The 51,907-nt window shown below is 39.5% G+C and carries 44 protein-coding genes and 5 pseudogenes; 24 read left to right on the forward strand and 25 right to left on the reverse strand.

The genetic code is table 11. From position 1 onward, the window contains the following. Positions 1-203 precede the first annotated feature (203 nt). Complete coding sequence (gene tyrS, locus M5121_RS11800) at positions 204-1,436, reverse strand: tyrosine--tRNA ligase (protein WP_152630146.1); 1,233 nt, start codon at positions 1,434-1,436, stop codon at positions 204-206. Between the two features lie 61 nt (positions 1,437-1,497). Between tyrS and M5121_RS11805 the strand changes: the two genes are divergently transcribed. Then, entirely contained in the window at positions 1,498-2,625 is a 1,128-nt protein-coding gene (locus M5121_RS11805) for an anhydro-N-acetylmuramic acid kinase (protein ID WP_249571287.1), read from the forward strand. Positions 2,626-2,674: 49 nt separating this feature from the next. Here the strand turns inward: M5121_RS11805 and erpA are convergent, their stop codons facing one another. From erpA to M5121_RS11835, 5 genes and pseudogenes are all read right to left on the reverse strand, one after another. Further along, on the reverse strand, positions 2,675-3,010 hold the full coding sequence (erpA, locus tag M5121_RS11810; protein ID WP_004675453.1) for an iron-sulfur cluster insertion protein ErpA: 336 nt from the start codon (positions 3,008-3,010) through the stop codon (positions 2,675-2,677). A gap of 122 nt (positions 3,011-3,132) precedes the next feature. Next, positions 3,133-4,137 (reverse strand): putative solute-binding protein, encoded by a 1,005-nt coding sequence (locus M5121_RS11815; protein WP_178883124.1) that lies wholly within the window; start codon positions 4,135-4,137, stop codon positions 3,133-3,135. Between the two features lie 282 nt (positions 4,138-4,419). Next, positions 4,420-5,427: a putative solute-binding protein gene (locus tag M5121_RS11820; RefSeq protein WP_249571288.1), complete on the reverse strand. Its 1,008-nt coding sequence runs from the start codon at positions 5,425-5,427 to the stop codon at positions 4,420-4,422. Positions 5,428-5,642: 215 nt separating this feature from the next. Then, positions 5,643-6,643: pseudogene (locus tag M5121_RS11830) on the reverse strand (putative solute-binding protein). A 160-nt stretch (positions 6,644-6,803) separates the two neighbouring features. Beyond that, positions 6,804-7,274 (reverse strand): annotated as a pseudogene (locus tag M5121_RS11835) (putative solute-binding protein); the annotation flags it as partial. Positions 7,275-7,483: 209 nt separating this feature from the next. Here M5121_RS11835 and M5121_RS11840 point away from each other — a divergent pair. Together M5121_RS11840 and M5121_RS11845 are read left to right on the forward strand one after the other, a co-directional pair. Then, complete coding sequence (locus M5121_RS11840; RefSeq protein WP_249571291.1) at positions 7,484-9,412, forward strand: ATP-binding cassette domain-containing protein; 1,929 nt, start codon at positions 7,484-7,486, stop codon at positions 9,410-9,412. A gap of 306 nt (positions 9,413-9,718) precedes the next feature. Next, positions 9,719-10,276: a VTT domain-containing protein gene (locus tag M5121_RS11845; RefSeq protein WP_249571292.1), complete on the forward strand. Its 558-nt coding sequence runs from the start codon at positions 9,719-9,721 to the stop codon at positions 10,274-10,276. 116 nt (positions 10,277-10,392) lie between these two features. Here M5121_RS11845 and gyrB read toward each other — a convergent pair whose 3' ends face one another. The 4 genes from gyrB to dnaA all read right to left on the reverse strand — a co-directional run bounded on the left by gyrB (position 10,393) and on the right by dnaA (position 16,662). Then, on the reverse strand, positions 10,393-12,861 hold the full coding sequence (gene gyrB, locus M5121_RS11850) for a DNA topoisomerase (ATP-hydrolyzing) subunit B (protein WP_249571293.1): 2,469 nt from the start codon (positions 12,859-12,861) through the stop codon (positions 10,393-10,395). Positions 12,862-12,909: 48 nt separating this feature from the next. After that, on the reverse strand, positions 12,910-13,992 hold the full coding sequence (gene recF, locus M5121_RS11855; RefSeq protein ID WP_249571294.1) for a DNA replication/repair protein RecF: 1,083 nt from the start codon (positions 13,990-13,992) through the stop codon (positions 12,910-12,912). Between the two features lie 27 nt (positions 13,993-14,019). Continuing rightward, positions 14,020-15,168 (reverse strand): DNA polymerase III subunit beta, encoded by a 1,149-nt coding sequence (dnaN, locus tag M5121_RS11860; RefSeq protein WP_005158909.1) that lies wholly within the window; start codon positions 15,166-15,168, stop codon positions 14,020-14,022. Positions 15,169-15,258: 90 nt separating this feature from the next. Further along, positions 15,259-16,662, reverse strand: coding sequence for a chromosomal replication initiator protein DnaA (gene dnaA / locus M5121_RS11865; protein ID WP_087537333.1), 1,404 nt, complete (start codon positions 16,660-16,662; stop codon positions 15,259-15,261). A gap of 667 nt (positions 16,663-17,329) precedes the next feature. On the opposite strand from dnaA, the gene rpmH reads away from it, so the two are divergent. From rpmH to M5121_RS11895, 6 genes are all read left to right on the forward strand, one after another. After that, a complete protein-coding gene (gene rpmH / locus M5121_RS11870) occupies positions 17,330-17,464 on the forward strand; it encodes a 50S ribosomal protein L34 (RefSeq protein WP_000831329.1) in 135 nt (44 codons plus the stop codon). Positions 17,465-17,491: 27 nt separating this feature from the next. Continuing rightward, a complete protein-coding gene (gene rnpA, locus M5121_RS11875) occupies positions 17,492-17,887 on the forward strand; it encodes a ribonuclease P protein component (protein ID WP_249571295.1) in 396 nt (131 codons plus the stop codon). A 9-nt stretch (positions 17,888-17,896) separates the two neighbouring features. Next, entirely contained in the window at positions 17,897-18,217 is a 321-nt protein-coding gene (gene yidD / locus M5121_RS11880; RefSeq protein ID WP_087537331.1) for a membrane protein insertion efficiency factor YidD, read from the forward strand. A 5-nt stretch (positions 18,218-18,222) separates the two neighbouring features. Beyond that, the gene (gene yidC, locus M5121_RS11885; RefSeq protein ID WP_249571296.1) at positions 18,223-19,983 is read left to right on the forward strand and encodes a membrane protein insertase YidC; all 1,761 of its coding nucleotides are present in this window, start codon (positions 18,223-18,225) and stop codon (positions 19,981-19,983) included. A gap of 114 nt (positions 19,984-20,097) precedes the next feature. Beyond that, positions 20,098-21,453, forward strand: coding sequence for a tRNA uridine-5-carboxymethylaminomethyl(34) synthesis GTPase MnmE (gene mnmE / locus M5121_RS11890; RefSeq protein ID WP_249571297.1), 1,356 nt, complete (start codon positions 20,098-20,100; stop codon positions 21,451-21,453). A gap of 249 nt (positions 21,454-21,702) precedes the next feature. Continuing rightward, positions 21,703-22,038, forward strand: a complete 336-nt coding sequence (locus tag M5121_RS11895) for a hypothetical protein (RefSeq protein ID WP_227519063.1) — start codon at positions 21,703-21,705, stop codon at positions 22,036-22,038. 73 nt (positions 22,039-22,111) lie between these two features. Here the strand turns inward: M5121_RS11895 and M5121_RS11900 are convergent, their stop codons facing one another. After that, positions 22,112-23,293, reverse strand: coding sequence for a PilT/PilU family type 4a pilus ATPase (locus M5121_RS11900; RefSeq protein ID WP_249571298.1), 1,182 nt, complete (start codon positions 23,291-23,293; stop codon positions 22,112-22,114). 442 nt (positions 23,294-23,735) lie between these two features. On the opposite strand from M5121_RS11900, the gene M5121_RS11905 reads away from it, so the two are divergent. After that, on the forward strand, positions 23,736-24,434 hold the full coding sequence (locus M5121_RS11905) for a DsbC family protein (protein ID WP_249571299.1): 699 nt from the start codon (positions 23,736-23,738) through the stop codon (positions 24,432-24,434). 58 nt (positions 24,435-24,492) lie between these two features. Here M5121_RS11905 and M5121_RS11910 read toward each other — a convergent pair whose 3' ends face one another. The 3 genes from M5121_RS11910 to guaD form a co-directional block, all read right to left on the reverse strand. Next, complete coding sequence (locus tag M5121_RS11910) at positions 24,493-24,744, reverse strand: GlsB/YeaQ/YmgE family stress response membrane protein (protein ID WP_004660536.1); 252 nt, start codon at positions 24,742-24,744, stop codon at positions 24,493-24,495. Positions 24,745-24,916: 172 nt separating this feature from the next. Then, complete coding sequence (gene hpt / locus M5121_RS11915) at positions 24,917-25,444, reverse strand: hypoxanthine phosphoribosyltransferase (protein WP_249571300.1); 528 nt, start codon at positions 25,442-25,444, stop codon at positions 24,917-24,919. A gap of 224 nt (positions 25,445-25,668) precedes the next feature. After that, positions 25,669-26,985, reverse strand: a complete 1,317-nt coding sequence (guaD, locus tag M5121_RS11920; RefSeq protein WP_249571301.1) for a guanine deaminase — start codon at positions 26,983-26,985, stop codon at positions 25,669-25,671. A 187-nt stretch (positions 26,986-27,172) separates the two neighbouring features. Between guaD and M5121_RS11925 the strand changes: the two genes are divergently transcribed. Then, positions 27,173-27,646, forward strand: coding sequence for a hypothetical protein (locus M5121_RS11925; RefSeq protein ID WP_249571302.1), 474 nt, complete (start codon positions 27,173-27,175; stop codon positions 27,644-27,646). A gap of 233 nt (positions 27,647-27,879) precedes the next feature. Here M5121_RS11925 and M5121_RS11930 read toward each other — a convergent pair whose 3' ends face one another. The 4 genes from M5121_RS11930 to M5121_RS11945 form a co-directional block, all read right to left on the reverse strand. Next, entirely contained in the window at positions 27,880-29,040 is a 1,161-nt protein-coding gene (locus M5121_RS11930; RefSeq protein WP_249571303.1) for a glutathionylspermidine synthase family protein, read from the reverse strand. A 20-nt stretch (positions 29,041-29,060) separates the two neighbouring features. Beyond that, complete coding sequence (locus tag M5121_RS11935) at positions 29,061-29,450, reverse strand: hypothetical protein (protein ID WP_249571304.1); 390 nt, start codon at positions 29,448-29,450, stop codon at positions 29,061-29,063. Between the two features lie 191 nt (positions 29,451-29,641). Then, a complete protein-coding gene (locus M5121_RS11940) occupies positions 29,642-30,598 on the reverse strand; it encodes a TerC family protein (RefSeq protein ID WP_249571305.1) in 957 nt (318 codons plus the stop codon). Positions 30,599-30,886: 288 nt separating this feature from the next. Then, a complete protein-coding gene (locus M5121_RS11945; RefSeq protein ID WP_249571306.1) occupies positions 30,887-31,819 on the reverse strand; it encodes a LysR family transcriptional regulator in 933 nt (310 codons plus the stop codon). Between the two features lie 106 nt (positions 31,820-31,925). On the opposite strand from M5121_RS11945, the gene M5121_RS11950 reads away from it, so the two are divergent. Genes M5121_RS11950 through M5121_RS11965 form a run of 4 tightly spaced genes read left to right on the forward strand, consistent with a single transcriptional unit; the run spans position 31,926 to position 35,747 of the window. After that, entirely contained in the window at positions 31,926-33,158 is a 1,233-nt protein-coding gene (locus M5121_RS11950) for an acyl-CoA dehydrogenase family protein (protein ID WP_249571317.1), read from the forward strand. A 12-nt stretch (positions 33,159-33,170) separates the two neighbouring features. After that, positions 33,171-34,292: a phosphotransferase family protein gene (locus tag M5121_RS11955; RefSeq protein ID WP_249571307.1), complete on the forward strand. Its 1,122-nt coding sequence runs from the start codon at positions 33,171-33,173 to the stop codon at positions 34,290-34,292. Then, positions 34,289-34,987 (forward strand): histidine phosphatase family protein, encoded by a 699-nt coding sequence (locus M5121_RS11960; RefSeq protein WP_125272401.1) that lies wholly within the window; start codon positions 34,289-34,291, stop codon positions 34,985-34,987. Before M5121_RS11955 ends, M5121_RS11960 begins: the two co-directional genes overlap by 4 nt. 16 nt (positions 34,988-35,003) lie before the next feature. Next, a complete protein-coding gene (locus M5121_RS11965) occupies positions 35,004-35,747 on the forward strand; it encodes an SDR family oxidoreductase (RefSeq protein ID WP_249571308.1) in 744 nt (247 codons plus the stop codon). A 259-nt stretch (positions 35,748-36,006) separates the two neighbouring features. On the opposite strand, the gene mpl is transcribed toward M5121_RS11965, so the two are convergent. After that, on the reverse strand, positions 36,007-37,368 hold the full coding sequence (mpl, locus tag M5121_RS11970; RefSeq protein ID WP_087545549.1) for a UDP-N-acetylmuramate:L-alanyl-gamma-D-glutamyl-meso-diaminopimelate ligase: 1,362 nt from the start codon (positions 37,366-37,368) through the stop codon (positions 36,007-36,009). 265 nt (positions 37,369-37,633) lie between these two features. Between mpl and M5121_RS11975 the strand changes: the two genes are divergently transcribed. From M5121_RS11975 to M5121_RS11990, 4 genes are all read left to right on the forward strand, one after another. After that, positions 37,634-37,933, forward strand: coding sequence for a DMT family protein (locus M5121_RS11975; RefSeq protein WP_249571318.1), 300 nt, complete (start codon positions 37,634-37,636; stop codon positions 37,931-37,933). A gap of 134 nt (positions 37,934-38,067) precedes the next feature. Further along, the gene (gene purE / locus M5121_RS11980; RefSeq protein ID WP_249571309.1) at positions 38,068-38,580 is read left to right on the forward strand and encodes a 5-(carboxyamino)imidazole ribonucleotide mutase; all 513 of its coding nucleotides are present in this window, start codon (positions 38,068-38,070) and stop codon (positions 38,578-38,580) included. 11 nt (positions 38,581-38,591) lie between these two features. After that, a complete protein-coding gene (locus M5121_RS11985) occupies positions 38,592-39,713 on the forward strand; it encodes a 5-(carboxyamino)imidazole ribonucleotide synthase (protein ID WP_249571310.1) in 1,122 nt (373 codons plus the stop codon). Positions 39,714-40,244: 531 nt separating this feature from the next. Further along, positions 40,245-41,540, forward strand: coding sequence for a lytic murein transglycosylase (locus tag M5121_RS11990; protein ID WP_249571311.1), 1,296 nt, complete (start codon positions 40,245-40,247; stop codon positions 41,538-41,540). A 48-nt stretch (positions 41,541-41,588) separates the two neighbouring features. On the opposite strand, the gene M5121_RS11995 is transcribed toward M5121_RS11990, so the two are convergent. The 3 genes and pseudogenes from M5121_RS11995 to M5121_RS12005 form a co-directional block, all read right to left on the reverse strand. Then, on the reverse strand, positions 41,589-41,972 hold the full coding sequence (locus tag M5121_RS11995; protein ID WP_152630147.1) for a hypothetical protein: 384 nt from the start codon (positions 41,970-41,972) through the stop codon (positions 41,589-41,591). Between the two features lie 120 nt (positions 41,973-42,092). Further along, positions 42,093-42,443: pseudogene (locus M5121_RS12000) on the reverse strand (matrixin family metalloprotease); the annotation flags it as partial. Positions 42,444-42,464: 21 nt separating this feature from the next. After that, positions 42,465-43,373, reverse strand: coding sequence for a matrixin family metalloprotease (locus M5121_RS12005; protein ID WP_249571312.1), 909 nt, complete (start codon positions 43,371-43,373; stop codon positions 42,465-42,467). 176 nt (positions 43,374-43,549) lie between these two features. Between M5121_RS12005 and M5121_RS12010 the strand changes: the two are divergent. Next, a pseudogene (locus M5121_RS12010) lies at positions 43,550-43,923 on the forward strand (hypothetical protein). Between the two features lie 48 nt (positions 43,924-43,971). Here the strand turns inward: M5121_RS12010 and dnaK are convergent. The 3 genes and pseudogenes from dnaK to M5121_RS12025 all read right to left on the reverse strand — a co-directional run bounded on the left by dnaK (position 43,972) and on the right by M5121_RS12025 (position 47,664). Then, positions 43,972-45,915 (reverse strand): molecular chaperone DnaK, encoded by a 1,944-nt coding sequence (gene dnaK, locus M5121_RS12015; RefSeq protein WP_087547937.1) that lies wholly within the window; start codon positions 45,913-45,915, stop codon positions 43,972-43,974. Positions 45,916-46,065: 150 nt separating this feature from the next. After that, entirely contained in the window at positions 46,066-46,611 is a 546-nt protein-coding gene (gene grpE / locus M5121_RS12020) for a nucleotide exchange factor GrpE (protein ID WP_249571313.1), read from the reverse strand. 159 nt (positions 46,612-46,770) lie between these two features. Continuing rightward, positions 46,771-47,664, reverse strand: a pseudogene (locus tag M5121_RS12025) (LysR family transcriptional regulator). A 107-nt stretch (positions 47,665-47,771) separates the two neighbouring features. Here M5121_RS12025 and M5121_RS12030 point away from each other — a divergent pair. The 4 genes from M5121_RS12030 (at position 47,772) to M5121_RS12045 (ending at position 51,581) form a co-directional block, all read left to right on the forward strand. Beyond that, positions 47,772-48,626: an MBL fold metallo-hydrolase gene (locus M5121_RS12030; RefSeq protein ID WP_249571314.1), complete on the forward strand. Its 855-nt coding sequence runs from the start codon at positions 47,772-47,774 to the stop codon at positions 48,624-48,626. A gap of 390 nt (positions 48,627-49,016) precedes the next feature. Continuing rightward, on the forward strand, positions 49,017-49,259 hold the full coding sequence (locus tag M5121_RS12035; protein ID WP_249571315.1) for a hypothetical protein: 243 nt from the start codon (positions 49,017-49,019) through the stop codon (positions 49,257-49,259). Positions 49,260-49,820: 561 nt separating this feature from the next. Next, positions 49,821-50,891 carry an alpha/beta hydrolase gene (locus M5121_RS12040; RefSeq protein WP_249571316.1) on the forward strand — a complete coding sequence of 357 codons (1,071 nt, stop codon included), beginning with the start codon at positions 49,821-49,823 and terminating at the stop codon, positions 50,889-50,891. A gap of 135 nt (positions 50,892-51,026) precedes the next feature. Next, the gene (locus M5121_RS12045) at positions 51,027-51,581 is read left to right on the forward strand and encodes a peptidylprolyl isomerase (protein WP_283772298.1); all 555 of its coding nucleotides are present in this window, start codon (positions 51,027-51,029) and stop codon (positions 51,579-51,581) included. Positions 51,582-51,907: the final 326 nt, after the last annotated feature.

Genomic DNA, 51,907 nt, shown 5'->3' on the forward strand with positions numbered 1-51,907 from the left:
CTTGTTTCTCAACAAGTTTTTATCTGCATCACCGCCGATGGATGTGCATTCTACACCATTCCTCTCCCAACACAACCCCCTTTTTTATTATTTTCTTTTGCATGTTTCTTTTTTCTACAAAATTAGTGTTTTCGTTGTTTTTATCAGCTATTTACGTATAAAAAGCAGGCTAATGGCCTGCTCTTTATTTTTTCCATTGTGATTTAATCAGTAAAAGTCACACGAGCAATCGCTTTTTTACCCGATTGGATGATTAAAGTGACATTCTCTTTTACAGAGAAGCTCATATCAACCACATTCCAGTCAACTTTAACCGCACCACGACCCACGGCATCTTTTGCAGCAGCTGCATTTGGATTTAAGCCTGCCACTCGAAGAATGGTTGCAATAAATAACTCACCACCAAACTCACCACGAGAAATCGTCACTTCTGGGGTATCTTCTGGCACTTCACCTTCTGTGACACGGTTACCTGCACTCTTATGTGCATTTTCAGCCGCTTCTGCATCATGGAAACGCTCCACCAGCTCAAGTGCCAAGATACGTTTGATTTCTTGTGGATTGCGACCCGCAGCCATTTCATCTAGCAAGACTTTGATTTCATCCAGTGACTTAAAGCTGAGTAAATCAAAGTAGCGTTCAATCAAGCTATCTGGCATTGACAGGATTTTTTGGTACATTGCACCCGGGGTGTCAAATACGCCAATATAGTTGCCCAAAGATTTAGACATCTTATTGACGCCATCTAAACCTTCAAGAATCGGTACAGTGATGCAGACTTGTGATTCTTGACCGTAACGACCTTGTAAAGTACGTCCCATGAGCAAGTTAAAAGTTTGGTCTGTTCCACCTAACTCAACATCTGCTTCAAGCGCAATCGAGTCATAGCCTTGTACCAGTGGATATAAAAACTCATGGATTGCGATTGGCTGGTGGTTGTTATAGCGCTTGGTAAAGTCATCACGTTCCAACATACGTGATACAGTTTGCTGACTTGCCAATTGAATTAAATCAGCTGCAGTTTTTTGGCTAAACCATTCTGAGTTAAAACGAACTTTGGTTTTATTTGGATCTAAAATTTTAAAAACTTGTTCTTGATAAGTCTTGGCATTGGCAAGTACTTGCTCTTGCGACAACGGCGGACGTGTTGCACTTTTGCCTGTTGGATCACCGATCATGGCGGTATAATCACCAATCAAGAAAGTAACCTCATGTCCCAAATCTTGGAAGGTTTTTAATTTATTGATTAGAACCGTATGTCCTAAGTGTAAATCAGGAGCCGTTGGGTCAAAGCCTGCTTTTACACGGAGTGGACGATTCTCTTTCAGTTTTTTCAATAAATCTTCATCAGAGATAATCTCGTGCGTGCCTCGTTGAATGAGAGCAAGCTGTTCTTCGGCTGGCAAGAAATTTGACATCACAAAACCTAAACACATCAGTTATTCAATTTGTGCGATATACTAACATTTTTTCAGCATCTTGCAGGATAAGTTGTATATGAGCGCGATCTATATTGGTGTAATGACAGGCACGAGCATGGATGGTGTTGATATTGTTGCAAGTTCATTTGACCCTTTAACACTACATGCCACACTGACTGTGCCTTTTGAGCCTGAATTACGTGATGAATTAATGGCTTTAACGCTTCCTGACGACAATGAAATTGATCGTATGGGTAAAGCTGATGTCGCTTTGGCACAAATGATTGGACATGGCATTAATACGCTGATTGAAAGGAACAATTTAGATCGTAATCAAATCAAGGCGATTGGTTCTCATGGGCAAACTATTCGCCATCGCCCTGAGCATGGCTTTACCTTACAAATTGGTGATCCAAATATCATCACTGAAATTACTCAACTCCCTGTCGTTTCTGATTTTCGGCGTCGTGATATGGCCGCAGGAGGGCAAGGTGCTCCTTTAGTACCAGCTTTCCATCAAGCTTTGTTTCAGCATGACAGTATCCATCGTGTCATTTTGAATTTAGGCGGTATTGCCAATGTCAGTATGTTGCCTGCAAATGACCTTGACGGTGTTTATGGCTTTGATACAGGCCCTGCAAATATGTTAATGGATGCATGGTGTCATCGTCATACAGGGCATCCATACGATGAAAATGGCGACTGGGCTGCTTATGGCCATCCAATACGTTCCCTATTAGATCGATTGCACTCACACGAATACTTTTCGAAAGAACCTCCAAAAAGTACAGGTCGCGAAGACTTTAATATTGATTGGTTAGATGATCAACTGATCGATTGGCGCAATGATTTAACCTATGACGAACTCGAAGATACACCTGAAAATATTCAAGCGACCTTACTGAAACTTACCGTAAGGGCAATTCAAAAAGCAGTCTATCGTTCTAGCATGGAAACAGGCGAACTCTACGTTTGTGGTGGCGGTGCTTATAATTCTTATTTATTGGAACAATTACGTTGGCGCTTACGCAAACACAATTGGTCAGTACAAACCACGGATGCCCTTGGCTTAGCACCGACATGGGTCGAAGCGACGGCGTTTGCATGGTTAGCCATGCGTTTCGTTGAACAACTGAGTGGGAATTTACCCGCTGTAACAGGTGCATCGGGTGATCGTATTTTAGGTACGATTACGATGGTATAAACAATAAAAAGCTTCTCAAATTGAGAAGCTTTTTTATCTTTAGAATCTATTAAATCGAGAAAGATGATCCGCAACCGCAAGTTGTCGTTGCATTCGGGTTTTGCACCACAAAGCGAGAACCTTCCAGTCCTTCAAGATAATCAACCACTGAACCAACCAAGTATTGATAGCTCAGGGAATCAACCAGCATTTTTACATCACCATTGCTGAATTCAGCATCATCTTCATTGACACTTTCAGCAAAATTAAAGCCATAAGAGAATCCAGAACACCCTCCACCCGTGACATAAACGCGTAACATGAGATCGTTATTCCCTTCACTTTCGCGTAACTGGCGAACTTTTTTGGCAGCATTATCTGACAATTCAAGAGCTTGGGCGTTCATGATGATGTTCCTCAGACTTCAATATGTCTTTAAAAAAATAAAAGACCTGATATTCAGTATAACATACTCAATATCGGGTCTGTATTTGAAGTTTAAAGTGTGTTTAAAGACTTTTTACAGGATTATTTATAGTTTTCATCCTGTAGCGCACACTCAAAGTTCTTGGCATCTTCACGACAACGGAATTGCCATAGCAATTTCATCATACGCTTGTCATAAATGCCCTTTGCAGTCAGGTTGATACGCGCTTCACGCATCAGCTTTTGGTAGCCAGGCTTGTCAGCCGCAGGAACTTCCATCCAGTATTTTTGTGGAATATCCGCTTTCATCTTGCCAAGTATGCCAAAAGCACGTGGTAACTGTGCCTTCACCCATTCCCTTGATTTTTGACCAAAACCAGCAGGGAATTTATCAGGATGGATAATCAGGTTGCCTGTCACCTGCAAGATTGGGTAATTGACAATCGCACCTTTAGTACCTAAACCTTTGTAAAGTTCTAATGGTTTAAACGCGGCAGCAGGTGCACCAATGATATCAACCTGACCATTATTAAATTTAGCACCAAAATTAGTGATATCTGAACTTACAGCTTGAGCACCCACTTGTGAAGCCATAATTTTTTGTGCTTCATCATAGTCTAAAACCGCAATTTTTTTACCTGCAGCTTTTGCAACGGTATTGATATTACGGTCATTTACTAATAAATATGCATCACCAATCGGAATCACACCAGCCACCTCATATTTGCCATTCACCATCGCTTTGGCAAAAGTTGGACTGGCTAACCCTTGCATCACTTTGACAGCAAGCTTAAGGTCGGTGATAGCACCAATTGCATCTAATGAGCCTGTAAATGGATTGAATTGTCGGCCTCGCATACCTGTGATACTGACGCCATCACATTTCCCTGCTTTAAAATCTTCAGCAATTACAGCTTCATTCGTCGCTACTTTGAGTTCAATATCTGCACCCCAAGTTTTAGCTGCAAGCTGATAATCTTTCATTAATGCATATACATCGCCGCTTTTACCTACGATGTCAAATACACACATTGTTTGTTTTGCTTGAGCTGCAACAGAGACAGTTGCTATGCCTGTTGCAAGTAGTAAAGGCTTAAACCATTGCATATTATTTTTCCTTTGCATCTATATTGTTTTGTTGCGAAACATTTACGTATATGAAGAGCAACGTTCTATCCTAATAAGGTCTTCAAATGAATATATGTTTAAATACAGTCGTTTTTAATCTTCCTGATTAAAACATATTTTAAATCTTCTCGATTTCATTTGTTTTTATATGAGTATGATTGCGATATTTCTATATAAAGACAATGACTTAAATGACAAGCACTTAAAAACAAAAAGCCTAGAAAAATCTAGGCTTTAAGTTGCTTTTATAGCATTTGATGATTATTCACCAGGTAATGCACATTCAAAGTTCGCTTTGTCTACTGAACAACGTGCTTTCTTCAATACTGACATCATACTAGCATCATAAATACCACGTTTAGTCATTTCTAAACGACCATCACGCATTAGTTTTTGATATTTTAACTTGTCTTCAGCAGTTAAGTTCATTTTGTATTTTGCTGGAATTTCAGCTTCATAACGTTTGATCATTGCGAAAGCTTTTGGAAGTTGCTTCACAAAATAATCACGAGATTTTTGGCCAAAACCAGCTGGGAATTTTTCTGGGCGTAACACAAGATCCGCAGTCACTTGTAATACTGGGAAGTTAAACATCGCACCGTTAGCACCTAAGCCTTTGCTCAACTCTAATGGCTTATATGCATAAGCAGGAGCACCTACCATATCTACTTGGCCATTGTTAAATTTAGCAGCAAAGTTAGAAATATCAGAAAGTACAGCTTGTGCACCTACGCGTTGTACCATAATTTTTTGCGCGTCATCATAACCCAATACTGCGAATTTTTTACCCGCTGCTTTTTCGATTGAGTTAATGCTCTTATCACGCACGAAAATATAAGCCGCACCTAATGGAGCAATACCACCAACTTCGTATTTGTTACCACCAAGGTTAGTTACCATTTTTGCTGCATTACGTTGATCTAGAACATAAGTAATCGCACGTTGAGCGATTTCATTACTTGGCGCACCACCTAAAGAGTCAATAGAACCCGCAAACTTGTTATATGGACGAGCACGCATTGCTGTCATTGCTACAGCAGCACATTTACCCGCTTTAAAGTTATTATCAGCGACTTGTTCATCGGTGATTGCAAGAAGGTTTACATCAGCGCCCCAGCCTTTTGCTGCAAGTGCCCAGTCCTGCATCATTTTGTATGATTCACCTGACTTTCCTAATAAGTCGAATACACACACATCAATTGCTGCTTGAGTAGAAGCAGATACACCTAAGATCGAAGTTGCTGCAATAGCTAACGCAATTTTTTTCATATTTTTCATCCTTCCACAAACTTTATGTTTGTCTCCTTGTTCGAAGCAAATATTAATCATGTTTTTCAAAAAAAAATAGAGCTTGTGCTCTATTTTTATGTCAATAATGTTTACTTTTTGTCCTGTTTTATCTCATTCACTTATTTTCATAAACATATTTGTGATAAGTGATGACTTTCGTTAATCAATTTATAAATTCAGGAAGAAAACTATAACTATTCGGCACTCAAAGAACATTCAAAGTTAGTGCGTTCAACCGTACAACGTGCTCGTTTGAGGACGTTCATCATGCTGGCATCGTAGACTCCTTGTCTGGTCAAGTTCATTCGTCCATCACGCAACATTTTTTGATAGCGAATTTTATCTTCACTAGACAATGTAATTCTTTTTGCATTCATACCCGCTTCTAAACGCTGTACCATTGCGAAGTTACTTGGCAATTTGTCACGAACCATTGTCGAGATTGGGTACCAAAACCACTTGGGAATTGCCCAGGGCGAATAATTAAATCCCCCGTGATATTCACAACTGGAAAATTAAATAATGCACCATTTGCTAAACCTTTACTAATTTCTAAAGGTTTATATGCATATGCTGGTGCAGCAATTACATCAACCTGACCACTATTAAACTTCTTCACAAAATCTGAAATATCAGAGGGTACAGCAACAAGATTTATGCTTTCAACAATCGTTTTTTGCGCTTGATCATAATGTAAATACGCAAATTTTTTACCTTTGGCCTTTTCAATCGTATCTATATTTTTATCACGTACGAAAGTATAGGCTAAGCCAACTTGAATAATACCAACAACTTCGTATTTCTCACCATTGGTTGTTGCAGTTAAACGGTGTTGGTTACGCTTATCAAGCACATAAGTAATTGCTTTTTGGGCAATCGCATTGCTAGTCACCGCGCCTATAGCATCAACAGATCCTGCAAATTTATTATATTTACGAGCTCGCATCGAAGTCATATAAACCCCGTCACATTTACCCGCATCGAAATCTTTCTCCGCTTTTTCTTCATCTTGATAAGGGATCAGCTCAACATCAGCTTGCCATGTTTTTGAGGCAAGCTTCCACTCTTCAACAAGTTTGTAAGACTCGCCAGCTTTTCCCAATAGATCAAATACACAAATTTCTTGTTTTGCCTGTACAGGAGTAGTCATGACAAATAGAGTCGCAGCACTCAATGCCAAAAGTCCTTTTTTCATTTTGTTTTCCCTTATTTGCTGTTTTTGCATATTTTTCCACCACCGAGAAAAGAATATAGTCAGATCTTAACTAAAAGCCTAGTCCTTTTATTTACATACATCGGGTTTTACTAATTTTTAATAGTACTCATCACATTTTACTCATTGATAAAATATCTATGTATAGTTCCAGTGGCTTGTAGGCATAAGCAGGTGCCGCCATAATGTCGGCCTCGCCACTGTTAAACTTTTTGGCAATATCCGAAATGTCCGAAAGGACCGCTTGCCCACCCAAGCTTTTAACAACGATTTTTTGTGCTTTGTCATACGCCAACACCGCAAATTTTTTACCCTTGATCTGTTCAATGCTGTTCACGTTTTTATCTTTTACAAAGATATAGGCCAGACCAATTTGTGATATACCGACAACTTCGTAGACCTGATTACCTATACTACTGGTCAGACGACGTTGATTACGCTTATCTAACGCAAAACTAATGGCTTTTTGTGCAATTGCATAACTCGGTACAGCACCAGTCGCATCGACAGATTTTCCCAACAAGTCAAAAACACAAATTTTAGTATCTGCATTGACCTGCATACTTCCCCCCAACATCAGCATTGCCCCCACGGCAAGAATTGCTTTGTTCATCCCTAATCCTGTCACTATACTTTTAATCTTGTTACTTATTTTTCACTAAAACTAAATAATAATCTGATTTGAATGACAAAAATAGAGTTTTTGCTCTATTTTTATTGGTAGAATGATTTAATTCGATCAGTTTGATCTGTAATATAAAAATTTGCATTCATGGGCGATCACCTTAAAATGCAGCTATCTCTTCGCTATTTTGCATACTCATGATTCAATTTGACCAAGTTTCATTACGCCGTGGTGGGCGAGTTCTATTTCAAAAAGCATCGATGCAGCTTCATCCTGGCTGGAAAATTGGTCTTACTGGCGTGAATGGCGCAGGCAAATCAACACTATTTGCTGCTTTCTTAGGTGACTTGGTTGCAGATGAAGGGAATCTAACTCGTCCAGCGGTTTGGACTGTGGCACACATGGCTCAGGAAATTAAAGCCTTAGAAATGCTAGCAATTGATTTTGTTTTGTCTGGTGACGAAGAATATTGGGACATTCAAGAAAAATTAGCGCATCCAGATCAATTGAGTAATGATGATTTAGCCAAATTACATGGTCGATTTGATGAAATTCATGGTTATGCTGCCCCTGCTAAAGCAGCACAGCTGATGGCTGGACTAGGCTTTTTAGATCATCAAATTCGATTAAATGTAGCCAGCTTTTCAGGTGGATGGCGCATGCGACTTAATCTTGCCAGAACACTGATGAGTCGTTCAGATTTATTATTATTAGATGAACCAACCAACCATTTAGATTTAGATGCAATTTTATGGCTTGAGGACTGGCTTAAAGCTTATGAGGGTACTCTGGTTTTAATCTCACATGATCGTGATTTCTTGGATGCAGTCACTGATCATATTCTGCATATCGAAAACCAAGAATTAACCTTGTATACAGGAAATTACTCAACATTTGAGACCACACGAAGCGAACGTTTAGCACAACAACAACAAGCTTTTGAGAAGCAACAAGAAACACGTGCTCATTTACAGAAATTTATTGATCGTTTCAAAGCAAAAGCCACCAAAGCTCGCCAAGCCCAAAGTCGGATTAAACAATTAGAACGTATGCAGCAATTAGCACCTGCACATGTGGATACACCTTTCACCTTTAGCTTCCGTGAACCTACCAAAATGAGTTCACCATTACTCAGTCTTGATGGTGCAACGATCGGTTACGGTGACAAAGTCATCGCTGAAAAAATTCGTTTGCAGATTACGCCAAGCTCTCGAATAGGCTTACTCGGAATGAATGGCGCAGGTAAATCCACTCTAATCAAAACCTTGGTTGGTGACTTGCCACTATTAGCTGGAGAGCGTAAAGCTTCTGAACTTCTTAATATCGGTTATTTTGCTCAGCATCAAATGGATGCTTTAGACGCGCATGCAAGCCCAATGCTTCAACTGGCACGTATCGCAGATAAACAAATCAGTGAAGCATCTTTACGCTCTTTCTTGGGTGGCTTTGGCTTCAGTGGTGAACGCATGGACACACCATGTGAGAGCTTCTCTGGTGGAGAACGTGCTCGTCTGGCTTTAGCTTTAATTGTTTGGCAACGTCCTAATGTACTGATTCTAGATGAACCGACTAACCATTTAGATTTAGATATGCGCCACGCTTTGACCATGGCATTGCAAGATTTTGAGGGTGCGGTGGTCTTGGTTTCGCATGAACGTCAATTGATTGCAAGTGTGTGCGATGATTTGTTACTTGTTCATGCAGGAAAATGCACAGAGTTTGAAGGTGATCTTCAGGACTATGCAAAATGGTTACGTGAAGCGCGCCAACAACAAATAAATGCACAGAGTGCTTCACAACAAGAGAGTAATTCATCTCAATTTGCTACTCCTAAAGTAGATAAAGAAGCTCAACGTAAAGAAGCTGCTCGCCGTCGTGAACTGACTCGACCTATCCGAAAAGACATGGAAAAAGTCGAATCACAGATTGGTAAAATTCAACCACGACTCATTGAGATCGAAGAACTTCTAGGCGACACGACGCTTTATGAAGCAAATCGCAAAAATGATCTCATGAAGCTAATGAATGAACAAAATGAACTCAAAGCCAAATTGGAAAGTTTTGAAGAGCAATTACTAGAATTCATGATGAGTTTAGAGGAACTTGAAGGCTCATTTGAAAACTAAGCAACATCCCCTAACCACACCAAATGTGTGGTTAGGTTTTTTCAATTTAATCAATACAAGAAAAATAGAAACTCAAACTCAATTACATTGATAATCCATATTTAAATATCATGTCTTTTTCTATCTAATCAGTTAAATTAAAAAATGGAAATTTCCTCAAAAATTGAGCTTTGTGTTTAGGCTCGATATACTCAGCTCCCATCATTCTAAAGTTTTGACTTTCGATTGACGTTTAAAACGTCTACTTTCTTAATATTTTTTGTACTTCAATTTGGTAAGTACCTGATTTGGACTCATACAAACTGAATGAATTCTTTAGATTTTATTTTTAATTTTGAACATTTTCTTCCAATCTTGATCCAAGAGTATGGCGTTTGGATCTACGCTATTCTTTTTTTAATTATATTTGCAGAAACCGCTTTTGTTTTTATGTTCTTCCTCCCTGGTGATAGTTTATTACTCACTGTTGGTGCACTCTGCTCAGTCATTGAAATGATGCATCTTGGCTATATGATTAGTTTATTGTTTGTAGCCGCAACATTGGGCTATATGGTGAATTATCATATTGGTCGTCATTTTAGTGATCGTATTTTTAAAATGGATTCACGCTTTATCAAACAAGAATATTTAAAGAAAACTAATACCTTTTTCTTAAAACATGGCGGGAAAACTATTCTATTGGCTCGTTTTATCCCATTTGCACGTTCTTTTGCACCTTTAGCCGCTGGCTCTAGTGCCATGAATTATACCCATTTCGTAATTTATAATATCTTAGGCGCGCTATTATGGATTAGTGTGCTGGTTACTGCTGGTTATTTATTTGGGCATGCATTGATCCAAGTCGGCGATTTAGTCGATAAATAAAAAAACCAGTGATGTTCCACGTGAAACACTCATACAAGAAAAAGGCGATGCATCAAGCATCGCCTTTTTCTTGTATACGAGAGAAATAATACAAACTAAATCTCACATTAATTTAATTAAGCATCAATATCCGCATTTAGTGCATTTTCTTCGATGAAGGCACGACGTGGTTCTACATCATCACCCATCAAACAAGAGAACATACGATCTGCTTCAATCGCATCATCAATCGTCACTTGGAGCATATGACGGTTTTCAGGATCCATCGTGGTTTCCCAAAGCTGCTCAGCATTCATCTCACCCAAACCTTTATAGCGTTGGATCATCATGCCGCGACGAGAATCTTGCAAAATATGCTGCCATACTTGATGGAAACTATTCACCTGAATACGACGATCACCCTTCTGCAAATAAGCGCCCGTTTCGAGCAACGTAAACCAGCTCTTCGCATTCTTCAGTAAGCGTGCATATTCAGCAGAGTTTAACAATCCTGCGTCAAGCAAATATGAATGTGGCAAGTTATGTACATACACGGTGACACGTGGCCAATAATGAACTGATTTCTCGCCGTGTGAGTTCTCACGTTCAAATGATTCTAAAGAAATCTCTGGACGTAAACTTGGTTGGAGTTTCTCAATTGCAGCACGTAATTGTTCTGCCCAAGACTCAACATATTCACGCTCATGATTGTGATCCGCTTTAAAAGCTTCTAGTTCAAGCAGACCATCTAACAAACTCGCAGGATAACGTAGTGTTAAACGCTGCAAGCTTTTTTGCGACACTTGATAATCTGCAATAACTTTAGCCAAAGCTTCACCCGTAATCGCAGGTGAATCTGCACTTATATGCAAAGCAAGTTCATCAATCGCATTCGAAATAAGGTAGGTTTCTAATGCATCATTATCTTTGATGTATTGCTCCTGCTTACCTTTCTTTAATTTATACAAAGGTGGCTGGGCAATATAAATATGACCACGCTCTACCAATTCTGGCATTTGACGGAAGAAGAAAGTCAACAACAAGGTACGAATGTGTGAACCATCAACGTCCGCATCGGTCATGATAATGATTTTGTGATAACGTAATTTATCAGGGTTGTATTCTTCACGACCGATACCACAGCCTAAAGCTGTAATCAGCGTTCCAACTTCCTGACTTGAAATCATCTTGTCAAAACGTGCTCGTTCAACGTTCAGGATTTTACCTTTCAACGGCAAAATAGCCTGCATCTTACGGTTACGACCTTGCTTGGCACTACCGCCCGCAGAGTCACCCTCGACTAGATACAGTTCAGACAATGCTGGATCTTTTTCCTGACAGTCGGCTAATTTCCCTGGCAAACCTGCAATATCTAAAGCGCTCTTACGACGTGTCATTTCACGCGCTCGACGAGCTGCATCACGTGCACGAGCTGCATCAATAATTTTGCCCGCGATTGATTTTGCTGCTTGAGGGTTTTCAAGCAAATAAGCTGAAAACTCTTTATTCATTGCTTGTTCAACAGCAGGTTTAACCTCACTCGAAACTAACTTCTCTTTGGTTTGAGAAGAGAATTTTGGATCAGGAACCTTTACTGAAATAATTGCAGTCAAGCCTTCACGAGCATCATCACCTGAAACAGCCACTTTCTCTTTTTTGAGTAAGTTTTCATTTTCCATGTAGCTGTTTAAACCACGGGTCAAAGCCGCACGGAAACCTGCTAAGTGAGTACCACCATCTTTCTGTGGAATATTGTTGGTAAAGCAACGAACATTCTCTTGATAGCTATCATTCCACTGCAATGCCACTTCCACCCCAATGCCATTGTCAGCATCAGTCGTGAAGTGAAAAATTTCATTGAGATGTGTTTTGCCTTCGTTAATGTATTTAACGAATTCTGATAAACCACCTTCGTAATCATAAACATTTTCGAGATTAACGCGTTCATCACGCAATACGATACGCACACCCGCATTCAAGAAAGAAAGCTCTCTTAAACGACGTGCGAGGATATCCACACTAAAAATGGTCTGACTAAAAGTAAGCTCACTTGGCCAGAAACGAACAGTTGTTCCTGTTTTATCTGTCTCACCCACAACCTTCAATGGATATTGTGAATCACCATGCTGATATTCTTGCTCGTGAATCTGTCCAGCACGATAAATTGTAAGTTGTAATTTTTTTGATAAAGCATTTACAACTGAAACGCCTACACCGTGTAAACCGCCTGACACCTTATAGCTATTATCATCAAACTTACCACCCGCATGCAGAATGGTCAAAATCACTTCTGCTGCAGATATCCCCTCTTCTGGGTGAATATCTGTTGGAATACCACGACCATTATCGGATACGCTGACCGACTCATCCTCATGGATCGTGACTAAAATTTCATCACAATGTCCTGCTAAAGCTTCATCGATGGCATTATCCACCACCTCAAACACCATATGGTGTAAACCTGTACCGTCATCAGTGTCACCGATATACATACCAGGACGTTTACGAACCGCGTCTAATCCACGTAAAACTTTGATACTAGAGGAATCATAAGCTTTTTCATTTGATTGTTCTGTTTGAGAGACTGATTGAGACTCTGAACTCATGGTTACTCCCTAGTAAATATTAATCTATCCAAAAATGAGGAAATAAAATTATGGTGCAGCAAGACTGACTTGACCGTGAACAACGTGGAATAATTGAAAAGAAATCGACAAATCCTGTAAGTGTTTTAATACCGACGCATGGTCTAAGGTGGTCATAAAAACTTGACTTCCTAACTGACTCAATCGCTCAATTAACCGTTGTTGTGCGGTCTCATCTAACTCTGCTGTCAGATCATCTAATAATACCACAGTTTCCTTATTACTCGCATGCAGCATTGCAATTTGTGACAGTTTTAATGCCATGATTAACAACTTTTTTTGCCCACGAGAGAGTACATCATCCGCATTGCCAAAAGGTGTTTTTAGCCGTAAATCAGCACGATGCGGACCGTATTCAGTATATCGACGCTCAAGGTCTTTTTGATGCTGTTGAATAAGGTCTTGAAATAACCCTTGCTCAGTATGAAATCCTGAATAGTATTCGAGTTCAATATCAATATCTGGCAGAAGCTGCTGTAAATCCTCACGAAAGTATTGATTCCATTGTTCAACGATACTGATCCGTTGTGAATGTAAAATTTCACCATATTCACTGAGCATTTTGTTCCACGGCTCAAGTTCAGACAAACTGAGATTTCGACGTGTTTTTAATAGACTGTTTCGTTGTTTCAGAGCACGTGAATAATACTGCCAAGCAAAATAAAACTCAGGTTCCACGTGGAACATTAACCAGTCTAATAACTGTCGTCTTGGCTTTGCGCCATGATCAATAATATCGGTACTTTGTGGATCGATATGCTGTAAAGGTAATAATTTTGCCAGTTGACCTTGAGTCGCAATGGTATCGCCATTGACCTTAATCACCTGTTCGCCCGAAGCTAGCTTTTGCATGCCAATACGTTCAGTGGCAGATTGCGCAAAAACAATCGCATCGCCTGCTTCATATTGAATGTAATGTTTTGGAATATGGGTGCGAAATGAACGCCCTGTTGCCAGTAAATGAATAGCCTCTAGAACTGACGTTTTTCCAGAACCATTTGCGCCGTAAAAAATATTAAACGGTTGCAACTCATGGAGTGCAACCGTCCTTAAATTACGTACACGTTCGATATTTAAACGCGTGATTTGCATGCTTTAAAACTCAAACATCAATCGTCATTAAACTCGCATTGGCATCACGACATAAGTTTGATCAGGATGCGCTGGATCTTGAACAAGCACCGACTGATTGGCTTCACTCATGCTCATTTTCACGTCATCACCATCCAGCACACCAAGTACTTCAAGGATATATTGCGCATTGAATGACATTTCTAAAGGTGCATCTTGATATTGAATTGCAATATCTTCAACCGCCTCATCTTGTTCTGGGTTATTGGCACGCAACTGCAATGAATCTTGATTAAAATTCAAGAAAACACCACGAAGTTTTTCATTACTTAAAATAGCAACACGTTGTAAAGATTGCTTAAAGACATCATGAGCAATAAAGACATGCTTGTCACCATTTTTAGGAATCACACGGCGATAATCTGGGAACTTGCCATCAATCAGCTTGGTGGTGAAACGCACGGTAATATCGCCCTGCTCTTTATCACGGCTTGGCGTATTGATGGTGACATTCAACAATTCACGTCCAATCAACACAGTCAACTGTTCATCTTCAATACTCAGTAAACGTTGTAACTCTCCAACCGCTTTACGAGGTACGATCGCTTGAATCGGTGCCGATGCAGTTGATGAAGCAGCAACTTCACACAAAGCTAAACGATGACCATCTGTTGTTACTGTACGCAATTGATTTTGATCAATTTCCAACAAAGTACCAGTTAAGTAAAAACGTACATCTTGAACTGCCATCGCAAAGGCTGTTTTTTCAAATAAACGTTTTAATTCACGCTGAGTGACTTGAACCTGAGTACCTTGACTATTGTCAGTCGTGAGTAATGGATAATCTTCTGCTGGAAGGGTACCTAATACGAAACGGCTATTGCCTGATTTTAAAATACAGCGTTGGTCTTCTGTTATTTGCAAATCAATTAAGGCTGCTGTCGGAAGGGATTTACAGATTTCAACGAGTTTACGTGCAGGAACAGTTGTTTCACCCACCTCTAAACAAGCACCTTCAGATAAAGTTGTGCTTGCGACTAATTCAACTTCTAAATCAGAACCCGTAATCGTTAAGGCCTGTTGAGTGGTTTGAATTTTGACATTTGAAAGAATATTCAAAGTATGGCGACGCTCAACAGCCCCCACCACATGTGATAAAACATTGACTAAACTTTCTTTAGCGATTTTCAAACGCACGATTTTATTCCTCTTACAACAGAAGCTGATATGAATGTTAGCAGTGTACTATGCTGCACTTAAAAGTAGTTTGCAACTCTGAAAAATAGATTAACTTTGTAACAGACGAAGTAAGTTTTTATAATCTTCATTAAAAATTGGATCTTGTTCGCGCAAGCTAACCACTTTTTCGCAGGCATGCATCACGGTACTATGATCACGACCACCAAATGCCATTCCAATCTCAGGAAAACTATCCCCTGTCAGCTCTCGGGCTAGCCCCATCGCTAATTGGCGTGGACGTGCATAAATACGGGTGCGCTTAGGTCCAATTAATTCTTTTAGTGGGATACGGAAATATTCACTGACGACGCGCTGAATATTTTCCACACTAATGGTGCGTGCACGAATCGCTAAAACATCTTTTAATGACTCACGCACCACATCCAAATCAATCGCAGTGCCTTTAAAACGTGAGATAGCCACCACCTTATTGAGGGCACCTTCAAGTTCACGAACGTTTGCGACCACTTGTTGTGCAATGAATAAAGCACAATTTCGTGGCAAATCTACCCCACTATTTTCAGCTTTTTTTAGCAAAATTTCGATACGTGTTTCAATATCTGGTGGCTCAACACCAACAGATAATCCCCAAGAGAATCGAGAAACCAAACGCGGATCCAATTCCGTGAGTTCTTTTGGATAACGGTCTGAGGTTAAAATAATTTGTTTAGATTCATCCAGTAAAGCATTGAATGTATAAAAGAATTCAACAAGGCTTGCTTCTTTACCAGCAAGCAAATGAATATCATCAACCAACAATAAATCTAAAGAACGACAATTTTTCTTAAATTCTTCAACCTTACCTTTCTGCAATGAACTGACAAAGTCTTGTACAAAACTTTCCGAGGTCATATACATGACACGTGCATTCGGTTTGGCTTGTAAAAGTGCATTCCCTACGGCTTGCATCAAGTGTGTTTTACCCAAACCTGTTGGACCATATAAAAATAAAGGATTGTGCTGAGATGCGCCTAATTGGGTTAATACCTTACGGCAAGTCTCAGCAGCCATTTGGTTAGAACGGCCTTCAACAAATAAAGAGAATGTGAATAATGGGTTGAGTTGTCTTTTCTTTGGTATTTTCGCGACATTTTGACTTGGTTGCACCAAATCAGTTTCTTTCTTAGCTTTAATAGGAACGATTGGAGTGGTTGAAGTGTTACCTAAAGCCGCGGTCGTGGTTGCAGGTTGCTCATGAGAAGACAAAATAGTACCTGGACGCGAATCAACCAAGATTTCAACCTGACGTACTCGACCTTCCGATAATTGCTCAGCAAGAATTGAAATTAACTCTAAATGGTTGTCTTGAATATAACGTGTCCAATATGGATTAGGTGCATATAAACGCATCACACCGTCAACTTCTTCAGCAACCAAAGGACGAATCCACATCGCAAAGACGTTGTCAGAGAGCTCTTGTCGCAAGCGAGTTAAGCAGTCTGTCCAGAGCATGTGCATCCCCTAATATCCATTTTAAATTCAAAAATAAAGAAACCACCACTCCCATCTTTCGAAGGGGTGGCCATTCTAACCAAGTTATCCACATCTGTCAGGCAAATTTATGAGACTTTTGCCGAAAAAGAAAGCATTTGATTATAAATTTAAATTTAAAACCACTTGTGCATAACTTTTTGCACAAGCTGTGGATAGTTTTAGTGCTAAAGTTATCCACAATTTATAAAATTAATAAAAACATAGTTATCCACAAAGTAAATCCTTGTTTAAACGTATAAAAACATCAATTTCCACAGAAAAAATGCATCCTAATAAGAATAAATTTAAATTTTAAAATTTGAATTTACTTATAAGATTGGGTTGGGTTGTGGATAACTAAGCATATCGAAATTTAAATTCAAAATCCAAGAATTAAATTTAAACTAGAATCTTGGTTGTTGATAATCCTGTATGTAAGCTGTGAATATAGTTAAATATTGATATAATATAAAGGGATAGCTTGTGTATAATTTTTGTTTTCCATCATGTGAGATATTTGCGAGGTGTTTTATTGCTCCAAAACAGAACAAACAAAATGTAAAGTTTTTGATTTTCCATTGACAGCGTAAACATTGCACAATAAAATCGCGGACCTTTATAGAAAGATCATTTTGGGAGTTTCGATATGAAACGTACTTTCCAACCATCTGAATTAAAGCGTAAACGCGTTCATGGTTTCCGCGCTCGTATGGCTACTAAAGCAGGTCGTCAAGTTTTAGCTCGTCGTCGTGCAAAAGGTCGTCATAGCTTAACTGTTTAATACTGTTAAGCTGACCAGATTTGGGTGATGGCACTTTACAGTTTCGGCATTGAATCTCGTATTCGTTGTGCCGCTGATTACAAAAGTGTATTTGATGGTGCACTTTTTAAAGTGCACCAGCCCCATTTCCTTTTTTTAGCAAAATTAACCGAACAGCCAAATAGCCGTTTGGGTGTTGTCGTTGCTAAAAAGAAAGTACGTCGTGCTCATGAACGAAATCGAATAAAACGTCTTGCTCGGGAGAGCTTTCGCTTACACAAAGTGCAATTTAATGCTGATATCGATATTGTGGTGATGCCTAAAGTTGGTATAGAAGCAATCGCAAATCAAGAATTACATCAACAATTAGAGTTTGCTTGGCAAAAATTACAACGCTTAGCAAAAAAGCATTCAAAAGCTGTTATAACATCCTCACAAAATTAGAGATCTCCAATGGTACGATTACTACATTGGTTGATAAGATGTTACCAGATTGCTATTAGTCCATTATTGGGTCCTCGTTGTCGCTATATTCCTACTTGCTCGCAATATGCGATTGAAGCATTGCAAACACATGGTGCGGTCAAAGGTGTCTGGTTATCGACTAAACGAATTTGCCGTTGTCATCCTTGGGGTGGTTCAGGCTATGATCCCGTACCGCGCAAGGCACTTCGTTTTATTTCGTTTCATCAAATAGATTCTCAAATGTATCACGTTGCTGTACCCTTTCGTGATCGTTTATTCAAGCAAAATCTCTCTAACCATTTGGGATAATAGATATGCAACAATGGGCCAGATTTGCAATTCTTGGAGCCATGTTTGTTACCGCATATTTGCTTATTTTGGCTTGGCAAAAAGACTATGGTCATGCTGCACCGGCACCGCAACAACAAGCGGCGGTTGTCACGGCACATGACGTATCTGCGGATTTGCCAAACGCTCAAAATGCAACAGCGGCTTCAGACTTGCCACAAGCAAATGTGACTGCATCACAAACCACAGAGCATAATACATCTGTGAGTCAGCAACTGATTTCAGTACAAACTGATCTTTATCACCTGTGGATCAATCCAAAAGGTGGTGATATTGTCCGTATTGAATTGTTAAGCCATGATGAAAGCAAAGACAGCGATAAGCCGTTTGTCATGCTGGAAAGTGATGCGAAACGTACTTATGTCGCTCAATCTGGTTTAATTGGTTTAAATGGACCAGATAGCAGCCGTAGCGGCCGTCCAATGTATGATGTTGAAAAAACAGCGTATACTTTGGCAGATGCGAAGAGCGTTGCAGCAAAAGATGGTAAGACACATCAAGTGTTGACTGTGCCATTGGTATTTAAAACACCTGAAGGTGTGGAAGTGATCAAGTCGTTCACCTTCACGCAAGGTGATTACCCAATTACAGTGAAACATCAGGTTGTTAACCGTAGTCAGCAAAACTGGCAAGGCCAAATGTTTGGTCAGTTAAAGCGTGACAATTCTGATGATCCAGGTAAATCTTCTCAAGGTATCTTTACTTTGGGAACTTATCTTGGGGGTGCATGGGGCACGCCAGAGGAGCATTATAACAAGTTGAAATTTGCGAATTTCAATGATGAAAAATTAAATGTTGAAGCCAAAGGTGGCTGGGTGGCCATGGTTCAGCATTATTTTGTCAGTGCTTGGATTCCTGGGAATTTAAAACTGACTCAGGCTGATGGTCAGCCTTATGCCGCAAAATTAGAATCACGCCAGTCTACTGATGGCATGAATATCATGGGCTTCACCTCTCCAGTGATCAATGTACCTGCGGGTACGTCAATGGAAGTGGATGCACAACTTTATTCTGGCCCAAAAATTCAGTCTGAACTCAAAGATTTAGCTGCTGGTTTAAACCAAACTGTAGATTACGGTTGGTTATGGCCAATTGCCAAGTTATTGTTCCTGGGCTTGCAATTCTTCCATAATCTTGTTGGTAACTGGGGATGGTCAATTATCTTATTGACGATCTTGGTGAAGTTGATTTTATGGCCACTTTCTTCAAAAAGTTATCGTTCGATGGCGAAAATGCGTGTGATTGCACCAGAAATGCAACGTATGAAAGAAGAATTTGGTGAAGACCGTATGCGTTTCTCACAAGAAATGATGGCCTTATATAAGCGTGAACAAGTCAATCCATTGTCTGGTTGCTTGCCATTGCTATTACAAATGCCGATTTTCTTAGCCTTGTATTGGGTATTGATGGAATCTGTTGAATTGCGTCATGCACCGTGGTTAGGTTGGATTCAAGATTTATCTGCGATGGATCCATGGTTCATCTTGCCGTTGATAATGGGTGTGACCATGTATGTTCAGCAAATGTTGAATCCTCAACCAACTGATCCAATGCAGGCAAAGGTATTCCGTATCATGCCAATCATGTTTACGGTATTCATGTTGTTTTTCCCTGCTGGTTTGGTGCTTTACTGGATCGTCAACAACAGTATTACCATTTTGCAACAATGGTTTATTAACAAAGGTGTCGAAAAAGACCGTCTCAACAAGGTTGAATCGAGTTCTTAAGTTCGAACTTTTACTGAATAAATCCGCTTAAGATGGTAATCTTAAGCGGATTTTTCTTTGTCTGTATTTAGGGTTCCTGTTTCATAACCCTCGTGTTTTTTAGGTGAATTTAACATGCAACATCAAACCACAATTGCTGCGATTGCTACCCCATTAGGTCGTGGTGGTGTGGGCGTGATTCGACTTTCTGGACCGAAAGCCTATGCAATAGCAGAGCAACTGACCCAGAAAAAGCTCCCTGCGGCACGCATGGCAGGTTTCCGTCAGTTTTGTGATGCCGATGGCTCGGTGATGGATGAAGGCATCGTGCTATGTTTTCCAAATCCGCACTCGTTTACTGGCGAAGATGTGGTGGAATTACAGGGGCATGGTGGCCCTGTCATCCAAAATGCTTTGCTGGCACGTTTGCTCGATTTGGGCGCGACTGCTGCAAAGGCAGGTGAATTTTCCATGCGTGCCTTTGAAAATGGCAAAATGGATTTAGTACAAGCGGAAGCGATTGCTGATTTGATTGATGCCACCTCACAGGCCGCCGCACGTTCGGCAGTTCGTTCCCTACAAGGTGCATTTTCAACCAAAATTAATACGGTTTTAGAAAAGCTCATTCACTTGCGTTTACATGTTGAAGCCGCGATTGATTTTCCAGAAGAAGAAATTGATTTCCTTGCCGATGGCAAGATTTTAGCTTTGCTGGATGATGTACAGGATTCGGTCAAGGCCGTACAGCAATCTGCACGCCAAGGACAGCTGTTACGTGAAGGTTTGCAGGTGGTGATCGCGGGTAAGCCCAATGCGGGTAAATCGAGTCTGTTAAACGCACTTGCAGGGCATGAGCGTGCCATTGTGACCGATATTGCAGGTACTACTCGTGATGTACTACATGAAAAGATCAGTTTAAATGGCTTGCCGATCACCTTAACTGACACTGCTGGTTTACGTGAGACGGGCGATATTGTAGAGCAGGAAGGGATTCGTCGTGCAATCAAGGAAATCGAACAAGCCGATTTGCTGCTGTTGGTGTATGATTTGAATCAAGGTGATGAGCCATTGCAATTGGCGTATGAATATTTTTCAGAGCATCTTGAGCCAAAACGTTTGCTATTGATTGGCAATAAATGCGATTTAACGGGTCAAGATGCCACATTAAGTGATTATCAAGGCTTCCGTCATATCAGTGTCTCCGCAAAACAAGATATGGGTGTTCAGGCGCTCATAGAGGCGATTACAGCGCATGCGGGCTTCCAACCTGAGGAAGACACCTTTATCGCCCGAACACGTCATTTAGATGCAATGAAGCGTACTCAGCGCTATCTTGCAGAAGCACGTGAGCAGTTAGTTGTGTTTAATGCAGGTGAACTTGTAGCTGAATCATTGCGACTGGCTCAAAATGCGTTGGGCGAAATCACGGGTGATTTCAGTGCTGATGATTTACTCGGAAAAATTTTTGGTTCATTCTGTATTGGAAAGTAATTTTTTAAGAGTTTAAAATTTTATATAGGCATTAAGAATATCTTCTTAGTGCTTTTTTTGTAGAATTTATTGTGTATTTTATACCAAATAAAGAATTAATTTTTTAGATTAATAAAAATTATTAATTCGTTTCATTATTTTGCTTATGCTTATATAGCTTTAATTTATCTTGTGAATATAAATTAATATATTTTAAAATTGGTAATGATAAACTGATTAAATTCTAAAATGAATATTAGGTTATATACCGTGAACTATTTTATTTTGACTGTGTTTTTTTGTATGTTTTCGACATTTATTTATGCGAAAACAGAGGTTTATCAATGTAAAGAGAATGGATCTGTTATATTCCAATCCAAACCTTGCAAAGGTACAGGTCAGACTGTAGCTGATAAGGTTAAAGAACAACAACAAGCAAAAGAACGTAAACTTGCTGAAATTCAGGAAAAAGAAAAACTTTTACAAGAGAGATTAAAGCACCAGCCGAAAAAAGAAGTTGGTTTTAAAGCAACTATCATAAATTTTAAGAATAAAATGATTCGTTATTGGCATGCTTTAAAGAAGAAATTTTCAATTGATTCCTAAAATATTGAATATAAATCTTTAGATTTTAAAAAACAGCCTAAATAATTCCTATTATTTAGGCTGTTTTTTTTGTTTAAATGCCTTGCATTTCTTGCTCTTCAGAGTCTTCTTTCAGCATATTTAAAGAAGTTGCTGCACTAGCTGGAACTCCTTCTTGACGAGTACTTTTTAGCTTGATTTGTAAGCGTAACTCATTCAAGGAATCAGCATTACGTAACGCTTCATCATAACTAATTGCACCTTCGTTATATAAATCAAACAAGGCCTGATCAAAAGTTTGCATACCTAATTCACGAGACTTGGTCATAATTTCTTTAAGATTATGAAATTGACTTTTTAAGATATTTTCTGCAATTAATGGTGTATTCAGTAGAATCTCTACGGCTGCACGACGACCTTGACCATCTTGAGTACGGACCAAGCGTTGAGAAATAATCGCTTTCATATTAGATGAAAGATCCATCAGCAATTGATTACGGCGTTCATCTGGAAAGAAGTTCATGATCCGATCTAATGCTTGATTGGCGTTGTTGGCATGTAAAGTTCCTAAACATAAATGCCCAGTTTCAGCAAAAGCAATGGCATGTTCCATGGTTTCAGTATCACGGATTTCACCAATCAAAATGACATCAGGTGCCTGACGCAATGTATTTTTTAAGGCATGGTGCCAAGTGTGGCAATCTACACCGACTTCTCGGTGGGTAATCATTGATTTCTTATGCTTATGTACATATTCCACGGGGTCTTCAACCGTAATAATATGCCCCGCCGAATTTTCATTACGATAATCAATCATTGCCGCTAATGACGTAGATTTACCTGACCCCGTACTTCCGACGACTAATACTAAGCCACGTTTTTCCATCATGACATTTTTCAATGATTCTGGGAGTTTGAGCTTTTGGAAGGTTGGGATTTCTGACGTAATGGTTCGGATAACCATGCCGATTTGTAGTTGTTGCTTAAATACATTGACACGAAAGCGTGATACTTCTGGAATATTAATTGCGAAGTTACATTCCCATTCATTTTCAAATTCTTGGCGTTGCTTTTCATTCATTAAGCTATATGCAAATAGCTTAGTTTTTTCTGGGGTTAAAGTTTGCTGACCTAAAGGACGCATTAAACCTTGGAGTTTAATACTCGGTGGAAAGTCTGCTGTAATGAATAAATCTGAGCCGCCATATTCAACCACTTTGGTCAACATATGAAACATAAACGTTTTGGCTTCTTCTAATAATTCCGCGTTATACATGGATGTACCTAAATTTTAAGACAAGACTAAATTGAGTCAGATAGTGTGAAGTTAAAACTAATCATGCAAAGGAAAACATATCCTTGTTTCTTTAAAATGAAGTTTCAAAAGTTCTGTAAGTCATTTCATGGCTTTTCATTCACGCTGAACGAGATTACAAAAGTTGCCTTGCTGATTGTGATTGGATTATTCCAAAAATAAACCCATCGATCTAGTTTGATTTTTATTTATTATATGAATATCAATACAATGTGAGAATTTTTGTCATTTTTTTACCAAAATGAGCTTTTTTATCTTTGATTTGAAACCACTTTTAAAAAAAAGATGTTCCACGTGAAACATGACGATGATTGGTTGGCTTTTGGTTGTGACTGAGTAAGCTGTGCAATTTATGAGGATAAGCCTGATTAAAATAGCGCTAATTTTGAGTTGAGTATGAGACATGTTGAAAAGAATCGCTTTATTTTCATTATTGAGTTGCACGTCTGCGATGATTTTTGCAAATGTAGAAACCTTAAAAAATAATTTAAATCAGCAATATCCCAATATTCATGTTAGCAATATTCAAGCAACAGAAATGACAGGACTATATAGTGCCAATTTAGACAATCAGATTATTTATTTGGATGAAAATGCCCAACATATGTTTATTGGTTCGATGGTTCGTTTAAAAGATCAAAAGAATCTTACCAAGGACTTGGTTCTAAAGCAAAATTCAATTGACTGGAAACAATTACCTTTAAGAGATGCAATAAAAACGGTAAAGGGCAATGGTAAACAGCAGCTCGCTATTTTTTCAGATCCGAATTGCCCCTATTGTAAGAAATTAGAAGCTGAACTGGATAAGCTCAACGATGTCACCATTTATACGTTTATCTACCCACTAAAAGCACAATCGATTACGGTCTCAAAATCGATTTGGTGTGATCCTAACCCAGCTTATGCGTGGAAAAACCTATTGCAGAAGAATGTACAGCCTAAAGAAAAAACTTGTACTAATCCGATTGATCGCAATCTAGAATTAGGGAAAAAATTAGGTATAGAAGGAACGCCAACGCTGATATTCGGGAATGGTCTGAAAATGGTTGGCGGGCGGAGTGCTGAAGACATTCGGATGATTTGGAAAGAACTCGGGTTATAAATAAAAATGCCCAATGCATTGTAATAAAATGATTTGGGCATTTTTAATTTATTTTGTTCTAACTTTTCTTGGTGACCAAGTTGTAGATGAACAAAATAATAATGGCACCAATGACCGATGCGATAAAGCCAGCCGCTGAGTTTTCACCATATAATCCAAGTAAGCGACCGCCATAGGTTGCTAATAATGAACCTGCAATCCCTAATAAGGTGGTAACAATAAATCCTGCTTTATCTTCACCAGGATGCAACGCACGGGCAATTAAACCTGCAAAAAAACCGACCACAATCGCTACAATGAGAGACCACATGACCTTTTCTCCTTGTTTTACCATAGTATTTGTTTGTTACTATCCTGCTCGATTTAGCCTAACTCTGTCTGTAGTGGATTACTGAGTTATGTCGTATTTTTGTGCAATCTTTATCGTGCTTTGATTAACAAGCTAGAATAAAAAAGGCGCTTTAAAGCGCCTTTGTAATTGATCAAAGACCGATTTCACCGATAAATGGTAAGTGACGATACTTTTGATCGAAATCTAAACCGTAACCGATAATAAAGCGATCTTCGACTTCAAAACCTAAGAATTTTACTTCTAAATCAATCTCACGGCGTGAAGGTTTGCTCACCAAAGTACAAAGTTCAATTGAGTTTGGATTACGTGTTTTGAGCATTTCAACGACTTTGCTCAAGGTATTCCCTGAATCAATAATATCTTCAACAACAAGCACATCTTTACCGTGAATCTCACCATCAAGATCTTTTAAAATTTTGACATCGCGGGTTGAAACCGTCCCGCCACCATAACTAGACACAGTCATAAAATCGAGTTCGTGTGGTTTTTCGATTGAACGGCATAAATCTGCCATAAAAATGACTGAGCCACGCAGTAAGCCAATCAATACCAGTTCTTTATCACTTTGAGCATAGTGTGCATTGATCTTTTCACCAAGTTCTTTGACTTTGGCTTGAATCTCTTCGCTCGAAATCATAATGCGCATTGCAATGGTCATCGGTAGATTCCTAAAACTTAAAAAAGGGAAAATAAAAAAGGTGTTGACCTGCAACACCTCGTAATCTTGAGCTAATGTGGCAATTTTAAAACAAAATCAGATTTCATGCACCTTTTGATGATGAAGAAAATGTTTCATTTTGAGCAGATGTACTGTCACGTTTCAATAGCACTGCAGATCCAATAGCCAACAATAAAACTCCAAACTTTTGTTTGTTTAAAATTTTAGTTTTGACTATAGGCTTTTTGTCCATAGATATAGGTTGCCTCGACATTTCGATCATCCCCCATGGTAAATAATGCAAATAGACTATCTTCAAGTGATTTGGAACGTGACTGACGTAATTGTTGCAGTGCGGTTGGTTTAATATTTAACACCACAAAATCAGCTTCCTTTCCTACATTAAAGTTACCGAGTTTGTTATCAAGGTCAAGGGCTTTTGCACCGCCTAGTGTTGCATGGTACAGCGATTCAAAGGCAGACAATTTATCGCCCTGCAACTGTTGTACTTTGTAAGCCTCATTGACAGTTTGTAATAAACTGAAAGAGGTTCCTGCCCCAACGTCAGTTCCCAATCCAACTTTAACTTGCTGCTGCCATGTTTTGTTCAGCGGAAATAAACCACTACCCAAAAATAAATTTGAGGTTGGACAGAACGCAATTGCAGAGTCGGTCTCATGCATACAATGCCATTCAGCATCTTCTAAATGAACGCAGTGAGCAAATACAGAACGCTGACCCGTTAAGCCATAATGATGATAGACATCTAAATAACCCTTTTGTGCTGGGAATAAATCTTTAACCCATGCAATTTCATCTTTATTTTCGCTTAGATGTGTATGTACATAAACATCAGGATATTCAGCTTTGAGTTGCCCTGCTCTTTCAAGTTGTTCAGGTGTAGAGGTTGGAGCAAAACGTGGTGTGATGGCATATAACGCACGACCTTGACCATGCCACTTCTCAATGAGTGCCTTAGAGTCGTCATAGCTGCTGTCTGCGCTATCACACAGAGCTTCAGGGGCATGACGATCCATCATGACTTTACCTGCAATTAGACGCATCTGATGCTGTTCTGCGGCTTCAAATAAAGCATCTACTGATTCAGGATGAACCGTACAAAATACTAGTGCAGTGGTTGTGCCATTTTTAAGCAGTTCATTCACAAAAAACTTGGCAATCTCGCTCGCATAAGCTTTGTCTTTAAACTGGATTTCAGTTGGGAACGTATAAGTGTTTAACCAGCTCAAAAGCTGTTCGCCGTAAGCACCGACCATTTCCGTTTGTGGAAAGTGAATATGCGTATCGATCATGCCTGGGATGATCAGTTGCTCTGGATAATGCTGAATTTCAATATTGATTGGTAGATGGTCTTGAGCGTCGTTCCATGTCCCAAACCAGCGAATTTTGCCTTGTTCCGTGATGAGGACACCATCTTCGAGATAACGGACTTGATCTGCAATTTGATTTGCTTGAGCAACAGTTTTTTGAATATCTAAGAAGCGACCACGAATAACAGTGATGGGAGTAGCCAAAGTCATAACAACCTACAATTTTACTTTTTTCGATTGATTGTACTCGATTTTGCTCGTTTTACTGGATTATTCGTCTAATTTAAGTATAGAAAGCCGAGCGAGGTATGAGTAATTGATTGGATCAATTCACTTTACTTTTCGGTGTAAATACGTAAATTGTCAGCAATAATGATACTTCTTGAGAAAAATACACATGTATTATTGGAATACCAAAGCTTTAGCGCATGAGTTGGCTGAAGATACTCTAAGTAAACAACATTATAAAAACTATTATCTCGCAGCGGCATTGGTGGTGAGTGCGGTGTACTATTACGGTATGTATTCGCCTTATTCTGATATTCGAGTGATTGGGATTGAAGCTACATTGACCCTATTGATTATGCTGATTGGGATTCAACGGACTTATCAAGCCAATGGTGCTGATCAAGGTGTCCATTTCTTAAATCGAGTCACGGCGTTGTCCTTTCCTATTTTGATGCAAAATACTGTGTTTGGAATTGTTTTTGGGCTAGTTTTATTGGGAATTTATCAATATTTTGGTTTAGCGCAAACCGCATTTGAAATGTGGTACGAATGGTGTGTTTCGGCTTTTACCATTTTTCTGCAAATTTTATTTTTTACTCGTTTGGTGTCTTATATGAAACGGGTTGCAGCGCATAGGATTTAAGTCTGTATTTTATGATGATATAGCGTATGAGTGATTAGAATGAATATTGAATTACGCTTTACTTTTGATGGATCAAAAGTAGAAAAATCCTTTCTTTAGCTGATGGTACCTGCCTGATACCACAGCTAAACCAGCGACAGCCATGCCGTTGGGGAAGATAGAATATTATGAGATTTACCTTCAAAAAATAAAAAATGTAGATGATTTCTCTACATATAAATATTGTCCTTTCTTTATTCCACAAAATAATGCGCTGCAAAATGAGCATCATTGCCAATAATGTCGTAGCAGTCCTCACGAATCGACATGCCTGCACACTGATGTCCCACCATCCATAAACCCAGCGTGGGTAACTGACCAGCAAACAATGGAGTCTCTACCCATTTTTGTACCACATAGCCATATTTATCATAGCCATCAAAATAGAAACTACCAGAAGCAGCCCCTTGATCTTGACCATCTTGCAACACTCGAATATTCGCCCCTTCCCTTGCTAAGATCGGTTTTTTGACCCATTTGCCAGAGAATTTTTGCTGGGGATCAAAATGATGAGTCTCGACCAAAAGAGGGTGATTTGGATAGTGTTTCCAAAGCTCCACTAAAATTGCTTTATTAGAGAGCAGCATTTTCCAACATGGTTCGATCCAATTCGATTGCGGACTCAGATATTGAGAGAATGATTCTTCCCAAATCCATTCCCAAGGATATAACTTGAATAGGTTTTGAATGGGTCGATTATTCAGATCAACAAAACTCTGTCCATTCCAGCCAATATTTTCCATTGAAAGTTCAGAAACTTGTAGATGTGCCTGAAAGGCGGTATCCATCAAATATTCAAGATTACCCCAGTCCTCTCGCCCTGCTTCTTGACAGGCTGCAAAATGCACGTGACTTCCTCGCGGTAGAATGGTTCGCCAACGCTTAATCAAGTCTTCGTGAATACTGTTAAACTGATCTCGATTCGAAATCCCAGATACTTGTTCGATCCATAGCCATTGTGCTACTGATGCCTCTAACAGTCCTGTGGGAGTATCAGCATTGTATTCCAGCATTTTGATATTGCGCCCATCATAGGCAAAGTCAAAGCGTCCATAAAGCATCGGCGCATTTTGTCGCCAAGACTGCTCGATTTGTGCAATTGCAGCAACTGGAATCTGGAAATAATCAGGATAATTACCGCGTTGAATCAAATCACTTGTCACAGCTAAACACATTTGATGCAGTTCATTAGCTGCATCTTCAAGCTGCTCAATTTGCTTCAGTGTAAATTCGTAGGCAATTCCTTCTGACCAGTAAATTGAGCCATCCAGTGAGGGTAAATTAAAGTAGTCAAAACCAATCTTTTGGTGCTCAAGCTGCCAGTCTGTGCGGGGGGGTAATATTTTTCTTTTCATCTTGAGTTTCAGTCTTTTAATTAGCCACCAAATGATGAGCCGCCACGACCGAAACCGCCACGAATAGGTGATGATACAGAATAGCGTTTTGCAGTGGTTGAAATTGAAGGTTGTCCCACACTGAGATTGGTGTGTGGTCTCAAGGTGTTGCCTTTAAAGGAGACTTCACGATTATGTTGATAATATTGTGGTCCTAAATAACGCCCAGAACCAAAACCACCATAATAGCGAACGCCAGCAGTAGAACCTCCGCTTCCTGAGCTATTTTCTTCTTCACAAGTTTCAGTATTCCAGTCTGTTGCACAATCATATTGATTGTTATAAACATCTTGTACTAGCGGCCCATCATTATGGCTGCAAGCACTCAGTAATAATGGCACCACCACAAGATTAATTTTTTTAGAACGCATGAGACCCCACTCATTTTAATTGGCCTGATCGACATTGATGTGAACAGCCCTTGTTTTATTATGTTTCTGATTAGGAAAGATAAAAGCTTTAAGCCGCCATATGATATTGATCTGTTTTTTTAATGTACAGTCTATTTTTATGATTTAACTGTTCAGGCATCTGAATTTATCAAATGCCTGAATTCAACTGATTAAGATTGCAACTGCTTTTTATTATGACGTAATGATAGATAAGCAGTGATACTCAGCACCAGTACGATAAAGCCTAACGAAATCCAGATTGGCATGTGGAACACATCCAGCAATAACATTTTCGCACCAATAAACAATAAGATAATGCCTAAACCATAAGGCAAATAATGTAATTTAGATGCAGAGCCAGCAAGTAAGAAGAACATGGCACGTAAACCCAAAATCGCCATTAAGTTCGCTGTTAATACAATGAACGGGTCACTGGTTACAGCGAAAATCGCAGGAATAGAGTCAACCGCGAAAATAACATCAGATGCTTCAACTAAGATTAAAACTAAAAATAAAGGTGTTGCCCATAACACGCCATTTTGACGGACGAAAAATTTATTACCTTCAAGTTGAGGGGTAATACGCATGTGTTTGCGTAACCATTTCAGTAATTTAATATCTTCAATATTGGTTTCTTCGTCTTGACCTTTCAGGAATTTAAAACCTGTATAAACAAGGAATGCACCGAAAATATAAAGTACCCAAGAAAATTCTTGTACGAACCAAGCCCCAATAAAGATAAAAATGGTTCTTAAGACAATTGCGCCGAGTACGCCGTACAGCAGGATTTTACGTTGCAATGCAGGTGGAATTGCAAAAGCTGCGAAGATCATCAGCCAAACGAAGACGTTATCAATTGCCAGTGATTTTTCCAGTAGATAACCTGCGAAGTATTCCATGGTTTTTTGATTCGCAAGGGTGAGTCCTACTGTTTGCTGTAGATAGAGCCACAAGCCCCCACCAAATAGCATTGCCACAGTGACCCAAGCAATACTCCAGTAAGCGGCTTGCTTGATTGGAACATCTTGGTTTTGTTTTTGTTTAAAGCCTAAAAAATCGACCAAAAGCATGACTGTGACAAGGCCGAAGAATACGACATACAGCCATAGATTACCGATAGTTTCCATCACAACTCCATATCTAGCAACTGGGCATAAAAAAACCTTGACCAGTTGCCAGATGAATAAATACATCTGTTTCAACATGATCAAGGTCTTGCCTACATCACAAATCGATTGCGATGCTCAGAGTCCGACTTTTTGCAAAGTGTAATGACGAAACTCTGACACCTAAGTATTTTAACTACACTACCTAGGTTTGGAGGAGGCTACTCCCCTTGTCAAACGAATTTTGTATGGATGATGACATCCAAATGTGTGTATAGAATTACACATTTTTAGCAAATGTGCAAATCTTCAGCAAATTAGGTCAGGATTAAAAATTTTCAAAATCTCTGTGCGTAAAAATTGATGTCGAGGATTGTGTTTTACGTGCTCATGCCAATACATACCCATATTGATTTTGGGTAATTCAATCGGAAGTGCATGAATCTGTAAATCTTTTGAATAGTGTAGATGTTTTAGAATACTTTGAGGGATAGTCAGTATTGCATTTGGGTGCTGCGCTAAGACCTGTAAAGCTGTTGAATAGTGCTGACAGCGTAGAAAAATTTGCCGAGACAATTGTTGCCGATTGAGATAAATATCCTCTAATAATAACCCCGTACGCCGTGATGACACACCAATATGCGGTGATGATAAATAGAGCGATAAATTCATTTTAGTTTGCTGTGTGCAGACCACAAAATAATCTTCAATCAGGTTTTCAAACTGTAAATGAGCTTGATACGGTTGTACTAAGTCAATCACAAAATCGATTTGTTGAGCTGATAAATCAGCCAACATATTTTTACGATCAAGTTTAGAACTAAAAAACTGGATATTGAGATTTTGCTTGGCAAAGTGATTGACCAATTGAGGAAAAATAATGGGTTCGATTTCATCATGAATCGCGATTTTTATACTTTGTAGCATGCTCGGCCTAAAATCTTGCTGAGGCATAGCAATCTTTTGAATACTCAATAAAGCCATTTGAATCGGCTGATAAATCTGCTCAGCATAAGGCGTAGGCAGCATTTTTTGCCCACTACGCACAAACAGCTCATCTTTAAGTTGTACACGTAAACGCTGCAAGGCGTGGCTGACCGCAGATTGGCTGATACACAACAATTGGGCAGCTTTAGAAATGCTCTTTTGTTCAAAAATCGCAATAAACAACGGATATAAATTAATATCAATACGATGAAAGTGAGCCACTTCCAATGGGTTAGTATTATGAATCTGATTCATAGTTTTGAATAAAATAAAATCATTTCATTCATAATAAATTTTCGCTTATGGTGATGTAAAGCAGCGAATCAAGCTTCGCCAAATTTTTACTTTGAGGGAAATGATGATGTTTGCATTGTCTGAACGCGCACAGGATTTTATTGCACGAACCAAAGCCTTTATCCAACAAGAAATTGAACCGATCGAAAAGGCATTTTGGGATGACGTCCATCAACTTAATGTCGATGGTGACTGGACCAAGTGGCAGTGGCCTGAACAATTACAACAATTGAAAGATAAGGCTAAAGCGGCTGGCTTATGGAATATGTTTTTGCCCGATGCGGAATTGGGTGCTGGTTTATCGGTTCAGGAATATGCGCATATTGCCGAACTGACTGGACGTAGCTTACTTGCACCCACCGTATTTAACTGTAATGCACCTGATAGCGGCAATATGGAAGTGTTATGGCGCTATGGTAGCGAGGCACAAAAACAGCAATGGTTGCAACCTTTGCTTGCAGGGGAAATCCGTTCAGTGTTCTGTATGACGGAACCCGCCGTGGCTTCCAGTGATGCCACTAATATGCAAGCCACAGCAGTGATTGATGGTGATGAAATCGTCCTGAATGGGCGTAAATGGTGGTCATCGGGCTTGGGTGATCCTAATGCCAAAGTGATTATCTTCATGGCTTATACCCCTGACGAGAGCAAAGACCGTCATCATCAACATTCGATGGTACTTGTGCCGATTGATGCACAAGGTGTCATGATTGAGCGAATGCTACCCGTGTTTGGTGACTATGATGCACCGCATGGACATGGGCAAGTTAGTTTTGACAATGTGCGTGTGCCAGTGAGCAACTTTATTGGCGGCGCAGGACAAGGTTTTGAAATTGCGCAAGGGCGTTTAGGGCCTGGACGAATCCATCATTGTATGCGTTGTATTGGCGCAGCTGAAAAAGCCTTAGAGTTGATGATTGATCGTGGCATGTCCCGTAAAGCATTTGGCAAAGAATTATTAAAGTTGGGTGGGAATTTAGAACGTGTGGCAGAAGCCCGTGTGCAAATCGACCAAGCCCGTTTATTAACGCTGTATGCGGCTTACAAGATGGACACTTTAGGTAATATGGCGGCACTCACCGAAATTTCTGCAATCAAAGTGGTTGCACCAACCGTATTGCAAAATGTGGTGGATATGGCGATTCAGATTCATGGCGGCGAAGGTGTGTCACGTGATACACCACTGACTGCATTCTTTAATCAAGCACGCAGTTTACGTTTAGCTGATGGACCAGACGAAGTACATAAGGGCATGATTGCTAAACTAGAACTCAAAAAACGTGGCTATGGTCGTGGATAAGGATATAAGAAAATGGCAGTGATTGATGTGGGTGGTCAGGTTCGGCATGGCGAAGAACTGGATATTTCCGCAGTGGAAACGTGGTTAAAAGACCAAGGTATAAATCTACAAGGACAGGCACAAGTCACCCAATATTCGGGTGGTGCATCGAATTGGACTTATCGACTGCAATATGACAATGCAGATCTAATTTTACGCCGTCCACCGAAAGGCACCAAAGCCAAATCAGCACATGATATGGCGCGTGAATATTTGGTACAAAAACATCTGGAACCGTTCTACCCTGTCCTGCCCGAAATGATGGCACTGTGTCAGGACGAGAGCGTAATTGGCTGTGACTTCTATGTGATGAAACGGATCGAGGGTATTATTCCACGCGCCAATTTACCGAAAGAATTACAGTTAGATGAGCAACAGGTACAGCAATTGTGCCTGAATGTTCTAGATAAATTGATCGAGCTGCATCAAGTGCCGTATCAAGGTACAGAATTGGAACAACTGGGCAAAGGTGAAGGTTATTGTCGCCGTCAAGTCGAAGGTTGGGATGCACGTTATAGCAAAGCACTCACGCCAAATGTACCTGATTTTGCTTTTGTGCGTGAGTGGTTGTTGGAACATATCCCTGCCGATGCTAAAACTTGCGTAATTCATAATGACTGGCGTTTTGATAATGTCATTTTAGATCCACAACAACCGACAAAAGTGATTGGGGTGCTAGATTGGGAAATGGCAACACTCGGTGATCCATTGATGGATTTGGGCAGTGCCCTCGCCTACTGGATTCAAGAGGATGATGATGCGCTGATGAAATCAAGCCGCCGTCAACCGACCAATTTAAAAGGTATGCTGACACGTCAACAGGTGGTGGATTACTATCTGGAAAAAACAGGTTTGCAACCAATGAATTGGGCTTTTTATGAAGTGTTTGGTTTGTTCCGTTTAGCCGTGATTGCGCAACAGATTTATTATCGTTATTACCATCAGCAAACTGATAATCCCGCCTTTAAGGATTTTTGGATTTTGATTCATGCCTTACATATTCGGGCTTTAAAACTGATAGCCCAAAACAATACTGAAGCACAGCAGTTGATTCCTGAATATGCTGCAAAACTACAGGATATTTTAAAACGATGAGCACAATTTATTTGGTGCGGCATGGGCAAGCGTCGTTTGGTGCAGCGAGCTATGATCAGCTTTCAGCTAAAGGTGAACAACAGGCACAGGTTGTGGGTGATTTTTTTAAACAAACCCTAAAACAAACGCCTTTAGTGGTTGCAGGTTCAATGCAACGTCATCAGCAGACGGCGCAACTCGCTTTATCGCAAAGTTTCCATAATGCATCCATTCAAACCGAATCGGCGTGGAATGAGTTTGATCATCAGCATGTCTTTGCTCAATATGAACCGCGTTTTAATCAGCCTGAATTGCTGAAACAGGATGTTGAATTGATGGCCAATCCACGTGCTTATTTGGCCAAAATCTTTGATGGTGCAATAGACCGCTGGATTGGAGCGCAATATGATCATGAATATCATGAAACATGGTTAGGCTTTCAATCACGTGTTGAGCAAGCATTGCAATCGCTTTGCGAAAGTATTGATATGACCAAGCATCGTCAAGCCGTCGTATTTAGTTCAGGTGGCGTGATCTCTGTGGCGGTAGGTAAAGTATTAGGTTTGAATGCAAAGCAGATCTTTGCGCTAAATTGGTCGATTGCCAATGCCAGTATCACCACGCTGCGTTGGACAGATGGACGTTTGCAATTACTGAGCTTTAATGAGCATCATTATTTAAAAACACGTGATGCTGAACTTTTAACATGGATTTAAAAAATAGGTGGCAGGCATGGCAAAAACAATTTTAATTACAGGGGCAAGTTCAGGCTTGGGCGCAGGTATGGCGCGTGAATTTGCGGCTAAAGGTTACAATTTGGCGTTGTGCGCACGACGTTTAGAGCGTCTAGAAGTGTTACAACAGGAGTTGCAACGTCAGTTTTCGATTCGGGTGGGGATTAAGACGCTGGATGTGACCCATTACGATGATGTGTTTACGGTTTTTAAAGCCTTTCAGCAAGAATTTGGAACGATTGACCGAATTATTGTCAATGCAGGTGTGGGTGAAGGTCGCCGTATCGGTAAGGGTCATTTTGAAGTAAATCGTGCCACAGCGGAAACCAACTTTATTTCAGCATTGGCACAGTGCGAAGCAGCAGTTGAAATCTTCAGAGCGCAAAACAAAGGTCATTTGGTAGTGATCTCCTCAATGAGTGCAATGCGCGGTTTACCGAAGCATTTGTCGACCTATGCTGCGAGTAAAGCAGCGGTGGCACATTTAGCGGAAGGCATTCGTGCAGAGTTGTTGGATACGCCAATTAAAGTTTCAACCATTTTCCCCGGCTATATTCGTACTGAAATGAATGAGGGTGCGAAAAAACTACCATTTGAAGTGGATGAAAAGACGGGTTGCAAGGCGTTGGTGAAAGCCATTGAGAAGGAATCAGTAAAGGCTTATGTACCTCAGTGGCCGTGGTTACCAATGGGAATTGCAATGAAGATTTTGCCGTTGAAATTGGTGAATAAATTGAGTTAATTACAATAAATGGATTGGATATGTTTCATTTGGAAAAGGCTGCACAGCCTCATATAGACTGAATAGGTTTAATTGTTATTGTATAGGCATTTCCTTACTTTTCATGGGTGAGGAGTTTACTCCGCAAGGTAACAAAAATCCTTTGTTGAGCAGAGGGTACGTCCATGTAACCCCTGCTCAACGGGCGGCATCCATGCCGCCTGTCACGGTAGTAAATACCGTGACAAGATTGAATTATGAAAGTGTGCTATAGGCTAGATTACGACAAAGCCGTAATCAACTTTTGGTGTAATCCACCAAAACCACCATTCGACATAATCACCACAGCATCGCCCTCACCTGCTTCATTCACCACACGGGCAATGATCTCATCCAGCGAACGGCTGACTTCGGCCTTGTTTGATGAAGCGGCAATCACAGGCTGTAAATCCCAGTCCAAGCCCTCTGGTTGATACCAAATCACTTCATCAGCTAAACGTGCTGAATGTGCCAAACCATCTTTATGGCTGCCCATACGCATGGTATTAGAGCGTGGCTCAATGATCGCCCACAGTTTACGTTCGCCTAGACGTTTACGTGCGCCGTCCAGCGTGGTTTCAATTGCGGTTGGATGATGGGCAAAGTCATCATAGACTTCGATACCACGAACCGTTCCTAACAGCTCCATACGGCGTTTAACGCCACCGAAGTTGGATAAGGCTTCACACGCCTGTTCAATCGTTACACCGACATGCTGAGCTGCGGCAATGGTGGCTAAAGCATTGGCAACACTGTGTTGCCCTGTCATGTTCCATTTCACTTCACCAATCACTTGACCGTGTTCAAGCACGTTAAAATGACTACCATCAGCACTGATCAGCTCCGCAGATAAAGCAGCTTGGTCATTTGGCTCAAGACTGGTACGAACCACAGGCGTCCAGCAGCCCTGTTCTAGCACTTCATCAATATTGGTTTCAGTAATCGGCGCAATAATACGACCTTCACTTGGAATGGTACGTACTAAATGGTGAAACTGTTTTTGAATGGCAGCGAGGTCATCAAAGATGTCGGCATGATCAAATTCAAGATTATTTAAAATCGCAGTTTTTGGGTGATAGTGAACGAACTTAGAACGCTTATCGAAGAAGGCAGAATCATACTCATCGGCTTCTACACAGAAATATTTTCCACCACCTAAACGCGCGCTCTCACTAAAACCCAGTGGTACGCCACCAATCAAAAAGCCAGGGTTTAAACCTGCCTGATCCAGCACCCAGGCCAGCATGGTCGTGGTTGTGGTTTTGCCATGTGTCCCTGCGACACCGAGTACATGTTTGCCTTGCAAGACATGGTCTGCCAAAAACTGTGGGCCAGAAATATAAGGCAGGCCTTCATTTAACATGTATTCAATCGCATCAATACCACGTTTCATGGCATTACCGACGATCACAAGGTCAGGATGCGGTTGTAAATGGCTACGGTCATAGCCCTGCATCAATTCAATACCTGCATTTTCCAGTTGAGTCGACATCGGTGGATAAACATTGGCATCTGAACCTGTGACTTTATGTCCTAAATCTCGTGCTAACAGAGCCAAAGACCCCATAAATGTGCCACAAATACCCAAAATATGCAGATGCATAATGCGCCTTCTCCACTGCTTTACATACAGCACTAATCTCGTGTGTATGATTGTCGTTATCAATAAAAATCAATCGCAACGATAGCAAGGCTGACATGGAAAAGATAGTCAAAATTCGTTGTTGTTATTAACTTAAAATTGAGTGATTTTAACGTTATTCTGATGTATTCAAATGCAAATGATTCAGCCCTTATTTTTATAAAAGGACATCCGATTGAGCCCTACACTTTTAGCATTATGTTTGTTGATCATTTCTAACTGTTTTATGACGATGGCGTGGTATGGGCATCTGAAAATTTTACACAATGCGCCGCTTTGGCAAGCGATTTTGTTTAGTTGGTTGATTGCTCTATTGGAATATAGTTTTATGATTCCTGCAACTAAACTATTAAATCAACAGGGTTGGAGTTTGGGCGAAATGAAAATCACCCAAGAAGTTGTTACGCTGATTGTGTTTGTGCCCTTTATGATTTTTCTGTTTAAACAACCATTCAAGTTGGATTATGTCTGGGCGATGTTTTGCTTAATGGGCTGTGTCTATTTTGTGTTCCGTAACCAGAGCTAATTTTTCGGCTACTGCCCTAATGTTCTTTATTTGGGGATGCCTGAAAAAACCGCTATAATATTTGCCAATTTATTCCTTTGTGCTTGGCGTAAGTCGAGACATTTCCCTATTTTTATCATGTTTTGGAAAAGCCAATGAATGCGGTCGCAACAGATAGCCAACCTTTAGTCGGAATTATCATGGGTTCTCAATCAGATTGGGCAACACTTGAACATACCGCTAATATGCTCAAACAATTGGGTGTTCCTTTTGAAGCTGAGGTGGTTTCTGCGCACCGTACGCCAGATCGTTTATTTGAATATGCTGAAACAGCACGTGATCGTGGTATTCAGGTGATTATTGCAGGTGCGGGTGGCGCGGCGCATTTACCTGGGATGTGTGCTGCTAAAACTGATTTACCTGTGCTTGGCGTGCCTGTTAAATCTTCAATTTTAAATGGCGTTGACTCATTGCTTTCGATTGTACAAATGCCAGCGGGTATTGCTGTGGGGACTTTAGCGATTGGTCAGGCAGGTGCAACCAATGCGGCAATTCTTGCAGCGCAAATTCTAGGTTTAACCCGCTCAGATATTGCTAAAAATGTGGCTGATTTCCGCACAGCTCAAACCGAAAAAGTATCGAACAATAACATTCCTGGTCAAGTATAACGGGGCCAATCATGAATAAAACCATCGGTATTTTTGGTGGTGGACAGCTTGGGCGCATGATGGCGCAAGCAGCTTTACCACTCAATATTCAATGTAGCTTTTTCGAAGCCGAAACAGACTGCCCAGCAGCTATTTTAGGTCCTGTATTTTCAAGTAAAAATCCAGAAGCACTACAAGATTTCATCGCAAGTGCCGATGTATTCAGTCTTGAATTTGAAAATACGCCTGTTGCTGATGTAGATGTTTTGACCCAAACCAAAACACTGCACCCTCCTCGCCTTGCTTTGGCGACAGCACAAAATCGCTTGGCAGAAAAAAGTTTGTTTGATGAACTCGGTATTCCAGTTGCACCGTATCGTGCTGTGGATAGCTTAGAGAGCTTAAAGCAAGCCGTGGCTGAACTTGGATTACCTATCGTATTAAAAACCGTAACAGGTGGCTACGATGGTAAAGGTCAGTTCGTATTACGTTCTGAAGATCAAATTGATACAGCTTGGGCTGAATTAGGGCCTGCCAAAAGCTTGATTGCAGAAAGTTTTGTGAAATTTAGCCGTGAAGTATCCATTATTGCGGTGCGTGGACAGGATGGCGATGTCAAAACTTGGACACTTGCTGAAAACCACCATCACAATGGCATATTGTCACACTCAATCGTTCCTGCACCAAATAGCACAGATTTACAACCAGTTGCACAAGACTATATTACTCGGTTGTTGAATCATCTTAATTATGTGGGTGTACTTACACTTGAACTGTTTGTGACGGAACAAGGCCTCTACGCCAATGAAATGGCGTGTCGTGTGCACAATTCAGGACATTGGTCGATTGAGGGCGCGATTTGCTCACAGTTTGAAAACCATATCCGTGCAGTTGCAGGCTTGCCATTGGGGTCAACTGATGTGGTTCTCCCAACTGTGATGGTGAATATCATTGGTCAACACCCGAAATCAGAAGATGTTTTAGCACTGAAAGGTGCGCATTTACATCTTTATAATAAGTCTGAGCGTGCTGGTCGTAAGCTTGGTCATATTACGTTGATGCCGAATAACCGTGATGATTTAACCGACTTGTGTCGTCAACTTGCCAAAATTCTACCTGTGCCATTGGCATTAACAGCGGATATGAACCTCTAAACTTATCCACAGTAGCCAAAAAAGCGATCTTCGGGTCGCTTTTTTATTGCGTATGATTTTTTGAATTTAAAGTTTTAAATTCAAAAAATGTGCGATACCATTTTTGGAGTGCTGTGGATAACTTTAAGTTGGGCTTTTGAATTTAAAATAGTATGAAAAATTTGAATTTAAATTGTGCTAGGTTGTTGAGTGTTGTGGTTTAAATTCAAAAATATGCATTTTTTAAATTTAAAACCAAAGGGGTTGCTGTGTTTTGAATTTAAATTTTGAGACTGTGGATATCTATTTTAATTTTATGAAATGTAAGGAATAGTGTGCGGGTTTGAGCTGTTTTAGTAAATTGGAATGAATTTAAATGAAGGGTGTTGTTAACTTTTAAATTTAAAACGATGGTGGAGTTATGAATTTAAAAATTAGGTTTTAAATTTAAAAGACAATAAATGAATTCAAAGTTACGTTTCCAAACGATACATATTCAAACAGCATGTTAAGGTGATATGGAAATTTGAATTCAAATATTTTGGTTAAGTCATGAAGCATTATTTTTCTTTTTTCCTAGGCACTGCCTTTTTTTCGTTTTTCAGTCAGGCACATGCTGAGCTTGTGATTAATGGTGCAACATTTTCCTCATCCTCAACTGCCATTCAAAACACGAGTACATATACTTCAACTTCAGATTTTCAAGGCTGCTTAGCAAATTTACGCTCACAAGCAATTGCTTCTGGTGTTTTAGCATCAAGCTATGATCGTTATACCCAGAATTTAAAACCAGATTATTCGGTCATAGACAAATTGAATTATCAACCTGAATTTTCTACTGCAATTTGGGACTATTTATCAGGTTTGGTTGATGATGAGCGTGTTCAAGTGGGCAAACAAAAACTTGCTCAACATCGTGTTGTTTTAAATCGAGTTGAACAGGCTTATGGTGTACCAGCAGAAACTGTAGTGGCGGTGTGGGGTGTGGAAAGTAACTACGGCGATATTTCAGGTAAATATCCATTATTGCAGGCTTTGGGAACGCTCAGTTGCGAGGGTCGCCGCCAAAGTTATTTCCGTAGTGAATTTTTTGCGACGATGCGTATTTTACAGCGTGGTGATTTAACACAAGATCAATTATATGGTTCGTGGGCAGGGGCTTTTGGTCATACCCAGTTTATGCCATCGACTTATGAGCGTTTAGCGGTTGATTTTGATGGTGATGGTCGCCGTGATCTGGTTTCAAGTACCACAGATGCTCTGGCTTCAACGGCCAATTTCCTAAAACGGGCAGGGTGGCAAACAGGTATGCCATGGGGCTTTGAAGTGACAATTCCACAAGGTATGTCAGTTGCAGGTGAAAGCCGCCGTAATAAAAGGTCGCTGAATAGCTGGGTTGCACAGGGTGTGACTCGTGCGGATGGTACAGCTTTAATTCAAGGTAATTTATCGGGTAGTACGCCTGCTGGATTGATTTCACCTGCGGGCGCAAATGGTCCAATATTTTTGGTCTTTAAAAACTTTGATGCAATTTATAGCTATAACGCTGCTGAAAGTTATGGTTTAGCGATCGCTCATTTATCTGATCGTTTACGAGGTGGTACAGCATTTTTAACGTCTTGGCCAACGGATGATGCAGGGACTTCTCGAGCAGAGCGTCGCGAAATTCAGCAGTTTTTGGTCAAGCGAGGTTATGATATTGGCGTGGTGGATGGATTGATTGGAGACAAAAGTCGTCAAGCCATTCGCCAAGAGCAAACGCGCTTAGGCCTGAATCCTACAGGTCGTGCTGGTCAACAAATTTTACGTGCATTTAGGCAAGAGCAAGCAAAACAAATGATGCAATAAATATATTTAAATAAAATAAGGTCTGCTTAAATACAGACCTTATTTTATTTAAGGTGCAGCATCTAATTTTATGGCTTCTAAAATATCAAAAATTACCGCAGTGACATCTTGGCTTAAATCACGATCATTAAAAATTTCATAAGCAGTAATAGTTACATCTGTATCGCTAGGTAGTTGTTTTTGTTCTTCTTCAATCAGGTGTTCAATTGGCAAGAGCGTTTGTTTAACTTCGAGATGTAGAACTTCATTATAAGTAAGATTCTCATCTTCAAACTCTAATTCATGTTCATTGAAATAGGGGATCAAAATAGAATGAAGATACGGACTAAGATCCTGAATATCTAAGATTTCAATATCACGAGTCTGTTCAATCGTACTGATGTGGTCATTCACTTCAATGAGGATATGATAATAACTCATGCTGATCTCCATTAAGACTAAGATGATGTTTTGACACCACAATAACATGAATAAATCAAAAGAATCGACTTATTGTTACGATCTTTTTAAAAACATCAGCTTATAGATTTCTCATATCCTTATAACAGAGACTTAACGAGAAAAGCCGAGTAGTTCCAGATCGACATCTGCGAGTTGAAAGTTCTTCGCATCTTGTTCCTTGATTCTTGGATACATCAGTGATTTTGGATCTTTGGTATGCTTTAAACCTAGTGCATGTCCAAACTCATGTGCCAGAGTGAGGCGTAAATCATCCAGTGATGAAAATTCATAAATAAAAATCTGTTTACCATTGAAATGCCCTTTGTGAAACAAACGTGGCTGAAATGTTTGATTAAATTGATGAGCTGATGCTACAAGTTGCTTATTATTTTGATTGAGTTTTTGAATATCTCGATTAAGTTGCTGAGTTTTTTGATTATGAACTTGAATCTCTTGTTGTAGGGCGAATTCAGCCATAAAAGGCTATCTTGTTAATAATAAATCACGGTCAGCCTGAGTGAGACGGAAATGGTCCATCTCTTGATCTTTCATAATAGGGTACATTAAAGCTTGAGGGCTGTTTGCATGTTGTAAACCAAGGGCGTGTCCTAGTTCATGTGCTAGTGTTAATCGTAAATCGTTATCTGATTCAAACTCATAGATTAAAATTTGTTTTCCATTAAATAAGCCTTTATGAAATAAATGTGGTTGAAAGCGTTGTTTGTATTGTTTGACTGAAGCATCTAGTTGTTGATCCAGTGAGTTAAGTTCATCTATTTTTTGATTTAATTGAGTAATTCTTTGATTGTATTGATTAACTTCTTGTTGCACTAACTCAATATTACTTTTTAGCTCTTGTTGTTTCTGCTGAAAATATGTCGAATTCCCAGATGAAGATTGGTTGTGTTGAGCAGAAAGCTGCTCTTGATTATATTGCTGAATTTGTTGATTGAGTTGTTCTTGTTTTAAATCTAAAAATTGCTTACTCCGCATAATTTCTTGTTCAATTTGGTCTAATTGCTGTTTTTTATCTTTCCATACCTGTTGATTCGCTTCGAGTTGAGTTATATGTTCTCGGCGTTGTTCACTTTCTTGTTGGCGTTCATCGTAAATGAGGTGAATCGCAAGTTGGGCATTGGGGTCATAAACAAAATAATCTTGACCTGTACCATCTTTCCAAATTTGAGTTGCTTGTTGGCTAATTTCTTGTACTTGTTCAATACTGAGTTTAAAACGAGGATCTACCTCAGCGATTCGATAACGCAGGCGAGTATCTATTGGATGAGTGATACGGTCAGCTAATGAATTGAATTTTAGTTGAGGATGTTTCTGAGTTTGATAACTTAACCCTAATAAGAAAATAATTAACCCTGAAAAAATTAAAAAGCGCATGATTGTATTTTCTATTCTTCTGAAAATGAAATGAATCAGTTTAAGAGAGACTTTTGATCTAAATAAATTGAACTATAACAAGAATAAGAGATATCTGGAAAATATATCAACATGTATCACATTCTGCTTTAATGCATATTCTGAAGGAATAAATAAAATAAACATTAAGGCACAATATGCTGAAATATTTACTGAAAGCGCCTGATACTGCATGGACAGCAGATTCTCCTGCTGAGGCAAACGTTAAAAATTTAAAAATCAAATATTTGGGGACAGCGGGATTCATTCTTTCTGATCAGCATCGTACAGTTGTGCTTGATCCTTTTATCAGTCGTCCAAACTTAACCCAAACGTTTACTCAGCCTTTATTGAGTGATCCTGAATTAGTCAGACAACATATAGCATGGTGACACCGATTGATGACGTTCCTCAGTTATTACCTGGGGTGAACATTCCTGAGTTTATTGAAGAAATAAAAGCCTGTGGCGTTATACCTTTGTTCATGCCAATTTTGGGCGAACTTTATTTTGAACAAAATGACTTATCTTAAAATATAAAAAAAACCGCGCTTTCGCGCGGTCTTTTTTAAAGAGACAAATTATTTTTTGTCATCTTTTACTTCAGTGAACTCAGCATCTACAACGCCATCGTCCGCTTTCTGTTGTTGACCCGCATCACCACCTTGGAATGCGTTTGGATCAAAACCTTCTGCGCCGCCAGCACCTTGTGCTTGTTCATAAGCACGTTGGGTGATTGGCATCAAGATGTTTTGTAAAGCTTCAGTTTTCGCTTTGATGTCTTCAACATCATTTTCTTTAGTCGATGCTTCAAGCTCAGACACCGCAGTAGCAATCGCAGTTTTTTCATCTTCAGTGACTTTATCACCAAGATCTTTGACTGCTTTATTCGAGCTAGAGACTAAAGCATCCGCTTCGTTACGTGCTTTCGCTAACTCTTCAAACTTACGGTCTTCTTCAGCATTCGCTTCAGCATCTTTGATCATTGCTTCGATTTCAGCATCAGACAAACCTGAGTTTGCTTTAATCTGGATTGATTGCTCTTTACCAGTGCTCTTATCTTTAGCCGATACTTTTAAGATACCGTCAGCGTTGATGTCGAACGATACTTCAATTTGCGGTACGCCACGTGGAGCAGGTGGGATATCGCCTAATTGGAAGTTACCCAACAATTTGTTTTGTTGAGCCATTTTACGTTCACCTTGGTAAACTGAAATATCTACAGCAGGCTGGTTGTCAGCAGCTGTAGAGAACACTTGTGATTTCTTCGCAGGAATCGTAGTGTTCTTCTCAATGATTGGTGTTAATACACCACCCATGGTTTCGATACCTAAAGTTAATGGTGTTACGTCTAATAAAAGAACGTCAGTTTTGTCACCAGACAATACAGCACCTTGAATCGCAGCACCGATTGCAACAGCTTCATCAGGGTTCACGTCTTTACGTGGCTCTTTACCAAAGAATTCTTGTACTTTTTGTTGTACAAGTGGCATACGAGACTGACCACCAACTAAAATTACGTCAGAGATGTCTGAAGTCGAAAGACCAGCATCTTTAAGCGCGATTTTGCAAGGCTCGATTGTACGAGCAACTAAATCAGCAACTAAACCTTCAAGTTTTGCACGCGTTACATTGATCACTAAGTGCTTAGGACCTGTTGCATCAGCGGTGATGTATGGAAGGTTGATTTCAGTTGCATTTGATGAAGAAAGCTCGATTTTTGCTTTTTCAGCAGCTTCTTTCAAACGTTGTAACGCAAGTGGATCATTTTTCAAGTTCACACTTTGTTCTTTCTTAAATTCTTCAACCAAGAATTCAATTAACGCGTTATCAAAGTCTTCACCACCAAGGAAAGTATCACCATTTGTTGATAACACTTCGATTTGTTGGTCGCCATCAAGGTCTGCGATTTCAATGATTGATACGTCGAATGTACCACCACCTAAGTCGTAAACTGCAACTTTACGGTCGCCTTCTTTCTTGTCCATACCGAACGCAAGAGCCGCAGCAGTTGGTTCGTTAATGATACGTTTAACATCAAGACCTGCAATTTTACCCGCATCTTTAGTTGCTTGACGTTGAGCATCGTTAAAGTAAGCAGGAACTGTAATCACCGCTTCAGTAACTGTTTCACCTAAATAGTCTTCTGCAGTTTTCTTCATCTTTTTCAAGATTTCAGCAGAGATCTGTTGAGGCGCTAATTTTTTATCGTTTACTTCAACCCAAGCATCACCATTGTCTGCTTTGATGATTTTGTAAGGTACAAGACCGATGTCTTTTTGTACCGCTTGATCTTCATAACGACGACCGATTAAACGCTTGATTGCGAATAATGTGTTTTTCGGGTTTGTTACAGCCTGACGTTTAGCGCTTTGACCAACTAAGATTTCACCATCTTTATAAGCGATGATTGATGGAGTTGTACGTGCGCCTTCAGCATTTTCGATTACTTTTACTTTATCGCCTTCAAGTACAGCAACACATGAGTTGGTAGTACCTAAGTCAATACCAATAATTTTTGCCATTTGGAATGTTCCTCTAAAATTTTGTTGCAATGTTTTGCTTGTTATTCGATATGAGAGTCAATCAGTTTTTTTCAAGCATTTTTATGAAAAAAAATCAAAAAACTCTCAAAATTCTGCATTTTTGAGCAAATAAATACTTTGCTCTGTGGATTATTGACCCACCATCACCATCGCTGGGCGGAGTAAACGTCCATTCAGGGTATAGCCTTTCTGCAACACTGTACCAATCTCATTGGCCTTGGCGTTTGAATCAATACCTACTGCCTGGTGTAAGTCGGCATTGAAGCCATTTTGGGTATCCGCCTCAACCACGCCAAATTTTTCCAGTGTGGTCAAAAGGGATTTCAGGGTCAGTTTCACGCCTTCGAGTACAGGTGTCTGTTCTTCACCCGCGGCTTGAATTGCACGTTCAAGATTATCGACAGAATCCAGTAATTCTTTAGCAAATTTTTCCAACACAGTCTCTTTGTGCTTTTCAGATTCGCGTTGAATACGCTCGACACTCTTCTGCGCTTCGTAAACAGCATTTGCAGTGCGTGCTTTTTCTAATTTCAAGCTTTCTTCGAGTTTGGTGATTTGCGCTTGTAAATCTTCAACGCTAAGCTCGTTTGCCTGCTCTACACCTTCAGCTTGAGTTTGTTCAGTCTGTTGCTCATTTTGAATGTCTTGAGCTTGCTCATTGTGCTCATTAGCCATTGATGATCTCCGTTGAAAAAAGTTCTTAAACATGTACAGTCCTTTTGGCGTGAATGCTCATAGGGTTAAACCCGAACTGCCACATCTTGGTCATTCATAGATAGGGATGAAGTATGGGCAAGGCGACAAAATTCAAGCGTTCAGGTTGATTTAAATCTTTTAATTTTGCTGATTTAAGTAAAAATTTAAGTTTTCGATGACAAAAGCAATAAATTCTTGTGTGATTTTCGGTAAATGTTGCCTTGATGCATAGACTAACGACAAGGTTAGGTCAGGTGCAGAAAAATCTGTAAATACCTGTTGCAAACGTTGTTGTGCAATATCCTGACGCACCAATAGCGTTGGTAACATGGCAATGCCTTCTGCTTTGAGACACATTTGATAGAGCGCAATCACATCATTACTTTTAAACGTAACATTTAATGGATAATTCTGAGGTTGTTGATCTGTATCAAACAAAGTCCAATACTGATTATGCGTATGGTGGGCTATACATTCATGCTGAATCAGTTGGCTTGGGTGTGAAAGGGGAGTGTGATCTTGTAAATAGTGCGGATGTGCACAAAAGATGGATTCGATTTGACAAACTGGTCGGGCAATCAGCCCATCTACAATTTTCTGGGTAATACGCAGTGCAAGATCAACCTGAGCATCCATGAGGTCGACCGTATTTTCAGTTAAATAGACATCGAAATGGATCTATGGATAGTGTTTCCTAAATTGTTTAATGCATTCATTCACACCCAGTTGGAACAGAAACAGACCACAGCTGAAACGAATCGTACCACTGTGCTGTTCAGGGGTGGCTAAACCTTCAAGCAATTGTTGCTGCTGTAAAATATTCTCACAATAGACCAACGCTTTTTCACCCGCAGGGGGGAGTGAAACTTTGCGCGTGTTACGTTGGAAAAGTCGAGTCGAGAAAGTATGTTCAAGATGATCTAAATAACGAGAGACCATTGCTTTAGAATAGTCTAAATGTTCAGCTGCTTTACTAAGATTGCCTTGCTGCGCAATACATACAAAAACTTGAATGGCTTTTAAAGTATCCATATAAAATTCTTATTGTTGCAATTTATGCAACATTTTATCTTAATTTAGAGTGTTTATTCAGCAATAATTGCAATTTAAAGTAGTTGTTATCAATTGGAGACGATAACATGAATACCAAACCTTATATCATTGCTGTATCTACTTTAGCAGCAACATCTGCGGCTTTTGCACAAGACTTAAAAATTCAAAACTTTTTGGCTCAGCCTGAGCACTTCGGTGTGACCTCAACCTTAATTGAGGGTGATAAAGAAGTCTTACTGGTCAATGCGCAATTTTCTAAATCAGAAGCATTGCGTATCGCTGCTGACATTCTAGATAGTGGTAAAACCTTAAAAACGATTTTTGTCAGCTATGGCGATCCAGACTTCTATTTTGGTTTAGATGTATTTAAACAGTATTTCCCTAATGTGCAAATTATTGCGACACCAGAGACGGTAAAACATATTCAAGATACGCAAGCATTGAAAGTCGCGTATTGGGGGCCGAAAATGGGAGCCAATGCACCGAACAAGATTATTGTTCCGCAAGCGTATACGGCTAAAACCTTAAAACTAGAAAATGAAAATATCGAAATTAAAGGTAAAAAAGAACTGACTTATTTATGGATTCCGAGTGTCAAAGCGGTTGTGGGGGGTATTCCAGTGTCATCGGGTATTCATCTTTGGACTGCGGATACCGCAACAGCGAAAGATCGTGCAGAAGTGGTGCAGACTTTGGAAAATATCAAAGCATTAAATCCGCAAGTAGTTGTGCCTGCGCATATGAAAGCAGGCGCCGCTGAAGGTCTTGATGCAGTGAATTTTTCAATCGACTATTTAAAGCAATATGAGAAAGCGGTAAAAGCCAGTAAGAATTCAGCTGAATTAATTGCAATTATGCAAAAACAATATCCAACCTTAGGCGAGTCAAGCAGCCTAGAGTTGGGTGCTAAAGTAGTTAAAGGCGAGATGCAATGGCCTTAAAACCTAATAAATGAATTGAAGAACCGTGATGAGAAGTCTCGGTTTTTATTTTTCTAAACTCCGAATTTTTAGAGGTAAATTACAATGTAAGTTTGTAGTAGGGTTTGATAATGTTTTTATAAATTATAAAAAATGAAGATGATCATGCTTTTCTGATGCAATTATGATGCGAATACAAGTAAAACTTTTGAATAGAGAATCATTTAACTGAACTTTTAAAATAATAAAAAAGTGTGAATCCTGCATTGAATTGGTTTAATAAAAATTGCAAAAACATGCTGCATAAATAACAAACGGCAACTAATCCACATCACGATACATAAAAAAATTGTGAATGATAGGCAACGCAAAGATAACTTTGCTTTTCGTCATAATGAAAGGAAATATACAATGAAAAAGTTAGCCTTAATCTCAATGGTTGTATCAGGTGTTGCATTCACAGCCGTAGGTTGTTCGACACAAGCAGGTTTGGATGCTTCTGGTTCGGCTCAAACGAGTGCAAGTCCAGCGAATGTACAAGGCGGAGTAGGCGTGCAAGCAGGAACATCTGTTGATGTTCAACCGAATGGAGCTTCAGCTGGTGTTTCAGGTTCTGTTTCTGGATCTGTTGGTACAGATGCATCAGGACAATAAATTGGATTTAGGTTCATAACACGATAGATTAGGATACCGATGCCAACCCCTAATTTTTACATGTACTGCTATATATGATGTGTTAAACCTGATTCATGATTTAAGAATTGAAAAATGAGAGTCAAACCTTTGATTCTCGTTTTTAGTTTTTGGGCAATTAAATTTTTTTTGCGCTCGTCTTTTCTAAAGCAAATATGAATAAACGAACAAATTATAAGACTATAAAGTGATTAGAATGTTCGTCTACTATCTATTCGATAAATAAGATCAAACCAATGAATAGATTGAATAATGAAAAGATCTGAACGAAAGCTACGTTTTTTATTAAATGTCTTTTGATTAGAAATATTAAAAAAACAGAAAATACCTCTTTTACCTGTGCTTGAGCTTGGCTATTGGCATGAAAGGCAAGCAGTGATTAGCAAAATGGTTAATGACTTTTTAAGATAAGCCATTTAGGTTACAGCATGATTTTGAATTCTTTATCTTGATCTACGACTTTATAACAGCATATAGTCGATATGAACAAGAACTATGGACAGGGCGAAAAAGGGGAAGAACGTGTCAGCATTACCTCAAAAAATTCAAACGATTTTAGATAAAGGACAAGGTCCTGCTGCACGAGCGCTAGATAAGCTGCCTAAGATTGTACAAGAATCATTGGCGAAAGTTTTAGGCTACCCATATCAATATCCAGATTTGGATGCTTTTACAAAATGCTTAATGGCAGTTCAAATTAAACAAGGGCGTGTTGGTTTTATTGGAGAAGATCCGATCGAATCTCGCAGTCAATTTGATACACAAATGTTAGCGATTTTAAATAAATCGACTTCTATAGAATCGGTAGAAGATATACGTCTGCCTTTACAGAGTGGCACGGTTTTCGCAAGGCATTATCATCCTGCACCTAATAAAAAATTACCGATGATCGTGTTCTATCACGGTGGTGGTTTCGTCGTTGGTGGTTTAGATACGCATGATGAAGCCTGTCGACTCATTGCGAAGTACGCAAAAGTACAAGTTCTGAGTATCGATTATCCGCTTGCACCAGAAGCATCTCCGCAGCTACTCATTAAATCTTGTGATGACGCATTAGCATGGGTGTATCAAAATCGTCGTCAGCTAAAAATTTATAAAAATCGTATCGCTGTTGCTGGAGATAGTGCAGGAGGAAATATTAGTACTGTAGTTGCACAGCATGCGGTTGGTAAATCATATGCACCACAAGCTCAGTTGTTGTTTTATCCTGTTGTAGATTTTAAAAGTAAACATCCTTCTTTTTATGCCTATGGTCAGGGTCTGGTGTTAACAAGTAAAGATGTAGATTACGTCACTAAATATTATTCAACACAGCATCAAGTTGCGTTAGATGATCCATTAATATCACCTACGTATGGAAGTCTTAAAAAACTAGCTCCAGCATTTGTGGTAACAGCAGGGCATGATTTATTACATGATGAAGGTGAGATTTATAGCCATAAACTAAGACAAAGTGGTGTTAAAGTGCATTATGTAGATTATCCAGATCAAACGCATGGATTTATTAATCTCACACCGATTTCGAGTAAAGCTAAACGCAATACAATCGAAATTGCTAAAAACTTCAGAAAGTTTTGGGATAAACACAATTAAATTAATCAGCCTATGTTTCACGTGGAACATAGGTTTTTTATTAGTAAATAACAAATAGAAATAGCAAAAATAAATTTGTAAAACTAATATTGAGAAGTACAACAAATCACTCGTTAAAATCAGAGAAAAGCAATCATGAAAAAGTTGTTGATGACAACTAGTCTACTATTAGTAAGCAGCCATTTATTTGCCAACACAATGGTTGATATGAAAACCAGTATGGGAAATATTGAAATTGAACTTTTTAACGATAAAGCACCTGTATCAGCAAAAAATTTTGAAAGCTATGTAAAAAGTAACTTTTATGCTGGAACTATTTTTCATCGAGTCATCCCAGGATTTATGATTCAAGGCGGGGGGATGGATGCCAATATGATTGAGAAGGTAACTAAAGCACCTATTAGTAATGAAGCAAATAATGGTTTGAAAAATACACGCGGTACTTTAGCAATGGCACGTACTAGTGATCCTAACTCTGCTACGAGTCAATTTTTTATTAACGTTGCTGACAACACTTTCCTAAATCGTTCACAAATGGATGCTGGTTATGCTGTATTTGGTAAGGTAACGAAAGGAATGAATATTGTTGATAAAATTGTTAGTGTTCCTACAGGTAACTATGGAATGCATCAAAATGTCCCTAAACAGCCGATTAAAATCATTAGTGTTCAGATAAAGAACAAGAAGTAAAAATTAAAGCAGAAATATTTTTAAATATTTCTGCTTTAATTCAATTTGATCATCAAAATTAGGTGGAATTACATCCATATTTTTAATTAAGTCATTAAATTACAGTTATTTATGTTGATTAAATTCACTTTTAAGATAATTAATAAATTTTAAATTATATAAATCAGTAAATTAGGTAAGTTAAAGTTTAAAAAAAAAACAACCGAATTTTAAATTTTCTAAAAGTGCTTGCGTGTGTTTTGAAATGGTGTAGAATGCACATCCATCGGCGGTGATGCAGATAAAAACTTGTTGAGAAACAAGGATTTGGCTAGATTAGTTGGGTT

The organism is Acinetobacter sp. ANC5681 (genome assembly GCF_023488045.1).
Classification (GTDB): domain Bacteria; phylum Pseudomonadota; class Gammaproteobacteria; order Pseudomonadales; family Moraxellaceae; genus Acinetobacter.

What these genes read in the sequence shown, in the direction of transcription:
- M5121_RS12035 (WP_249571315.1), top strand. Translation starts at nt 49,017, where the DNA reads ATGAAAAAGTTAGCCTTAATCTCAATGGTTGTATCAGGTGTTGCATTC.
- M5121_RS11815 (WP_178883124.1), bottom strand. Translation starts at nt 4,137, where the DNA reads ATGCAATGGTTTAAGCCTTTACTACTTGCAACAGGCATAGCAACTGTC.
- mnmE (WP_249571297.1), top strand. Translation starts at nt 20,098, where the DNA reads ATGCAACATCAAACCACAATTGCTGCGATTGCTACCCCATTAGGTCGT.
- M5121_RS11995 (WP_152630147.1), bottom strand. Translation starts at nt 41,972, where the DNA reads ATGGAGATCAGCATGAGTTATTATCATATCCTCATTGAAGTGAATGAC.
- M5121_RS11985 (WP_249571310.1), top strand. Translation starts at nt 38,592, where the DNA reads ATGAATAAAACCATCGGTATTTTTGGTGGTGGACAGCTTGGGCGCATG.
- erpA (WP_004675453.1), bottom strand. Translation starts at nt 3,010, where the DNA reads ATGAACGCCCAAGCTCTTGAATTGTCAGATAATGCTGCCAAAAAAGTT.
- recF (WP_249571294.1), bottom strand. Translation starts at nt 13,992, where the DNA reads ATGCAAATCACGCGTTTAAATATCGAACGTGTACGTAATTTAAGGACG.
- gyrB (WP_249571293.1), bottom strand. Translation starts at nt 12,861, where the DNA reads ATGAGTTCAGAGTCTCAATCAGTCTCTCAAACAGAACAATCAAATGAA.
- M5121_RS12030 (WP_249571314.1), top strand. Translation starts at nt 47,772, where the DNA reads ATGAATACCAAACCTTATATCATTGCTGTATCTACTTTAGCAGCAACA.
- M5121_RS12045 (WP_283772298.1), top strand. Translation starts at nt 51,027, where the DNA reads ATGAAAAAGTTGTTGATGACAACTAGTCTACTATTAGTAAGCAGCCAT.
- guaD (WP_249571301.1), bottom strand. Translation starts at nt 26,985, where the DNA reads ATGACTTTGGCTACTCCCATCACTGTTATTCGTGGTCGCTTCTTAGAT.
- rpmH (WP_000831329.1), top strand. Translation starts at nt 17,330, where the DNA reads ATGAAACGTACTTTCCAACCATCTGAATTAAAGCGTAAACGCGTTCAT.
- grpE (WP_249571313.1), bottom strand. Translation starts at nt 46,611, where the DNA reads ATGGCTAATGAGCACAATGAGCAAGCTCAAGACATTCAAAATGAGCAA.
- yidD (WP_087537331.1), top strand. Translation starts at nt 17,897, where the DNA reads ATGGTACGATTACTACATTGGTTGATAAGATGTTACCAGATTGCTATT.
- M5121_RS11950 (WP_249571317.1), top strand. Translation starts at nt 31,926, where the DNA reads ATGTTTGCATTGTCTGAACGCGCACAGGATTTTATTGCACGAACCAAA.
- rnpA (WP_249571295.1), top strand. Translation starts at nt 17,492, where the DNA reads ATGGCACTTTACAGTTTCGGCATTGAATCTCGTATTCGTTGTGCCGCT.
- tyrS (WP_152630146.1), bottom strand. Translation starts at nt 1,436, where the DNA reads ATGTGTTTAGGTTTTGTGATGTCAAATTTCTTGCCAGCCGAAGAACAG.
- M5121_RS11910 (WP_004660536.1), bottom strand. Translation starts at nt 24,744, where the DNA reads ATGTGGTCTCTCATTGTAGCGATTGTGGTCGGTTTTTTTGCAGGTTTA.
- mpl (WP_087545549.1), bottom strand. Translation starts at nt 37,368, where the DNA reads ATGCATCTGCATATTTTGGGTATTTGTGGCACATTTATGGGGTCTTTG.
- purE (WP_249571309.1), top strand. Translation starts at nt 38,068, where the DNA reads ATGAATGCGGTCGCAACAGATAGCCAACCTTTAGTCGGAATTATCATG.
- M5121_RS11965 (WP_249571308.1), top strand. Translation starts at nt 35,004, where the DNA reads ATGGCAAAAACAATTTTAATTACAGGGGCAAGTTCAGGCTTGGGCGCA.
- M5121_RS11990 (WP_249571311.1), top strand. Translation starts at nt 40,245, where the DNA reads ATGAAGCATTATTTTTCTTTTTTCCTAGGCACTGCCTTTTTTTCGTTT.
- M5121_RS11945 (WP_249571306.1), bottom strand. Translation starts at nt 31,819, where the DNA reads ATGAATCAGATTCATAATACTAACCCATTGGAAGTGGCTCACTTTCAT.
- M5121_RS11960 (WP_125272401.1), top strand. Translation starts at nt 34,289, where the DNA reads ATGAGCACAATTTATTTGGTGCGGCATGGGCAAGCGTCGTTTGGTGCA.
- M5121_RS11940 (WP_249571305.1), bottom strand. Translation starts at nt 30,598, where the DNA reads ATGGAAACTATCGGTAATCTATGGCTGTATGTCGTATTCTTCGGCCTT.
- M5121_RS11935 (WP_249571304.1), bottom strand. Translation starts at nt 29,450, where the DNA reads ATGCGTTCTAAAAAAATTAATCTTGTGGTGGTGCCATTATTACTGAGT.
- M5121_RS11820 (WP_249571288.1), bottom strand. Translation starts at nt 5,427, where the DNA reads ATGAAAAAAATTGCGTTAGCTATTGCAGCAACTTCGATCTTAGGTGTA.
- M5121_RS11925 (WP_249571302.1), top strand. Translation starts at nt 27,173, where the DNA reads ATGTATTATTGGAATACCAAAGCTTTAGCGCATGAGTTGGCTGAAGAT.
- dnaA (WP_087537333.1), bottom strand. Translation starts at nt 16,662, where the DNA reads ATGCTCTGGACAGACTGCTTAACTCGCTTGCGACAAGAGCTCTCTGAC.
- M5121_RS11840 (WP_249571291.1), top strand. Translation starts at nt 7,484, where the DNA reads ATGATTCAATTTGACCAAGTTTCATTACGCCGTGGTGGGCGAGTTCTA.
- M5121_RS11975 (WP_249571318.1), top strand. Translation starts at nt 37,634, where the DNA reads ATGACGATGGCGTGGTATGGGCATCTGAAAATTTTACACAATGCGCCG.
- M5121_RS11845 (WP_249571292.1), top strand. Translation starts at nt 9,719, where the DNA reads ATGAATTCTTTAGATTTTATTTTTAATTTTGAACATTTTCTTCCAATC.
- M5121_RS11930 (WP_249571303.1), bottom strand. Translation starts at nt 29,040, where the DNA reads ATGAAAAGAAAAATATTACCCCCCCGCACAGACTGGCAGCTTGAGCAC.
- M5121_RS11955 (WP_249571307.1), top strand. Translation starts at nt 33,171, where the DNA reads ATGGCAGTGATTGATGTGGGTGGTCAGGTTCGGCATGGCGAAGAACTG.
- M5121_RS11905 (WP_249571299.1), top strand. Translation starts at nt 23,736, where the DNA reads ATGTTGAAAAGAATCGCTTTATTTTCATTATTGAGTTGCACGTCTGCG.
- M5121_RS12005 (WP_249571312.1), bottom strand. Translation starts at nt 43,373, where the DNA reads ATGCGCTTTTTAATTTTTTCAGGGTTAATTATTTTCTTATTAGGGTTA.
- yidC (WP_249571296.1), top strand. Translation starts at nt 18,223, where the DNA reads ATGCAACAATGGGCCAGATTTGCAATTCTTGGAGCCATGTTTGTTACC.
- M5121_RS11805 (WP_249571287.1), top strand. Translation starts at nt 1,498, where the DNA reads ATGAGCGCGATCTATATTGGTGTAATGACAGGCACGAGCATGGATGGT.
- M5121_RS11900 (WP_249571298.1), bottom strand. Translation starts at nt 23,293, where the DNA reads ATGTATAACGCGGAATTATTAGAAGAAGCCAAAACGTTTATGTTTCAT.
- hpt (WP_249571300.1), bottom strand. Translation starts at nt 25,444, where the DNA reads ATGACCATTGCAATGCGCATTATGATTTCGAGCGAAGAGATTCAAGCC.
- dnaK (WP_087547937.1), bottom strand. Translation starts at nt 45,915, where the DNA reads ATGGCAAAAATTATTGGTATTGACTTAGGTACTACCAACTCATGTGTT.